Origin of the sequence: Pseudomonas sp. NPDC089530 (genome assembly GCF_050280705.1) — a bacterium.
Classification (GTDB): Bacteria; Pseudomonadota; Gammaproteobacteria; order Pseudomonadales; family Pseudomonadaceae; genus Aquipseudomonas.
In genome coordinates this window covers 114,012-159,635 of record NZ_JBNNVU010000005.1, presented here as the reverse complement: position 1 = coordinate 159,635, position 45,624 = coordinate 114,012, and the positions used below count along the sequence as shown (strand labels likewise).

The 45,624-nt window shown below is 65.0% G+C and carries 46 protein-coding genes; 30 read left to right on the top strand and 16 right to left on the bottom strand.

Annotated elements, in window-relative coordinates; translation table 11 throughout:
* The 3 genes from ACQKQA_RS03715 to ACQKQA_RS03705 all read left to right on the top strand — a co-directional run.
* Positions 1 to 1,412, top strand: a 1,412-nt coding sequence (locus tag ACQKQA_RS03715; RefSeq protein WP_427553661.1) for a (2Fe-2S)-binding protein, incomplete at its 5' end; no start/stop codon positions are given.
* A complete protein-coding gene (gene nirD, locus ACQKQA_RS03710) occupies positions 1,412 to 1,789 on the top strand; it encodes a nitrite reductase small subunit NirD (protein WP_427553659.1) in 378 nt (125 codons plus the stop codon). The genes ACQKQA_RS03715 and nirD, both read left to right, overlap by 1 nt.
* A gap of 93 nt (positions 1,790 to 1,882) precedes the next feature.
* Positions 1,883 to 2,323, top strand: coding sequence for a CBS domain-containing protein (locus ACQKQA_RS03705; RefSeq protein ID WP_427553657.1), 441 nt, complete (start codon positions 1,883 to 1,885; stop codon positions 2,321 to 2,323).
* 26 nt (positions 2,324 to 2,349) lie between these two features.
* Here the strand turns inward: ACQKQA_RS03705 and ACQKQA_RS03700 are convergent, their stop codons facing one another.
* The 5 genes from ACQKQA_RS03700 to ACQKQA_RS03680 all read right to left on the bottom strand — a co-directional run bounded on the left by ACQKQA_RS03700 (position 2,350) and on the right by ACQKQA_RS03680 (position 5,366).
* Positions 2,350 to 2,724, bottom strand: coding sequence for a c-type cytochrome (locus tag ACQKQA_RS03700; RefSeq protein WP_427553655.1), 375 nt, complete (start codon positions 2,722 to 2,724; stop codon positions 2,350 to 2,352).
* A gap of 62 nt (positions 2,725 to 2,786) precedes the next feature.
* Positions 2,787 to 2,990, bottom strand: coding sequence for a hypothetical protein (locus ACQKQA_RS03695; protein WP_427553654.1), 204 nt, complete (start codon positions 2,988 to 2,990; stop codon positions 2,787 to 2,789).
* An 18-nt stretch (positions 2,991 to 3,008) separates the two neighbouring features.
* Complete coding sequence (locus ACQKQA_RS03690; RefSeq protein WP_427553652.1) at positions 3,009 to 3,470, bottom strand: DUF6392 family protein; 462 nt, start codon at positions 3,468 to 3,470, stop codon at positions 3,009 to 3,011.
* A 29-nt stretch (positions 3,471 to 3,499) separates the two neighbouring features.
* Entirely contained in the window at positions 3,500 to 3,961 is a 462-nt protein-coding gene (locus tag ACQKQA_RS03685; protein WP_427553650.1) for a DUF6392 family protein, read from the bottom strand.
* Positions 3,962 to 3,974: 13 nt separating this feature from the next.
* Positions 3,975 to 5,366: an S-type pyocin domain-containing protein gene (locus tag ACQKQA_RS03680; RefSeq protein WP_427553648.1), complete on the bottom strand. Its 1,392-nt coding sequence runs from the start codon at positions 5,364 to 5,366 to the stop codon at positions 3,975 to 3,977.
* 243 nt (positions 5,367 to 5,609) lie between these two features.
* On the opposite strand from ACQKQA_RS03680, the gene ACQKQA_RS03675 reads away from it, so the two are divergent.
* Both ACQKQA_RS03675 and ACQKQA_RS03670 read left to right on the top strand, forming a co-directional pair.
* Entirely contained in the window at positions 5,610 to 5,840 is a 231-nt protein-coding gene (locus tag ACQKQA_RS03675; RefSeq protein ID WP_427553646.1) for a hypothetical protein, read from the top strand.
* Between the two features lie 5 nt (positions 5,841 to 5,845).
* Positions 5,846 to 6,616 carry a phytanoyl-CoA dioxygenase family protein gene (locus ACQKQA_RS03670; protein ID WP_427553644.1) on the top strand — a complete coding sequence of 257 codons (771 nt, stop codon included), beginning with the start codon at positions 5,846 to 5,848 and terminating at the stop codon, positions 6,614 to 6,616.
* Between the two features lie 6 nt (positions 6,617 to 6,622).
* Here ACQKQA_RS03670 and ACQKQA_RS03665 read toward each other — a convergent pair whose 3' ends face one another.
* A complete protein-coding gene (locus ACQKQA_RS03665; protein WP_427553642.1) occupies positions 6,623 to 7,525 on the bottom strand; it encodes a LysR substrate-binding domain-containing protein in 903 nt (300 codons plus the stop codon).
* A gap of 160 nt (positions 7,526 to 7,685) precedes the next feature.
* On the opposite strand from ACQKQA_RS03665, the gene ydiJ reads away from it, so the two are divergent.
* Positions 7,686 to 10,742, top strand: a complete 3,057-nt coding sequence (ydiJ, locus tag ACQKQA_RS03660; protein WP_427553640.1) for a D-2-hydroxyglutarate dehydrogenase YdiJ — start codon at positions 7,686 to 7,688, stop codon at positions 10,740 to 10,742.
* Positions 10,743 to 10,944: 202 nt separating this feature from the next.
* Here ydiJ and ACQKQA_RS03655 read toward each other — a convergent pair whose 3' ends face one another.
* Positions 10,945 to 12,471: an FAD-dependent oxidoreductase gene (locus ACQKQA_RS03655; RefSeq protein ID WP_427553638.1), complete on the bottom strand. Its 1,527-nt coding sequence runs from the start codon at positions 12,469 to 12,471 to the stop codon at positions 10,945 to 10,947.
* A gap of 311 nt (positions 12,472 to 12,782) precedes the next feature.
* Complete coding sequence (locus ACQKQA_RS03650) at positions 12,783 to 14,174, bottom strand: aldehyde dehydrogenase family protein (RefSeq protein WP_427553636.1); 1,392 nt, start codon at positions 14,172 to 14,174, stop codon at positions 12,783 to 12,785.
* 102 nt (positions 14,175 to 14,276) lie between these two features.
* Here ACQKQA_RS03650 and ptrR point away from each other — a divergent pair, with 102 nt between their 5' ends.
* The gene (gene ptrR, locus ACQKQA_RS03645; protein ID WP_427553634.1) at positions 14,277 to 15,149 is read left to right on the top strand and encodes a putrescine utilization regulator PtrR; all 873 of its coding nucleotides are present in this window, start codon (positions 14,277 to 14,279) and stop codon (positions 15,147 to 15,149) included.
* A gap of 4 nt (positions 15,150 to 15,153) precedes the next feature.
* On the opposite strand, the gene ACQKQA_RS03640 is transcribed toward ptrR, so the two are convergent.
* Complete coding sequence (locus ACQKQA_RS03640) at positions 15,154 to 16,677, bottom strand: sensor domain-containing diguanylate cyclase (RefSeq protein ID WP_427553632.1); 1,524 nt, start codon at positions 16,675 to 16,677, stop codon at positions 15,154 to 15,156.
* Positions 16,678 to 17,070: 393 nt separating this feature from the next.
* Here ACQKQA_RS03640 and ACQKQA_RS03635 point away from each other — a divergent pair, with 393 nt between their 5' ends.
* From ACQKQA_RS03635 to ACQKQA_RS03615, 5 genes are all read left to right on the top strand, one after another.
* Positions 17,071 to 18,069 (top strand): NAD-dependent epimerase, encoded by a 999-nt coding sequence (locus ACQKQA_RS03635; protein WP_427553630.1) that lies wholly within the window; start codon positions 17,071 to 17,073, stop codon positions 18,067 to 18,069.
* 81 nt (positions 18,070 to 18,150) lie between these two features.
* Entirely contained in the window at positions 18,151 to 18,891 is a 741-nt protein-coding gene (locus tag ACQKQA_RS03630) for a glycosyltransferase family 2 protein (protein ID WP_427553628.1), read from the top strand.
* A 1-nt stretch (position 18,892) separates the two neighbouring features.
* Complete coding sequence (locus ACQKQA_RS03625) at positions 18,893 to 19,195, top strand: lipid-A-disaccharide synthase N-terminal domain-containing protein (RefSeq protein ID WP_427553626.1); 303 nt, start codon at positions 18,893 to 18,895, stop codon at positions 19,193 to 19,195.
* A gap of 63 nt (positions 19,196 to 19,258) precedes the next feature.
* Positions 19,259 to 20,722, top strand: a complete 1,464-nt coding sequence (locus ACQKQA_RS03620; RefSeq protein ID WP_427553663.1) for an ArnT family glycosyltransferase — start codon at positions 19,259 to 19,261, stop codon at positions 20,720 to 20,722.
* Positions 20,723 to 20,805: 83 nt separating this feature from the next.
* Positions 20,806 to 21,762 carry an SdiA-regulated domain-containing protein gene (locus ACQKQA_RS03615; protein ID WP_427553624.1) on the top strand — a complete coding sequence of 319 codons (957 nt, stop codon included), beginning with the start codon at positions 20,806 to 20,808 and terminating at the stop codon, positions 21,760 to 21,762.
* 70 nt (positions 21,763 to 21,832) lie between these two features.
* Here ACQKQA_RS03615 and ACQKQA_RS03610 read toward each other — a convergent pair whose 3' ends face one another.
* Both ACQKQA_RS03610 and ACQKQA_RS03605 read right to left on the bottom strand, forming a co-directional pair.
* Positions 21,833 to 24,244 (bottom strand): DUF3772 domain-containing protein, encoded by a 2,412-nt coding sequence (locus tag ACQKQA_RS03610; protein WP_427553622.1) that lies wholly within the window; start codon positions 24,242 to 24,244, stop codon positions 21,833 to 21,835.
* A gap of 137 nt (positions 24,245 to 24,381) precedes the next feature.
* Positions 24,382 to 25,260, bottom strand: a complete 879-nt coding sequence (locus ACQKQA_RS03605; protein ID WP_427553620.1) for a LysR family transcriptional regulator — start codon at positions 25,258 to 25,260, stop codon at positions 24,382 to 24,384.
* A gap of 149 nt (positions 25,261 to 25,409) precedes the next feature.
* Here ACQKQA_RS03605 and ACQKQA_RS03600 point away from each other — a divergent pair, with 149 nt between their 5' ends.
* The 3 genes from ACQKQA_RS03600 (at position 25,410) to ACQKQA_RS03590 (ending at position 28,447) form a co-directional block, all read left to right on the top strand.
* A complete protein-coding gene (locus ACQKQA_RS03600; RefSeq protein WP_427553618.1) occupies positions 25,410 to 26,183 on the top strand; it encodes an SDR family NAD(P)-dependent oxidoreductase in 774 nt (257 codons plus the stop codon).
* Between the two features lie 43 nt (positions 26,184 to 26,226).
* On the top strand, positions 26,227 to 27,546 hold the full coding sequence (locus ACQKQA_RS03595; RefSeq protein WP_427553616.1) for an MFS transporter: 1,320 nt from the start codon (positions 26,227 to 26,229) through the stop codon (positions 27,544 to 27,546).
* A gap of 151 nt (positions 27,547 to 27,697) precedes the next feature.
* Entirely contained in the window at positions 27,698 to 28,447 is a 750-nt protein-coding gene (locus ACQKQA_RS03590) for an SDR family NAD(P)-dependent oxidoreductase (protein ID WP_427553614.1), read from the top strand.
* On the opposite strand, the gene ACQKQA_RS03585 is transcribed toward ACQKQA_RS03590, so the two are convergent.
* Positions 28,444 to 29,382: an AraC family transcriptional regulator gene (locus ACQKQA_RS03585; protein WP_427553612.1), complete on the bottom strand. Its 939-nt coding sequence runs from the start codon at positions 29,380 to 29,382 to the stop codon at positions 28,444 to 28,446. The genes ACQKQA_RS03590 and ACQKQA_RS03585 overlap by 4 nt on opposite strands.
* A 100-nt stretch (positions 29,383 to 29,482) precedes the next feature.
* On the opposite strand from ACQKQA_RS03585, the gene ACQKQA_RS03580 reads away from it, so the two are divergent.
* Positions 29,483 to 30,958, top strand: coding sequence for an aldehyde dehydrogenase family protein (locus ACQKQA_RS03580; protein WP_427553610.1), 1,476 nt, complete (start codon positions 29,483 to 29,485; stop codon positions 30,956 to 30,958).
* A gap of 198 nt (positions 30,959 to 31,156) precedes the next feature.
* Here ACQKQA_RS03580 and ACQKQA_RS03575 read toward each other — a convergent pair whose 3' ends face one another.
* The 4 genes from ACQKQA_RS03575 to ACQKQA_RS03560 all read right to left on the bottom strand — a co-directional run bounded on the left by ACQKQA_RS03575 (position 31,157) and on the right by ACQKQA_RS03560 (position 35,395).
* Entirely contained in the window at positions 31,157 to 32,365 is a 1,209-nt protein-coding gene (locus ACQKQA_RS03575) for an MFS transporter (protein WP_427553608.1), read from the bottom strand.
* A gap of 283 nt (positions 32,366 to 32,648) precedes the next feature.
* Entirely contained in the window at positions 32,649 to 32,861 is a 213-nt protein-coding gene (locus ACQKQA_RS03570) for a hypothetical protein (RefSeq protein ID WP_427553606.1), read from the bottom strand.
* A 40-nt stretch (positions 32,862 to 32,901) separates the two neighbouring features.
* Positions 32,902 to 34,209 (bottom strand): erythromycin esterase family protein, encoded by a 1,308-nt coding sequence (locus ACQKQA_RS03565; protein WP_427553604.1) that lies wholly within the window; start codon positions 34,207 to 34,209, stop codon positions 32,902 to 32,904.
* A 253-nt stretch (positions 34,210 to 34,462) separates the two neighbouring features.
* On the bottom strand, positions 34,463 to 35,395 hold the full coding sequence (locus ACQKQA_RS03560; protein WP_427553602.1) for a LysR family transcriptional regulator: 933 nt from the start codon (positions 35,393 to 35,395) through the stop codon (positions 34,463 to 34,465).
* 120 nt (positions 35,396 to 35,515) lie between these two features.
* Here ACQKQA_RS03560 and ACQKQA_RS03555 point away from each other — a divergent pair, with 120 nt between their 5' ends.
* The 14 genes from ACQKQA_RS03555 to ACQKQA_RS03490 all read left to right on the top strand — a co-directional run bounded on the left by ACQKQA_RS03555 (position 35,516) and on the right by ACQKQA_RS03490 (position 45,036).
* The gene (locus tag ACQKQA_RS03555) at positions 35,516 to 35,749 is read left to right on the top strand and encodes a DUF2790 domain-containing protein (RefSeq protein WP_427553600.1); all 234 of its coding nucleotides are present in this window, start codon (positions 35,516 to 35,518) and stop codon (positions 35,747 to 35,749) included.
* Between the two features lie 253 nt (positions 35,750 to 36,002).
* Positions 36,003 to 36,347 carry a hypothetical protein gene (locus ACQKQA_RS03550; RefSeq protein ID WP_427553598.1) on the top strand — a complete coding sequence of 115 codons (345 nt, stop codon included), beginning with the start codon at positions 36,003 to 36,005 and terminating at the stop codon, positions 36,345 to 36,347.
* A gap of 95 nt (positions 36,348 to 36,442) precedes the next feature.
* Complete coding sequence (locus ACQKQA_RS03545) at positions 36,443 to 37,384, top strand: sigma 54-interacting transcriptional regulator (RefSeq protein ID WP_427553596.1); 942 nt, start codon at positions 36,443 to 36,445, stop codon at positions 37,382 to 37,384.
* 156 nt (positions 37,385 to 37,540) lie between these two features.
* A complete protein-coding gene (locus ACQKQA_RS03540; RefSeq protein ID WP_427553595.1) occupies positions 37,541 to 37,747 on the top strand; it encodes an ATP-dependent helicase HrpA in 207 nt (68 codons plus the stop codon).
* Positions 37,748 to 37,816: 69 nt separating this feature from the next.
* Positions 37,817 to 38,728: a DNA-binding protein gene (locus ACQKQA_RS03535; RefSeq protein WP_427553593.1), complete on the top strand. Its 912-nt coding sequence runs from the start codon at positions 37,817 to 37,819 to the stop codon at positions 38,726 to 38,728.
* A 32-nt stretch (positions 38,729 to 38,760) separates the two neighbouring features.
* Positions 38,761 to 39,117 (top strand): type III secretion system inner rod subunit SctI, encoded by a 357-nt coding sequence (sctI, locus tag ACQKQA_RS03530; RefSeq protein ID WP_427553591.1) that lies wholly within the window; start codon positions 38,761 to 38,763, stop codon positions 39,115 to 39,117.
* Positions 39,118 to 39,126: 9 nt separating this feature from the next.
* A complete protein-coding gene (gene sctJ / locus ACQKQA_RS03525; protein WP_427553589.1) occupies positions 39,127 to 39,936 on the top strand; it encodes a type III secretion system inner membrane ring lipoprotein SctJ in 810 nt (269 codons plus the stop codon).
* An 11-nt stretch (positions 39,937 to 39,947) separates the two neighbouring features.
* Positions 39,948 to 40,592 (top strand): hypothetical protein, encoded by a 645-nt coding sequence (locus tag ACQKQA_RS03520; RefSeq protein ID WP_427553587.1) that lies wholly within the window; start codon positions 39,948 to 39,950, stop codon positions 40,590 to 40,592.
* Positions 40,543 to 41,238 (top strand): type III secretion system stator protein SctL, encoded by a 696-nt coding sequence (sctL, locus tag ACQKQA_RS03515; RefSeq protein ID WP_427553585.1) that lies wholly within the window; start codon positions 40,543 to 40,545, stop codon positions 41,236 to 41,238. Before ACQKQA_RS03520 ends, sctL begins: the two co-directional genes overlap by 50 nt.
* Positions 41,225 to 41,446, top strand: a complete 222-nt coding sequence (locus ACQKQA_RS03510) for a serine kinase (RefSeq protein ID WP_427553583.1) — start codon at positions 41,225 to 41,227, stop codon at positions 41,444 to 41,446. The genes sctL and ACQKQA_RS03510 overlap by 14 nt, the downstream gene beginning before the upstream one ends.
* Positions 41,433 to 41,843 carry a type III secretion system chaperone gene (locus tag ACQKQA_RS03505; RefSeq protein ID WP_427553581.1) on the top strand — a complete coding sequence of 137 codons (411 nt, stop codon included), beginning with the start codon at positions 41,433 to 41,435 and terminating at the stop codon, positions 41,841 to 41,843. The genes ACQKQA_RS03510 and ACQKQA_RS03505 overlap by 14 nt, the downstream gene beginning before the upstream one ends.
* Positions 41,836 to 43,887: a type III secretion system outer membrane ring subunit SctC gene (gene sctC, locus ACQKQA_RS03500; RefSeq protein WP_427553579.1), complete on the top strand. Its 2,052-nt coding sequence runs from the start codon at positions 41,836 to 41,838 to the stop codon at positions 43,885 to 43,887. The genes ACQKQA_RS03505 and sctC overlap by 8 nt, the downstream gene beginning before the upstream one ends.
* A gap of 300 nt (positions 43,888 to 44,187) precedes the next feature.
* On the top strand, positions 44,188 to 44,538 hold the full coding sequence (locus ACQKQA_RS03495) for a negative regulator of hrp expression HrpV (protein WP_427553577.1): 351 nt from the start codon (positions 44,188 to 44,190) through the stop codon (positions 44,536 to 44,538).
* Positions 44,539 to 44,637: 99 nt separating this feature from the next.
* Complete coding sequence (locus tag ACQKQA_RS03490; protein WP_427553575.1) at positions 44,638 to 45,036, top strand: type III secretion system chaperone; 399 nt, start codon at positions 44,638 to 44,640, stop codon at positions 45,034 to 45,036.
* Positions 45,037 to 45,624: the final 588 nt, after the last annotated feature.

The following is a 45,624-nucleotide window of genomic DNA, read 5'->3' as shown; positions in this document are numbered from 1 at the left end:
ACAGCTACTACGACACCCTGCTGCAATACCTGCAGAACGGCATCGCCTTGCCCGCCGAACCGGCCGGTCTGATCCTGCCGTCCAGCGCCGGTGCGCCGACCCTGGGCCCGGGCGCCTTGCCCGAGTCGGCCACGGTCTGCTCCTGCTACAACGTGACCAAGGGTGCGATCTGCGCGGCCATCGACGGCGGCTGCAGCGACCTTGGCCAGCTCAAGTCGACGACCAAGGCCTGCACCGGCTGCGGCGGCTGCGCCGGCCTGCTCAAGCAGGTCTTCGAGCACGAGCTGGTGGCCCGTGGTGTCAGCGTCGACAAGAGCCTGTGCGAACACTTCGCCTACACCCGCCAGGAGCTGTACGCCCTGGTGCGGGTCGAGGGCATCCTCAGCTTCGACGAGATGCTGGCCAAGCACGGCCGCGGCCATGTCGGCTGCGACATCTGCAAGCCGGCGGTGGGCTCGATCCTCGCTTCGTGCTGGAACCAGCCGATCATGGACCGCTCCCTGGTGCCGCTGCAGGACACCAACGACACCTTCATGGCCAACATGCAGAAGAACGGCACCTACTCGGTGGTGCCACGCATCGCCGGTGGCGAAATCACCGCCGACAAGCTGATCGTGATCGGCCAGGTGGCGAAGAAATACGACCTCTACACCAAGATCACCGGCGGCCAGCGCATCGACCTGTTCGGCGCCCAGCTGCACCAGTTGCCGGATATCTGGGCCGAACTGATCGCCGCCGGTTTCGAGACCGGGCACGCCTACGGCAAATCGACCCGCACCGTGAAGTCCTGCGTGGGCAGCACCTGGTGCCGCTACGGGGTGCAGGACAGCGTGGCCATGGCCCTGCGGATCGAGGACCGCTACAAGGGCCTGCGCTCGCCGCACAAGCTCAAGTTCGCGGTGTCCGGCTGCACCCGCGAATGCGCCGAGGCGCAGAGCAAGGACGTCGGTGTGATCGCCACCGAGAAGGGCTGGAACCTGTATGTGGCCGGCAATGGCGGCATGCGCCCGCGCCACGCCGAACTGTTCGCCACCGACCTCGACGACCAGACGCTGATTCGCTACATCGACCGCTTCCTGATGTTCTACATCCGCACCGCCGACCGCCTGCAACGCACCTCGGTGTGGCGCGAAAGCCTGGAGGGCGGCCTGGACTACCTCAAGGCGGTGATCGTCGACGACAGCCTGGGGCTGGGCGCCGAATTGGAAGCACAGATGCAACTGGTGGTGGACCGCTACGAATGCGAATGGGCCAACGCCCTGAAGGACCCGGAAAAGCTCAAGCGCTTCCGCACCTTCGTCAACGACCAGCGCCCGGACCCGGACATCCATTTTGTCCAGGAGCGTGGCCAGCGCCGGCCGATCATGGCCGCCGAACTCAACCTGATTCCCGTCACCCAGGAGGTGGTCTGATGAACCTGTCCCAGAACCCGCAACGTATCGACGAACAACTGGAGGTCCAGTGGCAGGCCGTGTGCAACCGCCAGGACCTGGTGAGCCACAGCGGCGTGGTGGTGTGGCACGAAGGCGCCCAGGTGGCGCTGATCTACCTGCCCGATGCCCCGCAGCAAACCCTCTACGCCATCGACAACCACGACCCGCAATCCGGCGCCAACGTGATCGGCCGCGGCCTGGTGGGCTGCATCAAGGACGACCTGGTGATCGCATCGCCCTTGTACAAGCAGCACTTCCGCCTGGCCGACGGCAGCTGCCTGGAATACCCGGAGCAGCGCCTGCGCACCTGGCCGGCGCGGCTGCGCGGCGATGTGGTGGAGATCGGCGTGCAGTAGGCCGCCTTGTTCATCCTTGATCACTACCGGCCGCCGCGCCTCGTGGCGCGGAGCCGGAACCCTGTTGCTCGACCCAAGGAATCGGAGACGCCCATGAAGACCGCCGCTCAGTTGCTGAAATTGAAGGCCGTGGAACACCGCCAGGTGCACAGCATCGGCCCGGACCAGATGGTGCTCGAAGCGCTGCAAATGATGGCGCAGAAAAACGTCGGCGCGCTGCCGGTGATGGAAGGCGGGCAAGTGGTCGGCGTCATCAGCGAACGCGACTACGCGCGCAAGGTGGTGCTGCAAGGCCGCTCATCGGTGGGCACCCCGGTCCGCGCCATCATGAGCGCCCCAGTGATCACCGCCGACAGCCAGCACAGCATCGAACGCTGCATGGCCGTGATGACCGACAGCCACCTGCGGCACCTGCCGGTGCTCGACGGCGAGCAACTGATTGGCCTGCTGTCGATTGGCGATCTGGTGAAGGAAGCGATTGTCGAACAGGCGGATCTGATTCGGCAGTTGGAGGGGTATATTCGGGGGGATTGAGGTGGGTCCGACCTCCCGCCTGAAAGTCATCGACTTTTTGCAATCACACCGCTCATGTATTGATTCAAATCGCGCAGATCCTGAACTGTCCAAGCGTGCGGCGCTAGCTTTACGCCGTTCTCTCGCAAGGTTCTTGGAATCAAGTCTCCATTAGGGCGAAGTATGATCGACGAGACGATAACGCCCGGATAATCATCCAGCCGTTTTTTGAAAGCGGAGGTCGTAAGGTCGGGGGTAGGCGGGTTGCTGCTATTGGCCAATGGCCCTGTTCCCTTGAGATCGGGTCCGTGGCATATGGCGCATCTCTGTGAATAGAGATTTTTCCCGTTGTTATCCGCGAAGGATATCGATGCGTGAACTAGCGACAGGATTCCTAGCGAAGTGATGAGTAACAGTTTCACTTTTTCATGGGGCCTTGTTCTATAAAACGGATCCGAATCGAGGCAACCCCCGGAGGTGCTACTCAAGCTGTCAAAGAGCCAGCGATAGCGGCTGCGTTGTACGCGATTCGCGCTGGCCTGCAAAGCGTTGGAACAAACGCACTGTCGAAGATGCCTTTAGGTGGTCCACCGGGAATCTGCATCCCGGAGGAAATCATTTCGGGGTAGGTACGGCCGAGGTATTGAACCAAGTCATCGATCATCACCGCGTTCATTTCGATGCTCACGATGCCCCCCCTGCCGAACTAAGCATGTGACTTTTCGTTCAGCCGGAAGACGATTCCTTCCACTTCCATGTCGACGTTGTATTGGAACCGCACATGGATATGTTTGGGGAAACCCGCGAAGCGATAGGCATCCCAGCCGCCAGTCATGCCTAGCACCGGAATTCTATAAGGGGCTCCTGATTCCAGAGGTTCGCCGTGATGGGACCTGACCCATTTCTGGTTCATCTTGATTTCGAGGTGATAGGGCAGTTTTCCCTTATAGGTCGATTGTTCTGAAAAGCGCTTCAGCAAGAAAACATATAAGGCTTCAAAGCGCTGGGTACCGGCCCAAAATTCAAGTTCGATACCTGCCTCTGGTGACATTGCCGTGGTATCGCTGTCTTCAAATATGCCTTCTGGTGGCCCGCCTGGGAGAGACATTCTTGAGGCAATCAGTTCGGGATAAGTGCTCCCGATTTTTTTAACCAACTCATCGATCATTACGGCGTTCACCTAGGCCCCTCTACAAATTAAGTGTGTGATCTCTCATTCAGCTCGAACACTACCTCTTCAACCTCCATGGCGGAGTTGTATTTAAATACTGTCTGGGTACCTTTTGGGATGCCCGGAAAACGATAAATATCCCAACCTCCGGTCATACCGCGTATGGGCATTTTGAAAGGTGCTCTTGATTCCAATGGTTCTCCATATCGGGAGCGTATCCACTCCTGATTCATTCGGCTTTTAAGTTGGTAGGGAAGACTTCCCTTGTAAATTGACTCTTCCTGAAAACTCTTCAACAAGCTGACAAAAAGAATCTCAAAGCGTTGACTGCTGGCCCAAAAACCTAATTCGACTCCGGGCCAAGGGGACATTGCCACGGTATCGCTGTCTTCAAAGATTCCCTTGGGAGCCTCACCTGGAAGATACATTCCAGAGGCAATCATCTCGGGATAGGTGCGTCCAAGGCTCTTAACCAGGTCATCAATCATTGCCGCGTTCATATCAATACCAGCCTTGTTCCTGATGGAGGTTATGCAGATCGCTTCGTGCTTTTTCGATCTGATCTTCAGCGAAGCCTTCTTCCAATAAGAAGGGCTTGATGGCGTCTAGATTACGGTCTACGGCTGTGCGCAGGTCGGCAGCGTCTTCAGCTTGTTGAAGTTTGGTATTTCTTCCGCCATACGTCGCACTGTATTTTTGATGAATCTTGCGCGGGATCGCGATGCTGGGGGCTTTGCGCAAATAGTCTTGGAGTTTTTTATCTTTTATACGTGGATCGTTTGCCAGCAAAAACGCCTCCAACGCCTTCTGCGACGGTATATGATCAATATCCAACCCATCCCTCGCGCTCCTGCTGGAAAGATCATTCGCCGGTCCGACCTCCAGTGGGTTGACCATGGGCTTGGCGAAGACCAGGTACAACGACCTGATGCCGCTGTCCGCCGGGAAGGTGATGATGCAGTCTTCGACCTTGAGCTCGTCGATGGGCGCGCCCTGGAGCTGGCTGTCGCCGCCTTCTTCGATGGGGTGGACCATGATCCTGGCCAGTTCGTCGGTCACGCCCGGGTAGGGCGTGGGGGCGGTCACCACCGGGCCGTTATTGGGCGTCCAGGTGATGGTGAGCGTGCCGAGGTGGGCCTGCATGGCGTTTTTGGCTGCGTTCCAGCGGGCCTCGATTACCGGCACCGAGTCCTGCCCCGACTGGGCACTGGTATGGATGCCGTAGACCTGCAGCGCGCCCTGGTGGTCACGGCGGAACTGGAAGCGCACCCGGGTGCTGGCGGCGCGCAGCTCGCGCAGTTGTTCTTCGCTGTAGAAGGTGTCGTCGCCGAGCAGGGTCGGGGTCATGGCCAGGATCAGCACCTGGCCTATGGGGCCGCCGGCGGTCTTGAGCGCCGTCCCGGCCATCTCCAGCGACCAGGCGAAACGCCTGAGGATCAGGTCCCCGGCGATCCTGCCCAGTCCGGCTTCGGTGGCGGAGGACGCCAGGACCATGGTCTTGCCGAAGTTGGCCGCTGGCTCGCTGGCGCTACCGGCCTGGGTGGTACCCCAAGGGGCGGTGTCGACGGACTTGGCGAAGATGCGCTCGGTGCGGGGTTTGGGCTCGGGCCACGGGTCTGGCTGAAGGTAAACCGGCTCCGGCTCGGGAATAGGGCAGGCCAGGCTGCCCGTGGCGGTCGGGCTGGAGCTGTCCGTGACCAGCACCCAGTCGCCGTTTTTCACGGCGGCCAGGATGTCCCGGTCGCTGTGGATGCCGTGGTGCTCGCGCAACAGCTCATCCAGTCCGGCCAGGCTCGACCGTTGGCCTTGCAGTGCCTGGCGCACCCGGGTTTGCGCGCTATACGGGTCCTGCGCCTGCCAGGCATCGCGATCGGATTTCTTCAGTAAACGCATGGGCGGCCTCGGCGTCGGGATCGGCCACCGATGCTAGGGGGCCAGCCCGCTGTGGCGCTTTAGGCCCTTTCTGAAACCCTCGAAAGAAAATTCGTTTGTGGAGCGCTGATAAAAATCGTTATCCGCTGCCGTTCGTCATGGCGCGGCGCAGGGCGTTCAACTTTTGCCGACAATCATTTTCACAGCTGTTGTAAGGGCCGCATCCGGCCCGGTTGGGTGGTGATACGCCGGAGGTTGAGGCAGATGAACGACGACTCCCTGGACGAAACGCTCGAGGAACGCCGCCAGCGCCGGATGGCGCGGGCGCTGAGCCTGAACCCCGACGAGGTGGCGCGTTGGGTCGTGACCATCGAGGAAGATGGCAGTGGCATGGGCTACGTCATCGAGTTTTCCCCCGCCACGCCCGTGGCAGTGCTGGCTAGGGTGCCGGGGCTGGGCAGCGACCGGCTGATCAATATCGGCCCCATCGACTAGCCGCCATGCCCGCCGTGTCGACCCCGCCGGCCCTGACCGCCGAGCGCCTGCAAACCCTGCATACGGAGGGCTTCGTGCTGCTGCCGGGGGTGCTGGACGCGGCGCAGATCCGTCTGTTACGGCACGCCATCGATGGCCTGGAAACCCGGCATTGGGACTACAGCGGTCTGCTCGATCACTACAAATGCGTGTTCAACCGCGACCCGCTGTGGTTGCCTTTTCTCGACCCGCCCGGGGTCATCGAGCTGGCCGAGGCGGCCCTGGGCGACGATTGCCATGTCATCGGCCAGACCGCCTGGCGTTGTCATCCGGGGTTCCAGGGGCTGGGGCTGCACCTGGATTACCTGGTCATGGCGTTGCCCCGACGCCTGCTGGCCGACCCGGCGTTCGAGCTGCCGATGCAGATCTGCACCTGCCACCTGTACCTGGACGATATCGACCAGGACCTGTGCCCGACCCGGGTGGTGCCGGGCAGTCATCGCGCCGGGCGGGCGCCCCGGGCCGGCGAGGAACACTGGCATGGCCGACTGCCCCAGGCGGTGTTGTGCCAGGCCGGCGATGCCCTGATGTTTCGCAGCGAGCTGTGGCATGCGGGCAGCGAGAACTGCAGCGAGGAGCGCATCCGCTACCTGCTGCAAGTGCACTATGGCCGGCGCATGGTGGCGCAGAAGTTCTCGCCGTACCTGGACTGGCGCTTCAACCCCGAGGTGCTGGCGCAGGCCTCGCCACGCCAGCGGCGCCTGCTGGGCGAGCATGAAGAGGCCGAATACGACTGAATGAGGTCAGCTGTCGGGAAAGGGGATCGACAGCAGCCACTGGCTGAACGCCTGCAGCGAGGGCAGGTGCTGGTAGCGGGTCGGGTAGGCCAGGTAGTAGCTGCGCCCGCTGTCCACCGGCTCGAACAGCGCCACCAGCTCGCCGCTCTGGATCTCGTCCTGCACCAGGATCCGCGGCACCAGGCCGATGCCGATACCGGCGACCACCGCCTGGATCAGGTGCGCGGTCAGCTCGAACCCCGGCCCCATGCGCATCGCCCGCTGCTGCAGGCCGTTCTGCTCGAACCATTCGGGCCAGGCGTCGGGGCGCGACACCACATGCAACAGCAGCTGTTGCGCCACTTCGCCGGTGGACATCGAGGCATACCCGGGCAGGGCCCTGGGGCTGGCCACCACCGTGAGTTTTTCCGACAGCAGTCGATGGGCCTCGTAGCCGGGCCAGTGGCCGGTGCCGGCGCAGATGATGGCGTGCATGTCGCCGGTGTCTTTCGACAGGTCGGTGCTGACGATGCGCGAGTGGATATGCACCAGGGTGCCTGGGTGGTTGGCATAAAAGTCATGCATGCGCGGCAGCAGCCATTTCGAGCCGAAGGTGGGCAACACCGCCAGGTGCAGCGGGCCGCCGCCGGCCTTGTGGGCGATGGTCTGCAAGGTGGCGTTGCGGATCCGCGCCAGGGCCGCCGCCAGCTCGTGGTGGTACAGGGCGCCGGCGGCGGTCAGCTGGATATGCCGGCCGTCGCGGCTGAACAGCGGCACTTCCAGCAGCGACTCCAGGGCCTGGACCTGGCGGCTGACGGCGCTCTGGGTCAGGGCCAGTTCCTCGGCGGCCTTGGTGAAGCTGCCATGCCGTGCAGCGGCCTCGAAGGCCACCAGCACCGACATCGACGGGGTGAGGCGTCTTGGGTTCATTCATGAAACTCATGCAAATGCCGCAGGAAATACATTTGTCCCCAAGGCGCAGGCAGCGGAAAATACGCCTTATTGCCTATTCTGCGGCCCTCGGGCTGCGTGCAAGCATACGTGTTTTGCATGCACCGCTGGGCCTTTTCTCTGTCTGGAAGTCTTTTCGATGATTGCTCTGCTTGCCCCCGAACGCGACCTGCTGGCCCATTACCAAGGTTTTCTCGACGCCCTGGCCGCTGGCGGCTTCCGCGGCGAGATCGCCCGCGACCTGGGCCTGCGCACGGTGCTGGCCACCGACAACTCGATCTACCAGCGGTTGCCGCAAGCGGCGGTGTTTCCCAAGGATGCCGTGGACGTCGAGTTGCTGGCCCGGTTGGCGGCGCGCCCGGAACACCGCAAGGTGGTGCTCACGCCCCGCGGCGGCGGCACCGGCACCAACGGCCAGTCGCTGACCGACGGCATAGTGGTCGACCTGTCCCGGCACATGAACCGCATCTTCGAGATCAATGTCGAGGAACGCTGGGTGCGGGTGCAGAGCGGGGTGGTCAAGGACCAGCTGAACGCCGCCCTCAAGCCCCACGGCCTGTTCTTCGCCCCGGAGCTGTCCACCTCCAACCGCGCCACCGTCGGCGGCATGATCAACACCGACGCCAGCGGCCAGGGCAGCTGCACCTACGGCAAGACCCGCGATCACGTGCTGGAGCTGAGCACGGTGCTGCTGGATGGCAGCCGCCTGGACACCACAGCGATCGACGATCAGCAGTTGCAGACAGAAACCGCCCGCGACGACCGCATCGGTGAGGTCTACCGCTGCGCCCAGGGTATCGCCGACAGCCAGGCCGAACTGATCGAGGCGATCTTTCCCAAGCTCAACCGCTGCCTGACCGGCTACGACCTGGCGCACCTGCGCGAAAGCCCGGAGCGCTTCAACCTCAACAGCGTGCTGTGCGGCTCCGAGGGCTCCCTGGGCTTTATCGTCGAGGCGCGGCTGAATGTATTGCCGATTCCCAAGCACTCGATCCTGGTCAACGTGCGTTACGCCGGCTTCATGGATGCGCTGCGCGATGCCAAGGCCTTGATGGAACTCAAACCGCTGTCGATCGAGACGGTGGATTCCAAGGTGCTGATGCTGGCGATGCAGGACATCGTCTGGCACGGCGTGGCGCAGTATTTCCCGGAGCAGGCCGAGACCCCGACCCTGGGCATCAACCTGATCGAGTTCAGCGGCGACGACCAGGGCGAGCTGGAGCAGCGGGTCGACGCCTTTGTCCGCCACCTGCAGCAGGACAGCTCGGTGGTGCGCCTGGGCCACACCCTGGCCGTCGGTGCCCAGGCGGTGAACCAGGTGTACGCCATGCGCAAGCGTGCGGTCGGCCTGCTGGGTAATGTCCAGGGCGAGGCGCGGCCGCAGCCTTTCGTCGAAGACACCGCGGTGCCGCCGGAGAACCTGGCGGACTACATCCTTGAGTTCCGTGCGCTGCTCGACAGCTACGGCCTGCAGTACGGCATGTTCGGCCACGTCGACGCCGGGGTGCTGCATGTGCGGCCGATCCTCGACATGAAGGACCCCAAGCAGGCGGCGCTGATCCAGCCGATTTCCGATGCGGTCGCGGCGCTGACCCACAAGCACGGCGGTCTGCTCTGGGGCGAGCACGGCAAGGGCCTGCGCTCGCAGTACGTGCCGGACTATTTCGGCGAGCTGTACCCGGCATTGCAAGCCCTGAAGGCGGCGTTCGACCCGTTCAACCAGCTCAACCCCGGCAAGATCGCCACCCCGGCCTCGGTGCCGGAAGCACGCCTGACCCGGGTCGACGAAGTGGTGCTGCGCGGCGAACTCGACCGCACCATCGACGAGCGCGTCTGGCAGAGCTATGACAGCGCCCTGCATTGCAACGGCAACGGCGCCTGCTACAACTTCGACCCGGACGACGCCATGTGCCCGTCGTGGAAGGCCACCCGCAACCGCATCCATTCGCCCAAGGGCCGCGCCTCGCTGATCCGCGAGTGGCTGCGCCTGCAGGGCGAGCAGGGGGTGGATGTGCTCAATGGCGGTGGCGCGCGGCTGTCCAACCTGGCCCAGCGGGTCTACAACAGCCTGGCCCGGCTGCGCGGGCGCGAGGACTTCTCCCATGAGGTGTACGACGCCATGACCGGCTGCCTGGCCTGCAAGTCCTGCGCGGGGCAATGCCCGGTCAAGGTCAACGTGCCGGAATTCCGCTCGCGTTTCCTCGAGCTGTACCACGGTCGTTACCTGCGGCCGCTGAAGGATTATCTGATCGGCTCGCTGGAATTCAGCATTCCCTACCTGGCGCGGCTGCCACGGTTGTACAACGGGCTGATCAGCGCGGCGCCGGTGAATCGCGCCCTCGAACGCCTGGCGGGGATGGTCGACAGCCCGTTGCTCAGCACCCTGGATTTCCAGGCGGTGTGCCGCCGGCGCAATGTGCGCATGGCCAATGCCGCGCAGCTGGCGGCGCTGACCGACGAGCAGCGCCGGCGCAGTGTGGTGCTGGTGCAGGATGCCTTTACCCGGTTCTTCGAGACGCCGCTGGCGGCCGAATGGCTGGAGCTGATCGAGCGCCTGGGCTTCCAGATCTACCTGGCGCCGTTCGCGCCCAATGGCAAGCCTTTGCAGGTCCAGGGTTTCCTTGGCGCCTTCGCCCGGGCCGCGCGCTACAACGCCCAGTCGCTGTTGAAACTGCAGGCCAGCGGCGTGCCGCTGGTGGGCCTCGACCCGGCGATGACCCTGGTCTACCGCCAGGAATACCGCAAGACCCTGGGCGCTGGGCAGGCTCCCGAGGTCTTGCTGCCTCAGGAGTGGCTGGCCCGGGTGCTGCCTGAAGCGCCGGCCACGTCGACGCCGGCGACCGAGGCGCAGCTGTATCAGTTCCTGCCGCACTGCACGGAGAAAACCAACGAACCGGGCGCCGTCGGCCTGTGGCAACAGGTGTTCGCGCGCCTGGGGCTGAAGTTGCAGGTACTGCCCAGCGGCTGCTGCGGCATGTCCGGTACCTACGGCCATGAGGCGCGCAACCTGGCCACTTCCCAGGTCATCTATCAGCAGTCCTGGCAGCCGCTGGTGGCACGCCACGGGCAGGGTGGGCGCCTGCTGGCCGACGGCTATTCCTGCCGCAGCCAGGTCAAGCGCCAGGAGGGGCAGGGGTTGCAGCATCCACTCCAGGCGTTGCTGGAGCAACTGCGTAAACATCCGCTCGGGGCCTGACCGGATCCACGGCGGTGCAGGGTTTGCGAGCGCTACGCACTCGGGCGCAGCCTCGCTGTCGCTCGACAGCGGCTACACAAGCACCGCAATCCCTGTAGCCGCTGCCGAGCGACAGCGAGGCTGCGATCGGCGGCGCAGCCGTCGCAACCCCAGGCAACCCCGCCGCATCAGGCACTCCGCTTACGATGGGCTGGCCATTGCTTCACTCCGGCGTGGCATGGATCAACTCCAGCGCCTCGTCCCATGACAACGGTTGCCGCATGCGCTGCGACAGCAGCGCCATGGCCCGCGGGTATTCGCAGGCAACCACCGCCTCCAGCCGTTCGCCGACGCAGAACAGGGCGATAAAGCGGTACTGCTCCGGCTCGCCCTCGAAGACGATCCGGTCCCATTGCCGGGCATGGCCGAGCACCTCGAAGGTCTGGTCGTAGAAATAGGTCCAGAAGAACGGCACCTCGTTGAAACGCAGCCGTTCGCCAAGCAGGTTGCGCGCAGCGAGCCGGCCCTGTTGCTGGGCCACCCGCCAGTGCTCGATGCGCTGCAAGCCGCTGTCGCCGGGGAAACTCACCACATCGCCCGCCGCCCACAAACCCTCGGCCACCTCCAGGCTGGCGTCGGCCTTGAGCGAGCCGTCTGCGGCGCGTTCCAGGCCTTCGACGAAGGCGGTGGCAGGGCGCACGCCGGTGCCGAACAGCACCAGGTCGACGGCGATGCGCTGGTCGTTGTCCAGGACCACTTGTTGCACCTGGTCCTCGCCGACCAGGGCCCGGGCTTCGCAGCCGGGGTAATAGATCACCCCGTGCTGTTCATGCAGGGCGCGGATGGCGCGCCCGATGCGTTCGCCCAGCTGCTTCTGCAGCGGCACCTGGTGGCGGCCGATCAGGTGCACCATCAGCCCGCGCTTGCGCAGGGACGAGGCGACCTCCAGGCCGATGAAGCTGTCGCCGACTATGGCTACGCGCTTGCCCGGCAGCGCCTGGGCGAACAGGCGCGCGGCATCCTCCCGCGAGCGCAGCACGAACACCCCCGGCAGGTCCGCGCCGTCGATGGCCGGCCGGCGCGGTTCGGCGCCGGTGGCCAGGAGCGCGGCGTCGTAGTCCAGGCGTTGGCCGTCCGCCAGATGGATCTGCCGCCGGAGCGGATCGAGGCTGCGAACCTCGGCGTGCAGCAGCCGTACCGCGGCGTGGCGATAGAACCCCTGGTCGAGCAGGTCGGGCACTTCGTCCGGTGGCATCTCGCCGGCCAGCACGTATTTGCTCAGGGCGGTGCGGTCATAGGCGGGTTGTGCCTGTTTGTCGATCCAGGTCAGACTGACGCCTTTGGCGCGCAAGGTGGCCACCGCCGCCGCGCCGGCGGCGCCACCACCGATCACCACGATTCGCTGCGGTTCGGCCACCCGTGGCACGGCGGCGTCCGGCATGGGCTCGTCGGCGACCCACACCCGGTCGTGGCGGATGTCCACCCGGTAGCGCTTGAGGCTGGCCAGGGGCGGCGGCTGGCAGGGTTGTCCACTGTCGCAGGCAAAGGCGCCCTTGTGCCAGGGGCAGATCAGTTGTCCCAGGGACACCACGCCCTGTTCCAGCGGCGCGCCGGCATGGGGGCAATCGGCCTGGTAGGCCAGGACCTGGTTGCCGCTGCGAATCAGCAGCACGGCTTCGTCGCCGATCTGCACCCGGGTGCCGCGGTCTTCGGGCAACTGCTCGAGGCGTGCCACGACATAAAAGGTCATCGCTGTTCTCCTGCACGTTCAACGCCCCTGGCCATCCTTCCAGGAGCGTCGGGCGGGGCCGGGGCCTGCTGCTCGAAGACGCAACGGCGCCCGGCCAGGCGGCTTCGGTCGGCGTTCGTCCAGAATGCCCGGAGTCGCTGAATCAAGTGTGGACCCTGGGGCGCCGGGCCGAAGGCTGCGTTCCGATGGCCGGTCATGTCTGGCCATTCAGCTTCGGGCACGTCAGGCATCGTTCGACGTGTGGAGCGAGCAACCGCTGGCGAACAGGCAAAAAAAGGGGAGCCGGCGGGCTCCCCTTTTTCTGGCGCGGATCAGTTGCGATCCAGCCACACCGTCTGCGCGTTGCAGAACTCGCGCACGCCGAAGTGCGACAGTTCGCGGCCGAAACCGCTTTTCTTCACGCCGCCGAAGGTGACCCGGGGATCGCTGGCGCAGTAGCCGTTGATGAACACGCCGCCGGTGTCCAGCTCGGCGGTCAGGCGCTCGGCCAGCTCGACATCGCGGGTGTAGAGGGTCGAGGCCAGGCCGAACTCGCTGTCGTTGGCCAGTTCCAGGGCGTGCCGAGCATCTTTCGCGGTGATGATCGAGGCCACGGGGCCGAACAGTTCCTGCTGGAACGAGGTCATCCGGTCGGTGACCCCGGCCAGCACCGTGGGCTGGTAGAAGTTGCCCGGGCCCTCGGCCTTGGCGCCGCCGAGCAACAGGGTCGCGCCTTCGCCCAGGGTGGCCTGCACTTGCTGGTCCAGCTCGTCGCGCAGGTCGAAGCGGGCCATGGGGCCGATGTAGGTGTCGTTGGCCAGCGGGTCGCCGACCCGCAGTTGGCGGGTGGCGGCGACGAACTTCTCGGTGAAGGCTTCGACCACCCCTTGCTCGACGATCAGGCGCTTGGCGGCGGCGCAGACCTGCCCGGTGTTCTGGTAGCGCCCGATCACCGCGGCCTGCACGGCGGCGTCCAGGTCGGCGTCGTCGAGCACGATAAAGGGGTCGGAACCGCCCAGCTCCAGCACGCATTTCTTCAGGGCCGCGCCGGCCTGGGCGCCGATGGCCATCCCGGCGCGCACGCTGCCGGTGAGGGTCACGGCGGCGATCCGCGGGTCGGCGATGGCTGTGGAAACGCCGTCCGGGGTGACGTTGATCACCTCGAACACCCCCTGGGGGAACCCGGCGCGCTGGAAGGCTTCCAGTAACAGGTAGGCGCTGCCCATGACGTTCGGCGCATGCTTGAGTACATAGGTATTGCCGGCGAGCAGGGTCGGCACCGCGCCACGCAGCACCTGCCAGATCGGGAAGTTCCACGGCATCACCGCGAGGATCGGGCCCAGCGGCCGGTATTCGATGCGCGCCTTGCCGTTCGGCACCGGAGCCGGCTCGGGGGCAAGCATGGCCGGGCCTTCGGCGGCGTACCATTCGCAGAGCTGGGCGCATTTGTCGATTTCGCCGCGGGCCTGGGCGATCGGCTTGCCCATTTCCAGGGTGATGGTGCGGGCCATGGTTTCGGCGTTGTCGCGCAGGGCCTTGGCCAACGCCAGCAGCAGCGTCGTGCGCTGTTCCAGGCTGGTGCGGCGCCACCGGGCGAAGGCGCCGGCGGCCCGGGCGAGGGCGGCGTCCAGCACCTCGGCGGATTCGTAGGGGTAATGGGCGATCTGCTCGCCGGTGGCCGGGTTGGTGGAAATGGCGTGGGTCTGGCTGGAAACCGTAGTCATGGCAGCGTCCTGTGGGGCTGGGGAATGGCCGCAGGTTAGGCTGGTGCATGGCTTATGAAAACTGAATAATAAAGAGCATATCTTTCACGTTTGGAGAATGACTTGGATCTGGTCCAGCTGGAAATATTCAAGGCGGTCGCCGAGCAAGGCAGCATCAGCGCGGCGGCGCAACTCATCCACCGGGTGCCCTCCAACCTGACCACGCGGATCAAGCAGCTGGAGCAGGACCTGGGGGTGGAACTGTTCATCCGCGAGAAAAGCCGCTTGCGCCTGTCGCCGGCGGGCTGGAGTTTTCTCGACTACGCCCGGCGCATTCTCGACCTGGTCCAGGAAGCGCGGCTGACGGTGGCCGGGGAGGAGCCCCAGGGCCCGTTTTCCCTGGGCTCCCTGGAGAGCACGGCAGCGGTGCGGATCCCGGCATTGCTGGCGGCCTACAACCAGAAGCACGTCAAGGTCGAGCTGGACCTCTCCACCGGGCCCTCCGGGACCATGATCGACGGTGTGCTGTCCGGGCGCCTGACGGCCGCGTTCGTCGACGGCCCGGTGCCGCACCCGAGCCTGGAAGGGGTGCCGGTGTTCGATGAAGAGATGGTGATCATCGCGCCCCTGGGACATGCCGCGATCAGCCGCGGGCTCGACGTCAGCGGCGAGAGCATCTATGCCTTTCGCGCCAACTGCTCCTACCGCCATCACTTCGAGCGCTGGTTCAGCGAGGACGGCGCGGTGCCGGGCAAGATCCACGAAATGGAGTCCTACCACGGCATGCTCGCCTGTGTCAGCGCCGGCGCCGGCCTGGCGCTGATGCCCCGCAGCATGCTCGAAAGCATGCCCGGTTGCGGCACTGTGAGCATCTGGCGCCTGGCGCAGCCGTTCCGCTTCCTGCAGACCTGGCTGATCTGGCGCAGGGGCACGGTGTCGCGCAGCCTGACCCACTTCGTGCGGCTGCTTGAGGAGCGCGGGGCGGTGCAGGGTTGACTGTCTAGGAACTGGGCACCGTCTGATTGCGCCCACTGCGCTTGGCCATGTACAGCGCCGAGTCGGCCCGTGTCAGCAGGGTGTTGAAGTCGGAGGAGGCGGGCACGCAGGTGTAGACACCGAGGCTGATGGTGACGACGCCACCGGCGTTCTCGGCATGGTCGATCGCCAGGGCCTGCACCGCCAGGCGGATGTTCTCGGCCAGCACGTAGGCACCGCCGGGTTCGGTGTCCGGTAGCAGGATCGCGAACTCTTCGCCGCCGTAGCGCACCGCCAGGTCCGAAGGCCGGTGCACGGATTGCTTGATGGCCTGGGCCACGGCGCAGATGCAATGGTCGCCTGCCACATGGCCATAGCGGTCGTTGAAGGTCTTGAAGTGGTCGATGTCGAGCATGATCAGGCTGATCGACGAGCGCTGCCGGGCCGCCCGGCGCCATTCCAGCTCCAGGTTGCGCTCCAGGTGCCGGCGGTTGGCGAGACCGGTCAGGCCGTCCTGCAGGACCAGGGTCTGCAGCTCTGCGCGGGCTTTCTTCAAGTGGCCTTCCACCAAAAGGCCCTTGCGCACTTGCTTGAACAGCAGAATGCCGATCATCAGGTTGATCAGCAGCACCACGGCGATCATGGCGGTCAACTGGTAGGTGTCGGCGCGCCAGCGGCTCAGGATGGATTCGCGGGAGTTGGCGGCAGCCACCACCAGCGGGTACTTGTGCAGCACCTGGTAGCCGAACAGGCGGTCGACGCCGTCGATGATCGACTTGACCATGACCGTGTCGGCGGGGGCGCGCGGTATGTGCACGGAAAAGATTTCGCCCCGGGCCAGGGAGGCGCCGATGAGCTTTTCATCGAACGGCCGCCTGGCGATGATCGTGCCCTGGGGCAGGGCGAGAAAGATCGCGCCCTTGTCGTCGATGCTGAAACGGTCGAAGAAGGTGTCGAAGTAGGCCAGCTTGATGGTCGCCAGCACCACGCCCTTGAAGTTGCCATCGGCGTCGTTGACCCGGCGCGAGAACGGGATCACCCAGTCGCCGGTGGTCTTGCTCTGCAGGGCCTCCCCGACCCTGGGGGCCAGGGTCGCATTCTCCTGGTGGAACTTGAAGTAGTCGCGGTCCGAGTTGTTCGCCTTGGGCGGCTTGTAGTCGAACGAGGTGAGCACCCAGTTGCCTTGCCGGTCGTAGAAGAACAGGCCGTGCAACTGTTCGGTGGCGGCCACGCGCTTTTTCATCAGTTTCTGGGTTTTTTCCAGGGCCTCGGGCGACAGGTCGTCGAGGCGTTCGATCAGCTCTTCGAGGATCAGGTTGGCTTCGTCGAAGGTATCGGTGGCCTGTTGCGCGATGGACAGGGCCAGGTTGCCCGAGACCAGCCGGGCCTGCTCCAGCTCATGGGCCTTGCTGCTGGCGACCTGCAGGCCGTAGATGCCGAGAATCGACACCGCGACCACCATCAAGAAGGCAATGGTGACCCCCAGGATGGGCAGTCGCCTTGACTCCAGGGCGTTGTCCTCGGCGATGTTGTCGATGTTGCCGTCCATGGTGATCCTTGCCTGGCAGAAGAGGAGACCGGGTTGCCGCGGGCCTTCGCGACAGCTGTGATCCGGGTTAAGGGTAGCCAGAATATCAGCCGCGGTGTTCCCGCAGCAGGGCAAAAGCCCATGAAGCCCGGCGCTGGCGGGAGATAGACAGGCAAAAAATCGACTATCCGCGATTCCCTGCTACCGTTGATTTGCCGGCGCAGATCGGCAATGTGGCGCTTAGCAGGGAGTCAGGCGCATCACAGAGTAGAGCTGGGCAACAGCATCCTGGACAACGTGCATATTCTTCAAGGAACGAAGTATGAAGCTCACTCTTTTGGGAACTGGCCTCGAGCCTTTGGTTCCGAGTCATCCTGCGACCATAGAACACCCTGTTGCGGGGGTGGTTGGGGCATGAGGATCCTGATCACCGGCGCGGCAGGTTTTATCGGCTTCCATACGGCGACCCGGCTCTGCCAGGCCGGGTATGAGGTGATCGGGGTCGACAACCTGAACGATTACTACAGTGTCGATCTCAAGCGGGCGCGCCTCGCGCAGTTGCAACGACACCACAACTTCACCTTCGAAAAACTCGACATCGCCGACCGGCAGGGCATGCGGACGCTATTCGAGGGGCAGCGGTTCGAGCGGGTGATCCACCTGGCCGCCCAGGCCGGGGTCCGCTATTCCCTGGAACGGCCCGATGCCTACGCGGACTCCAACCTGACCGGCTTCGTGAACCTGCTCGAAGGCTGCCGGCACGGCGCCGTGGGCCACCTGGTCTATGCCTCCAGCAGTTCGGTGTACGGCATGAACAGCAAGCTGCCGTTCTCCACCACGGAGACTCTCGACCAGCCCATCTCGCTCTATGCCGCGACCAAGCGCGCCAATGAACTCATGGCCCATACCTACGCCCACCTGTACGGCCTGCCGAGCACCGGGCTGCGCTTTTTCACCGTGTACGGCCCCTGGGGCCGGCCGGACATGGCGCCGTTCAAGTTCACCAAGGCGATCCTCGATGGCCAGCCGATCGACATCTACAACAACGGCGATATGTCGCGGGACTTCACCTATATCGACGATGTGGTGGAAGGCATCGTGCGCATCCAGGACTGTCCGCCCGACCCCGACGAGCGCCCGGCGAGCGGGCAGGGCGCCTCCGCGGCTCCGGCCAGGCTCTACAACATCGGCCTGGGCTCGCCGGTCCGGCTGCTGGACTTCGTCGGTTGCATCGAGGCGGCGACCGGTGTCGAGGCGATCAAGCACTACTTGCCCCTGCAGCCGGGCGATGTGCTGCAGACCTGGGCGGACGTCGGCGACTTTGCCAGGCGGGTGAACTTCCAGCCCAGTACGCCGCTGAGCGTCGGCGCCCGGCATTTCGTCGACTGGTACCGGGACTACTACCGGGTATGACCCGCCCGGCCATAGCCGAACACGGCAATGAGACCGCTCATTGCCGCATCACTAGAAAATCAATCTGTCAGTGAATCCATCATGTCGAATACCCCCTACCTGTCGGTGCTGATTCCGGCCAAGAACGAAGCGCAAAACCTCCCCGACCTGCTGCAGGAGGTTCGCCAGGCGCTGCACGGCGAATCCTTCGAAGTGATAGTGGTCGACGACGGCAGTACCGACGACAGTGCGGCAAGGCTGTTGGCGCTGAAGCAGTCCGGCTATTGGCAGCTGCGCATCCTCAGCCATGACCGTTCACTGGGCCAGAGCACGTCGATCTATCACGCCGCCCAAGCCGCCCAAGGCACCTGGCTGGCGACCCTCGACGGCGACGGGCAGAACGATCCGGCGGATATTCCCGGCATGCTCGCCATCGTCCGCGGGCCCCATTGCCCAGGCGACCTCAAATTGATCGCCGGCCATCGGGTGAACCGGCGCGACACCGCCAGCAAGCGCTGGGCCTCGCGCTTCGCCAATAAGCTGCGTGGCCACCTGCTCAAGGACCGCACCCCGGACACCGGCTGCGGCCTGAAGCTGATCGAGCGCGAGGCTTTCCTGCGCTTGCCTTACTTCGATCACATGCATCGCTTCATTCCGGCCCTGATCCAGCGCCACCGGGGCCGCATGCGGGTGCACCCGGTCAACCACAGGCCACGGGGCGCAGGCGTCTCCAAGTACGGAAACCTCGACCGCGCCCTGGTCGGCATCCTCGATCTGGTCGGCGTCTGGTGGCTGATCCGGCGCACACGTTTCGAGACCTCGCCTTGCGAACTGGGGGACTGAAATGGGCAAGGAAACCTTATGGCTGATCGTCGGCTTCACCGGGCAACTGGTGTTCACCGGCCGCTTTGCCCTGCAATGGCTGTACAGCGAATACAAGAAACGCAGCCTGATACCCGTGGGTTTCTGGTACCTGAGCCTGGTGGGCAGCGCCTTGCTGCTGGCGTACGCGATCTACCGCCAGGACCCGGTCTTCATCATCGGCCAGTCCTTTGGCTTCATCGTCTACCTGCGCAACCTGCAACTGATCGCCCGCAGCAAGGACACAAGGCATGAAGAACCCACCCTCAAGGACCAGAAGGGCTGAAACGTGCGACTGACCCATTCCCCCCGTATCGAACTGTTTTTGCTGTTGTTGCTGGCGGCGCTCATGGTGGGCGCCGGGATCGGCCTGCGCCAGCCGGGTAACGTCGACGAGGAACGGTTTCTCGGCGTCGCCCTGGAGATGCTGCAGAACGGCGACTGGCTGATCCCGCACCGCGCAGCGGAAATCTACCCCGACAAGCCACCGCTGTTCATGTGGACGATTGCCTTGTTCGCACGCCTTACCGGCTCGCCGACCCTGGCCCTGTTCCTGCCCGCGCTCATCGCCGGGGTGGTCACCACGGGTTGTCTCTACGACCTCGGCAAGCGCCTGTGGAACCGGCGCATCGGGGTGATCGCCAGCCTGCTGTTCCTGGCGACCTACCAGACCTACAGCATATTGCGGGCCGGGCAGATAGACGGCTTCCTGTGCCTGTGGATCATCCTCGGCCTGTACGGCATGGTCCGGCACCTGCTGCTGGGGCCGGCCTGGGGCTGGTTCTATGTCGCCTGCGCGGCGATGGGGCTGGGCATCATCAGCAAGGGCGTGGGCTTCCTGCCGGCGCTGATGCTGATTCCTTATGCCTATGCCGCCCGCAAGGGCTGGTCGGGCGTGGTGTCCATGCCGGGACAGTGGCGCGCCTGGCTGCTGGGCCTGGTGGTGGCCCTGGCCGCCATCGCGCTGTGGCTGCTGCCGCTGTTGCTGCAGGTGATCCTTTACGGCGACAACGCCAGTCGCGCCTACGTCAGCGAAATCCTGCTGCGCCAGACCGCGCAGCGTTATGCCAATGCCTGGCACCATCAGGAACCGTTCTGGTACTTCTTTCTCAAGGTCATTCCCAAGTACTGGCTGCCGCTGATACTGGCCTTGCCCTGGCTGGTTCCCGCCTGGCGGCGCCAGCTGGGCAAGCGCGATGGCCGGCTCCTGGTGCTGCTGGGCTGGGTCGCGCTGATCCTGCTGTTCTTCACCCTGAGCAGCGGCAAACGCAAGCTCTACATTTTTCCCGCTTTGCCGGGCCTGGCGCTGGCGATGGCGCCACTGGTGCCCTGGCTGCTGCGCCGCTGGTTCGGCCAGCGCCCCCGGGCACGCAAGGTCTTCGTTGGCCTGGCGGTGTTCTGGTTCGTCGCCTGGTTCGCCCGGGGCTTCATCGAGCCGATCAAGGAAAAAGCCAACGAGCGCCAGATGCTCATGTCCGAAGTGGCCGGCCTGACCCAGGGCGCCGAACTGATGCTGACCCATTGGCGCGAAGGCCAATGGTTGTTCGCCCTCCAGCCCATCGCCCATTTCGGCATGGATGCGCCCAACCAGACGCAGCGGGCCGCTACCTGGCTGCGAAGCCACCCGACGGCCTTCGCCCTGATTCAAGCCGGTGAACTGGCGCGATGCTTCAAGCCCGACAAGGCGAGAAAAGTCGACACCGACGCCGACGGGGAGTGGTTCCTGGTACAGGCCGCTGCCGACAACGGCCAATGCCATGACAGCCCGGCGTCCGAACCTTATCGCTTTGCGTGGCAACGGCCGCGTATTTGAAGCCGGCAGCGAGGCCTGTGCCTCGCCTGCCTCTCAACCGGAAATCGGGGCAAGGACTGCCCGTCCATAACAAGGAAGGTTCCATGAACACAGCCGTAAAGCTCCCCCAGGTCAAGCGCCGCTCCCGCCATTGGCTGCGTACTGTCTTGTGGTCCGTGGTCTTGATCGGCGCCGTGCTCTCGAGCGTTGCCGTGGTCAAGTTCCACTGGCATGACCGGCTCTACTTCTATGTCGTGAGCCAACTCGACGCCGCCCGCTGGGTCGGCAAAAGCATCTGGCTCCCGGACTACAAGGTCGTGATCGACGCCAAGCCAGTGGTGGGCATCGAGGACGATCTATCGGCCATTACCTACGACTACGACCAGGACCGGCTGCTGGCCATGACCAATGCGGCGCCGTACATGATCGTGGCGCTGAGCAAGAGCGGAGAGATCCTCGAGCGCTACCCGCTGCAGGGCTTCGACGACCCCGAGGGCCTGACCTACATGGGCGACGGATGGATGGCCGTCGCCGACGAGAACTTCCAACAGCTGGGCTTCTTCAAATTCCCCGAACGTCCGGGCACCGTCATCGATGCCAAGGACACCCAGTTCCTGGCCCTGGGCATCAACCTGAGCCAGCACAACAAGGGGTTCGAGGGCGTGACCTACGATGCCGCCAACGATCGCTTGTTCGTCACCAAGGAGCGGGACCCGCGCCAGCTGTACGAAATCTCGGGCGTGAAAAAGAGCCTGGAGGGCAAGTTGCAGATCAAGGTGCTCGATCTCACGGCCTGGGTCGACCGTAGTTTCTTCGGCAAGGACATCTCCGACCTGTATTACGACCCCAAGACCGGGCACCTGGTGATGCTCAGCCAGGAATCCGCCTTGATGGTCGAACTGAGCGACAAGGGCGAGATGGTCAGCTTCCGCACCCTGCTCGGGCGTTTCAGCGACCTGAAGGAAAGCACCTACGGGGCCGAGGGCCTGACCATGGACAACGACGGCAACCTCTATGTCGTCAGCGAACCGAACCTGTTCTACCTCTTCCGGAAGCAGTGAAAGCGCCGGGCAGGGGACCCGGCCTGAATGAAAGCCGCCGCAGGAGCATGCTCTTGCGGCGGTGTTGTGTTCAGGGGGCCGGCGACTCGCCCGCGGCCTTGTCCTGGCTGTCGTTGACCAGCACCAGGTTCTGCGGCGACGACAGGGCGATGCCCACTTCGCGCAGGCGCCCGAGGATGGTGAACAGCAGGTCGCTGCGGGTGCCGGAGACCGAGCGCGGGCTGCCCACGTAGCCGCTGACGCTGATGATCAGGCCGTTGCTGGTCAGGTCCTTGAACGACACCGAAGGCGCCGGTGTCTCGAGGATCGCTTCATGCTCGGCATAGGCTTGCAGCAACAGTTCGCGGACCTGCAGCACATCGGTCTCCAGGGGCAGGGTGAGGGGTATGCCGACCACGCCCAGGGCATTGTCCATGGTCACGTTGCGCACGTTCTGCGAGATGAACTGCGAGTTGGGCACTATCACCGTGGAGCGGTCGGACATCTGGATTTCCGTGGCTCGCACATTGATCCGCCGGATATCGCCCTCGACGCCGCCGAGGCTGACCCAGTCGCCCACCTTCACCGGCCGTTCGGTGAGCAGGATCAGCCCGGAAATGAAGTTCTGCACGATGGCCTGCAAGCCGAAGCCGATACCCACCGACAGGGCGCTGACTACCCAGGTCAGGCTGGTCAGGTTGATGCGCAGGATGGACATCACCACGATCACCAGCAGGACGAAGCCGATGTAGCCCACCAGGGTCACCAGGGAGGCGCGCATGCCGGCGTCCATGGTGGTTTCCGGCAGCAGCCGCTCGCTCAGCCAGCGCTTGAGAATGCGCACGGCGAACATGCCGCCGACCAGCAGCGCCATGGCCAGGAGCATGTCCTGGGGCACGATGTTCAGGTTGCCCAGCGAGCGGCCGCTGACATCCAGCTGGCTGAGGCCCTCGAGCAGTTCCGCCGGACTGGACCCGGAGGGGGTGAAAACCAGCAGCAGCGCCAGGCACAGCAACAGGGTCTTGCCGATCCCCGCCAGCACCGTGGCGGCCTGGGCCTGGTGCCGGGGCGACAGGCCCAGGGCCGACGCCAGCGCCAGCCCGCCGGGATGCTTGGGCGAGAGCAGGGTTTCGCACATGTCGCCGAACCAGGCGATCAGCAGGTAGGCGCTGGTGGTGATCACGCTGACCCACAGCAGCTTCACGGTGAGGAAATAGGCCAGGGTCAGGTAGCCGCTGAGCAGCGCGAGCAGGATCGCCGCGACCCAGACCGAGAGAAAGAAGGGCAGCAGCCCGGCGATGCCGCCGGGCTGTTCCAGCTCGTGGCGGCGTCGGGTGCGGCGATAACGCACCAGGGCGAGGAAAAAGATCAACGCCGTGACCAGCGCTGTCAGGCCGTTGGCGGCCACGGTCAGGGCCAGGCTGCTGGCGATCACGCTGTTGATCCGCTCTTCGCCGGCGAGGAACAGCAACGCCAGGGCCAGGATCACCGGGAACGGCCCGAGGGCCGTGGCGATCGGGTCGGGAATCGGCGGCAAGCGCCAGGACGGACGCCGTAGCATCAGCATGGCCCGGCCCAGGCCCAGTACGAAGGAGCAGAAAATCAGCAGCGTCAGCCACTGCTCGAACAGGTCGAGCACGCTGGTGCTGAGCACGGTGCTGTTGACCAGGCCCCAGCGCACCAGCGAGGCAGCGACATTGATGGTGAGGATGGTCGCCAGCCCGACGCCCAGCGCCAGGGTGCTGCGGCGCAGGCGGCCTTCGGGGAACCAGCGGATCATCGAGCCGATCAGCAGGCGTTCCAGCAGGCGCCGGCCGCCGAACCAGATCAGCGCGGCAAGGATCAGCGTGGCAATGAACAGCCCGCGATCGCCGGGGGCCAGCGCCGTTTCGAAAGCGCTGAGGATTTCCTGTTTCAGGCTGTTCAGGCGCCCCAGGTCGTCGTCGGTGGGGCGGACCAGGGTGGACCAGAAGGCCGGGCTCAAGGGGCTCGCCGAGCGGGTGCTGATCTGCGAATTGAACAGGCTGCGCCGCAGGTTGATGATTTGCGCGGCCAGGTCGCGGCCGGTCTGGCTGAGCAGGCTGGTCTGGCGTTCTTCGTCGAGCAGCCCGTCCTTCTTCGCGGTCAGGGCCTGGCGCTGCTCGCTCAGGCTCGCCGCCTCGTCGGGCTTGGTCGGCCCCAGGACCTTGAGCTGGTCGTCCAGGCGCTCGATATCGACGGCCTGCAGCGCGATCAGGGCATCGGCCTGTTTCTGTACCTGCAGCGCGGCCTGGCGCAGGTCGGCGAGCAGGTCGTCGTTGGGGTTGGCCGACACGCTCTGGCGGATCAGCGCGAGCCGGTCGTTGAGCTGCTCCAGGGTGGCGCCCTCGGCCAGCAGCGGCAGCTGGTTGCGGCCCAGCGGCTGCGGCCCGGGTGTCTGGGGCGCAGCGAAGGTTGGCAATGCGATACACAGCAGCAGGGCGAACAGCCCTATAGCCCAGCGGTTCTGTCTCACTCGCCGCATCTGTCGTTTCCTCTTTTGCGTTTTCACCCGCCCTGACGAGCATAGACCGCTGCGCGGGCACAGAAATTCCCCGTCGGCAGCGCCCGGGGAAGCCTGTGGCGCCCGGCTTCTGGCCAGGGCGCCAAAGCCTCGCCGGCTCAACCGAGCACCTCGCCGATCAGGCCGAACACGGTATTTTTCAGGGCATTGTCCAGATCGGTCCAGGCCAGGCCGGTGGTTGCCCGATAGCTCCCCAGTTCCAGGGGGCGGGCGCTGACATTGGCGGGCAGGGCGCGTCCGGCATGGGCTGGCAGCAGGCCGACGCCAAGGCCGGCGGACACCAGCGCGAGCATGGTGGTGAATTCCCCCAGTTCCGCGGCGATCTCCAACTGCGTGCCATGGCTGTCCAGCACCTGCATCAGTTGGTCGTGAAAGCCCGGCGCATAACGCCTGGCGAGAATGAACACCGGCAGCCGGGCCAGCGCCGCTGGCGCCAGGGTCGCTTGCGCGGCCAGCGGATGGTCGCTCGGCAGGGCGACCAGAAAGCTTTCCTGCAGCACCTCGCGGGTGTGGATGCCAGGGAGCACCGCCGGCAGGCGCATCAGGCCGAAATCCAGCTGGCCGTTCTTCAGCGCCGCGGCCTGGTCCGGCCCCGGCATGTCCTTGAGCTCCAGCTCGATGCGCGGAAAGCGTTCGTGCATGGCGCGGATCAGCGCCGGCAGGAACTCCGGCAGCACCGAGGAGACGAACCCCAGGCGCACGCGGCCGATTTCTCCGCGCCCCGAGGCCCTGGCCACATCCATCGCGTGGGCCGCCTGGTGCAGGGTCGCGCGGGCCTCGGGTAGGAAGATCTCGCCGACTTCCGTCAGCGCCACCGAGTGGCGGTTGCGTTCGAACAGGCGCACGCCCAGCTCATCTTCCAGCAGCTTGATCTGCATGCTCAACGCCGGCTGGACAATGGCCAGGCGCTGGGCCGCGCGGCCGAAATGTAGCTCTTGCGCCAGGGTCACGAACGAACGCAGATGTTTGATTTCCATCGGACAGCTCCGGGGCGAAAACGGCTGGATTCCATGATCACGGGAATTGATCACCAGATCAGCAATGACGATTGGACAGTCTCGGCAGCCTGCGGTGAAGTGCCGGGCAAGGCCGATACGACAACAGCGGCCATTGTGCGGAGGAAAGCATGTCATTCAATCCCGGTTGTTTCCAGCTTGAGGGAAGAAGAGCCCTGGTCACGGGCTCAGGCAAGGGCATTGGCCTGGAACTGGCCCGGGGCCTGGGGGCCGCTGGCGCCAGAGTGGTGATCAACGATCGCAATAGGGACAAGGCCCAGGCCATCGCCCGGCAATTGCGCGACGAGGGGATCGGCACGGAGATTGCGGTGTTCGACGTGACCGATCGCGCCGGGCTGTTCGACGCCATAGACACCTTCGAGACGCGGACCGGGGCCATCGACATCCTGGTGAACAATGCCGGTATCCAGCGCCGCGCGCCGTTGGAGACCTTCGCCGCCGACGATTGGCACGCCCTGATGCGGGTCAACCTGGACGGGGTGTTCCATGTGTCCCAGGCCGTGGCCCGGCACATGATTGCCCGGCGTCGCGGCAAGATCATCAATATCTGCTCGGTGCAGAGCCAACTGGCCCGGCCGAGCATCGCCCCCTACGCGGCGTCCAAGGGCGCGGTGAAGATGCTCACCCAGGGCATGTGCGCCGAATGGGCGCGCCACGGGATCCAGGCCAATGGCCTGGCCCCGGGCTATTTCGCCACCGAGATGAACCGGGCGCTGATCGACGACGAGGCGTTTTCCCAATGGCTGTGCAAGCGCACCCCCGCGGGGCGTTGGGGACGCGTCGAGGAGTTGTGCGGCGCGGCGGTATTCCTGGCCTCGGCGGCCTCCGATTTCATCAACGGTCAAACCCTGTTCGTCGACGGCGGCTTGACCAGCGTCGTCTGACCCCGCCGCCGTACCTGAAAACAACAACAATAGGTAACGCCCCATGAGCCATCTCGAAGAGCAACTGCACCCGCGCGGCGATAGCCGCCCCGCGGATCGCCACACCAGCGGCCCGGCCGCCAAGGCCGAGGGCTTCGCTTCCCGGCGCTGGCTGTACCTCATGCCGCTGATTTTCATCACCTACAGCCTCGCTTACCTGGACCGCGCCAACTACGGCTTCGCCAGCGCGGCGGGGATCGAACAGGACCTGGGCATCGGCAAGGGCACCTCCTCGCTGATCGGGGCGCTGTTCTTTCTCGGCTACTTTTTCTTCCAGGTGCCGGGCGCTATCTACGCGCAGCGCTACAGCGTGCGCAAACTGGTGTTCTACAGCCTGATCCTGTGGGGCGCCTGCGCGATGCTCACGGGCCTGGTGAGCAATATCCCGATGCTGATGCTGATCCGCGTATCCCTGGGCATCGTCGAGGCCGCCGTCATGCCGGCGATGCTGATCCTCATCAGCAACTGGTTCACCCGTCAGGAGCGTTCGCGGGCCAATACCTTCCTGCTGCTGGGCAACCCGGTCACGGTCCTGTGGATGTCGGTGGTGTCCGGCTACCTGATCCACGCCTGGGGCTGGCGCGAGATGTTTGTCATCGAGGGCGCGCCGGCGGTGTTGTGGGCGTTCGTCTGGTGGCGCCTGGTGCGCGACAGGCCCGCGCAGGTCGCCTGGTTGACCCGGGAGGAAAAGCAGCGCCTGGCCGCAACCCTGGTGGATGAGCAGAAGGGCATCCAGGCGGTGCGCAACTATCGCCAGGCCTTCGCCAGCCCGCTGGTGATCCAGCTCTGTTGCGTGCACGCCCTGTGGAGCATCGGCGTCTACGGTTTCATCATGTGGCTGCCGACCATCATCAAGCAGGCGGCCGCCGCCGACATCGTCACGGTCGGCTGGCTGAGCGCGGTGCCTTATGTCGCGGCCGTCAGCCTGATGCTCCTGGTGGCCTGGGCCTCGGACAAATACCAACAGCGCAAGCAGTTCGTCTGGCCGCTGCTGACCGTGGGCGCACTGGCGTTCTTCTGTTCGTACCTGCTCGGCTCCTCGCACTTCTGGCTGTCGTTCGCCTTGCTGAGCCTGGCCGGGGCGACGCTCTACGCCCCTTACGGGCCGTTCTTCGCGCTGATTCCGGAACTGCTGCCGGCCAACGTCTTCGGCGGCGCCATCGGCCTGATCAACGCCTGTGGCGCACTGGGCGCCTTTGCCGGCTCCTGGGTCGTGGGCTATCTGATCGGCCTCACCGGCAATCCCGGTGCGGCCTATGTGTTCATGACCCTGGGCGTGTTGTCTGCGGCGCTGCTCATGGCGTTGGTCAAGGTCAGGCGCTGAGCTACGCGACAGGTCTGGACGATGGCGAAGCTATTCTGGAGGACCGGCTATTAACCGTTCGTGGCGTCGCTCATAAGCTGGGTTGGTGGATCGGCGGCCGGTTGTTCACGGCCGCACCCACCTTCCGACCCCGCAAGAGAAGCCTACGAAGATGAAAAAATTGCACAGGAAAATCGCCCTGGTCACGGGCTCGTCCAAGGGCATTGGCGCGGCCATCGCCAAGCAACTGGCCAAGGACGGCGCGATTGTGATCGTCAACTACACCCGCAGCCGCGAAGAAGCCGAGCGGGTAGTCGAAGAAGTCCTGCTGGCCGGCGGGCGGGCCCATGCGATTCAGGCCGACATCGCCAATGCCCTGGAGGTCAAGGCGCTGTTCAAGGCCATCGTGCATGAACATGGACACCTGGACATCCTGGTCAATAACGCCGGGGTCTATGCCACCGGCCCCCTGGCCGACATCGACGAGCAGGAGTACCACCGCCAGTTCAACCTCAACGTGCTGGGGCTGATCCAGTGCACCCGCGAAGCGGTCGCGGTGTTTAACCCCGCCGGCGGCAGCATCGTCAACATCAGCTCCAGCGTCACCTCGTTCACTCCGGCCAACTCCACGGTCTATACCGCCTCCAAAGGCGCGGTGGACGCCATCACCAAGACCCTGGCCAACGAACTGGGGCCGAAGAACATCCGGGTCAACTCGGTCAACCCGGGGCTGGTGGTCACCGAAGGGGTGCATGCCAGTGGTTTCTTCGAAGACGCCTTTCGTCAGAAGATCGAATCCATCACTCCGTTGGGACGTATCGGCAAGCCCGAGGATATTGCGCCTGCCGTGGCCTTCCTGGCGTCCGCTGATGCAGGCTGGATCACTGGCGAGATCCTGGTGATCGGCGGCGGTCTGCACTAAGCCTCGGCGGCGGCAGGTCGCGCGCGCTGGTACTGGCGCGGGGAATGAGCCATGACCCGTTTGAAGGCGGTGCTGAAGGCGCTCTCCGATTCGTAGCCCAGGGAAAAGGCAATGGTCGCCACCGAGTCGCTGGAGTTCCTCAGGCGATCGCCGGCCAGCAGCATGCGCCATTGGGTCAGGTATTCCATCGGCGCGGCGCCGACGATCTGCTTGAAGCGCAGGGCAAAGGCCGACCGGGACATGGCCGCCAGGCGTGCCAGTTTCTCCACCGTCCAGCGCTGTGCCGGCTCGGCGTGCATGGCGCTCAGGGCCGCACCGAGGTTGCGGTCCGCGAGGCCGAAAAACCAGCCAATGCCATCGTCCAGGCCGTTGCGGTCCAGGGCGGCGAGGTGAGCGCGCAGGACCTCCACCAGCATGATGTGCGCCAGATGCTCGTTCATCAGCGAGCGGCCGGGCCGCTGTTGTTGCAGCTCCGCGGTGAAGCGCTCCAGCGCCCAGCGCAGGATCGACGCCTGGGGCGAGCTGGCTTGCACATGGACCAGCGAGGGCAGGGTGCTGAGGAGGAACTGGGTGGGTACGCCGCTGAAGTCGAAACGCCCGCCGACCAGCTGCACCTCATCGCCGCCGTAGCTGAGGGCGATTTCGTCTGCGGCCAGGGTCAGGAAGTGGTCCGCGGAGTCGATGGCGGGCACCGACAGGTCGCTGAACAGCGCAAAGGGCTCGCCGCGAGTCATGAGGAAACAGTCGCCTTGCTGCAGGTATTGCGGGGCCGGCTCGCCCTTGACCCAGACCCAGCAACTGCCCTTGACCACGGCCGTGAACTTGATGCCAGGCCGGCTGGGAAATTCGAAGGCCCAGTCGCCGCCCAGCTGCAACGTTGCCGAATGGTAGTTACGGATTCTCAGCAGCGAAAGGACGCCGGAAAGCGGATCCATGGGGCACCTTTTGGACGATTGATAAAGTCATCCGCAATTTAGCATAGAGAAAGTCCTTTTTTCATTTGTACAAGTCAGATTCAAATACGAGGTAGCAAGCATGAAGATCGACCTGGACCAGACTTACGGGCCGCTGATCGACGGCATTTTTGAAACCGACGGAGCCCACCGTTCGTTCGCCGCCGTGGACCCGGCCACCGGGCAACGCCTGGCGTCAATCCGCTATTGCGACGAGGCCGATGTGGACCGCGCCGTGGCGGCCGCACAGAAGGCCGGACCGGCTTGGCGGGCCTTGGGGCAGCAGGCGCGGGCGCGGCTGATCGAGCAATTGGCCGATGCCATCGAATTGCACAGCGAGCGCCTGGCGCGCATCGATGCCCATGACGTGGGGCGCTGCATCAGCGAAGTGCGCAAGGACTACCAGACCGCGGTGCGGCATTACCGCTACTTCGCTGCGGTGATCATGGCCCACGAGGATTCTGCTCGCGCAATCGACGGCGGCTACGCCATTGCCCGCCGCGAACCCCTGGGCGTCTGCGGCCAGATCATTCCCTGGAACGCCCCGGCCATCATGGCCGCGTTCAAACTGGCGCCGGCGCTGGTGGCGGGCAATACCGTGGTCCTGAAACCGGACGAAAACGCTTCGTTGTCGACCTTGGAACTGGGCAAGCTGATCAACGCGATCTTTCCCGCGGGCGTGGTGAACATGGTCACAGGCCTGGGCGAGGTGGCGGGCGCCGCCTTGAGCCAGCATCCGGCGGTTCGCAAGCTGTCCTTCACCGGCAGCACCGAGGTCGGCCGGATCGTCGCCGGGGTCGCGGCCCAGCGCCTGGTGCCGGCGACCTTGGAGCTGGGCGGCAAGAGCGCCAACATCGTGTTCCCGGACGTCGACGATCTCGACGCGGTGGTGGACAACGCCACCTTCGCCGCCATCCATAACAATGGTCAGTCGTGCCTGGCCGGGACCCGGCTGTTCGTGCACGCCGACATCGCCGAGGTGTTCAAACGGAAGCTGATCGCTTCGTTCCAGCGGGTGCGGGTCGGTTCGCCCCTGGATGAAAACGCCCGCGTCAGTTGCCTGGTCAATGCTCGTCAGGGCCAGAAGGTGCTGGACTACATCAACCTCGGCATCGCCGAAGGCGCCGAGTTGCTGGCGGGCGGCGGGCGGGCCGACGTCGCGGGGTGCGAACACGGCTTCTTCATCGAGCCGACCCTGCTGCTGGCCGACAACGGCATGCGCATCTGTCAGGAGGAAATCTTCGGCCCGGTGCTGTCGCTGATCGTCTGGGACGACTACGAGACCCTGATCGCCCAGGCCAACGACACCCAGTACGGGCTGGCCGCCGGTATCTACACCAGCAACCTGCGTCACGCCATGGAAACCGCGAGCCGCCTGGAGGCCGGCTCGGTGTGGATCAATCGCTACTCCAACATCACCGACGGCACGGCCTTCGGCGGCTACAAGAACAGCGGAATCGGCCGCGAGTTCTGCCGCGAAACGCTCAATGCCTACACTCAGGTCAAGACCATCACCGTCCAGGCCCAGGTGCCGGACAGCTGGTTCGCGCCGCTCTGAACCATGTGCAGAGGCCGCTTGCCCCTTGAGGGACAAGCGGCTTTTTGGTGTGCGGTGCAAACCTGGGGAGTGCGGGAAAGCGCCGCCGGCCACCCGCACGCGCTGCCGCCGGCCCATCGTTTGAATGTCTTCACTACTGCGGGGAGTTGCACAAGCGCCTTGAGCACAGGGGCGGCAGGACGGACGAAGGGGGGTGGTTCACCGAGCGGCGAACCGGGTGCGGCACGCCGCGGCGAACAACGCCAGGGCCAGGCCGAGGAACAGGCATAGTGCGACGATGCTGGCGGTGGCGACGCCGTAGGCATCCACCAGCAGCCCCATAGGCAGCGGGGTAGCGTTGAACAGGTAGACCGTGGCGTAGAAGTAGGCGATCAGCTTGGCGTGGCTATGACGCGGCGCCAGTTGGTTGACCAGGCGGGCATTGCCGACGAACAGCGCGCCGTAGGCGTAACCGCCGATGGCCAGCCCCGGCAACGCGAGGTAAGGGGACCGGGTGTAGCAGGCCAGGAGCAAGACCAGCAAGGCCAGGCACTGGTACAACCAGCCGCTGAGCAGCGCCTGCCGGGCGTCCACGCGCTGGCAATAAAGTTGGCTCAGACCGGCGACCAGCAGATAGGCCGACACCACATAACCGAAAACGCCGCGGTCCTGCAGGCCAAACACCTGCTGCGCCACGTGCGGGCCGATAACGAACACGCAGGCGGCGAACGACCAACTGAAAAACACGCTCCAGGCACAGAGGTGAAAGGGCAGGCCGATGCCGCGCAACGCCTCCCTGAGACTGGCCGCGCGAGCATGTTCCGGGGTTGGCAGCGGCGTGCCGCCGACCGGCCACAGCAACAGGGTCGCGGCCGCCAACGCCAGGCCGAGCGCACCGATCAGCCAGAACGGCGAGGCCAGGGGGCGGATATCCAGCTGCAATGCCGCGCCACTGACCAGTGGCCCCAGCGCCAGGCCCGAGACCATTGCCAGGGTCGCCACCAGGGCCGGCAGTTTCTCGCTGCGCCCCGGATTGAAACGCACTAGCGCGGCATTGACCACCGCGGTCATTGCCCCAGAGCCGAGACCGGCCAACAGGCGTGCCGCACATAACGGGCCCAGTGCGGCGCCGTGGGCGAAGGCCGCCGCGCCGAACGTCACCAGCAGGCTGGCGGGGACGAACACCCAACGCAGGTCGCTGAGATTGCCGGCCAGGCGGACCATGGCGATCAAGGCCACCAGTACCCCGACGCCATAGGCACCGAAAATCAGCGTCAGGTCCAGCGTGTCAAGGTCGAAGCGTTCGCCGTAGAACGGATAGAGCGGCGTCGGCGCGCTGCTGTTCATCAGCGACACCATCAGGGACAGGGACAGGCAAAACACAAAGGCGTGCGAACGCCGTTCACCGGCGAGCGTGGGTGCGGGCATGGGGTATCGGTCCGTTGGCTATCGAGATAAGCGTGAAGGTGCCGGTTCAGGGCTCGGGGGGCACTGAGCCGGCTAACTCATGATATCGAGCGGGCAGGAGCGCACCATGCGCGAAACCCCGACGTTTATTGGCCAGCGTCCAGACGCTGTATCGATCTTGCGGCCAGTCGCCCGGCATCAGGTAAAGGGTACCGGGGCTGTCGTGGGGCCGACAGTCCGAGCGCTTTGCAGTGCTGAACTTCGCCCCCTTCGGTGCCTGCCGCTCGAGCCCATGCCGATAGGCTCAGTTGCCGTCTGCGACTTTCCTTTCTATCTCGGCAATTTTCCTGGCGATCTCCTCGGCTTCCTGCTCGCTGTTCCTCGAAGAGCCGGGCGTGGTGGATTCAGTGGGTTGATCCTCGTCGCGAGGATCGCTTTCAGTCCCGCTGGCCGGCTTATCTGTTCGCTCCCCGGAGGGCGATGCGGGTTCCTCGGGAGTGTGCAAGTCATGATTCATGCTGGGCCCCTCGCTGGTTTCCCGATTGGAAGAGGAGCGCCTATACCCCGAAAGGAAAGGTGTCTTCTTCATGGCTGAGCGCCGTCACCACCGGCAACGGCTTGACGGCGTGGGTGGCTTCGAACCAGACCAGGGCATCGAACTGTTCACCCAGCACGGCCTGGAAATAGTGACTCTGGCGTTCCGTCGCGGGCCGGTAGACGACCCCGATCGCCCGCTCCAGCAGTGGTTCGGACAGCGCCTGGCGCAGGTCTTCGCGCTCGGGGGCGCGCCAGTCGGTCAGCGAGGCGGGGATGCCAGCCTTGAGAAACTGCTGCTCCCAGCTGTCCGGACGGGAAGGGCGCACCTCCTTGACCTGCATGTCGCCGTCCCAGTCGTCGGCCGCCGCGACCTGGCCATGGTCGGTGCTCATGCCGATCAGCACGGCATCGGCGCCATAGGCGGTGCGGCACAACTGGCCGATGTTGAACCGGCCGCGCCAGCCCATGTCGGTCGCCGCGGCGTTGCCGATGTGCGAGTTGTGCGCCCAGACCACCGCCTTGGCGTCGGCACCGCGGTGGGTGAGCAAGGCCTGCAAGGTATCGAACATGTGCCGGTCCCGCAGGTTCCAGGAGGCGGCCGAGCTTTGGTACATGGCCCGGTAGTACTGCTCGGCGGCCCGCACCACCCGTGCATTCTGCGTAGCACTGAAGAAGGCTTCATGGTCCGCGGCCAGGCGTTCGTTCAACAGGCTGTTCAACTGCTGGACTACCGCCTCTTCGCAGGAGGCCTCGTGACCGTGCTCGACGACGTGGCCATACAGGGTTGGGTCGTCCTGCCAGGGTGTCAGGCAGCCATAGCGCTGGCGCGCGTCCCGCGCCAGTTGGGGATCGGTATGGTCCAGGTAGGCCAGGACTTCGCTGATGGAATTGCGCAAGCTGTAGACGTCCAGCCCGCGGAACTCGATGCGCCGGTCCGCGGGCAGGGCATGGTTGTGCTGGTGCAGCCAGAGGATGAAGTGGCGAACCTCGACGTTGCGCCACATCCAGGCCGGAAAGCGGGTAAACGCCTGCTCCCCGGCGCTCAGCGGGCCCAGGTCGCGCACGTGCCGGTCGATTTGCCCGGCGTCGGGCCAGTCGGCCTCGATCGCGACGATGGTGAAGCCATGGTGGGCGATCAAGCGTTGGGTGATGGTCGCCCGGGCCCGATAGAAATCGCTGGTGCCGTGGCTGGCTTCGCCGATCAACACGACCCTGGCGTCCGCGTAACGGTCGAACAGCGAGCCGAATGCCGTGGACTCCAGGGCAGGCAGGGGTTCGGCATGGCGGCGCAGCAGGGCCTGAAGCGCGCTGGTGTCGTGTGGGTTCATGGCGCAGTTTCCTCCCGGCTAGAGGACTGGTATTGCCAACTGCAGCTCCCTGGCACCGATTCGAATATGACTGAACCTCGCCCTGTCCCTCGCTGCCAGGTAGGGAGGGCAGCGCGCCGCGCGTGGACTTATAGTGCGCCTATTTTTTAGGGTCCTTGTATTTTTCGAAGCGCGGGCTGCGCTTGGTCCAAGCGAAAGCGGTCGGCGCAAGACGAACGGTCGGCAGCGGGCGGGCAGGGCGTGTTCCCGGGCTTCAGCGCCAGTGGCGGGGGTCGTTGACCACGCTTTCCTGTTCGGCCAGCAGCCGGGGCAATTCCACCTTGAGAAAGTCCACCCAGGTTTTCACCTTGGCATCCAGGAACCGCCGCGACGGGTACAGCGCATAGACATGGCGCTGGCGCAGCCGGTAGTCGCCGAGCAGGCGCACCACGCTGCCCTCGCGCAGGAAGCGGGTCACCGCATAGAACGGCAGCAGGCTGATGCCGACGCCGGCCTCGGTGGCATGGGCCATGGATTCGGCGACGTTGCAGCGAAAGGTCTTGCCGGGCCGGACCTGCCAGGTTTCGGCGCCGTCGCTGAAGATCCACTCCTCGCCATAGGGCGGGTCCAGCAGGCGCAGGCAGTGGTCCGCGGGCAACTGCGAGGGGTGGGCCGGCACGCCGTGTCGCTGCAGATAGCCCTTGGAGGCACACACCACGCTGTAGATCTGGCCGATGGGCTGGGCCACGAACTGCGAGTCGTCCAGCTCGGCGCCGATGGAGATCACCACGTCCTGGCCTTCTTCCAGCGGGTCGGGGTTGCGTTGCGACAGGGTCAGTTCGAACACCACCTTTGGATAACGCTCGCAGTAGCGGGCGATCAAGGGCGTCATCAGCACCCCGAAGCCGTTCAGGCTGTGCACCCGCAACCGGCCGCTGGGTTCGACATGGGCGCCACGGGCCTCATGGGTGGCTTCGGCCATGTCGTCGAGCATCTGCCGGGCCCGGGGCAGGAAGCGTTCTCCCGCTTCGGTGAGGCTGATGCGTCGCGTGGTGCGCTGCAGCAGGCGCGCCTGCAGGTATTGCTCCAGGTCGCTGACCAGGCGCGACACCTGGGCGGTGGACAGGTCCAGGGCATTGGCCGCGGCAGTGAAGCTGCCGGTCTGCGCGACCCGGACAAAGGTGTTCATGCAGTGATGCAGGTCCATGGGGGCTCCGACCGTGGTGACTGTTACGTATGACGCAAGGCTGCATCAGCCGATGCGCTCTTTTTCGCCGCTGGCCCGGGACTAGAATCGAACCATCAGCCCATGACAGGAGAAGACAGAATGAAAACCTTGCTCGGTGTACTGCTGGCCCTGACCGCCAGCGCCGCCATGGCCGCCAACGAACCCACAGAGGTGTATCGCGGCACCCAGGACCTGGATATCGCCCAGGTGGTGTCGGTCAGCCCCACTTCGACGGCCTGCGACGTGGTGCCGGCGACCCTGGTCTACATCGACCACCAGGGCCGGACCCACAGCCTGACCTATCGGGTGATGGGCGCCTGTTCGGGCGTCTGACAGGCTTGCGAGCCCCACCAGATTAGGCGCGACGACGGCACGGGGCTATCCGCTCCTTGCAGCTCGCTAGCCCTTTCCTGCAGCCCGGCCTCGACATTGCCGGCTGCCCCCACAAGAGCGCCGGCCAACGGAATCAGGATCCGCTGGCCGGCGTTTTTTTGCGCTGCCGATACGCGCAGCCAGCGTTATCGCCCCGGCCGGCGACGCCCGGTTCGACCATGACTTATCGGTCGATGCGGCATAGAAAGTCTCTATGGATCATCAGGTGAATTTCAATTTCGTCCCGCTGACAGGCGTCGATAGACTCCGCGCCAGCCGGCGGACAATTCACCGTGCCGCCGCGGCAGCGCCAGTGTTGAGAAGCGGGATCTTCAGTCAGGCGCCTATCCGGTTCCTGCCTGCCTACACCTCTTCTGTTCGGCAGATTGACAGCCTCGGAGCGGTTTTGCGCAAATGCGCCGCGGGGCTCCTGAACGCATCGCGTACCAGCCCGTCGAATGGGGGGAAGGGTGGCGCAGGTGAAGGATGGAAATCTGCTGCTATAAATATCGCCCTGAAAAAAAACAATGGTGTGGCAGGCATACTTGCAAGTTTCTGACGTCCATCGACCTTCCCTGGTTTGGGGTAAAAGGAGGCGCGGCGTACTGTATTCCTCGATCCCAATAGAAGTGATCATCATCGTGAGGGAACAAGATGACTGGGGGCTTTTCGAACAATCACTCCGTGCAGTGGGAACATGAAGTTCTCGACACTGTAGGAACCTTGCAAGCGTTTATCAGAAAGGCCGCGCCACTGAAGGTCGACATGGTGCTGGAGGGGGAAACCGGCACCGGCAAGGACACCCTGGCGCGGCGCATCCATGAGTTGTCCGGCCGCGAAGGGCAACTGGTGGCGCTGAACTGCGCGGCGGTGCCGGAACAATTGGCCGAGAGCGAATTGTTCGGGGTCATGGCCGGAGCCTACACCGGCGCTTCGAAGTCCCGGGCCGGCTATATCGAGGCCTCCAACCGCGGCACCCTGTACCTCGACGAGATCGACAGCATGCCCTTGCTGCTCCAGGCCAAGCTGCTGCGGGTGCTGGAGATGCGCGGCATCGAGCGCCTGGGCTCGACGCGCTTCGTACCCCTGGACCTGCGGGTGATAGTCGCCACCCAGACGCCCCTGGAAAAACTGGTGGAAGAGGGCAAGTTTCGCCGCGACCTGTTCTTTCGCCTGAACGTGATCAAGATCCAGCTGCCGACCCTGCGTTCGCGGCTGCAGCATATCCAGCCGCTGTTCCAGCGCTTTGTCAGCGACGCCGCCGAGCGCCATCGCCAGCCGATCCCCGAACCTGACCCGCACCTGCTCAAGGGCCTGCTCAGCCATCGCTGGCCGGGCAATATCCGCGAGCTCAAGTGCGCCGCCGAACGTTTCGTGCTGGGCATGCCGGCCCTGCAGGCGGACGACCCGGTCGGGCATTACCAGCCGGCGGCGCCGCTGAAAAGCCACCTGCGCCTGTTCGAGAAGGCGCTGATCCAGGACTGCCTGTCGCGCCATGCCAAGTGCATCGACGCAGTCATCAGCGAGCTGGGCATCCCCCGGCGCACCCTCTATCACCGTATGAAAAGCCTGAGCATCGAATCCCCGGAGCTCTGATTTCAAGGCCCCAGGGCCTGCCATGCGGACCGTCATCCCGCGCTGTGCTCCGGGCCTCTTCGACCCGGGCATGGAACCGCTTCCGAGAATCGACCACTCATTGTTCGAACACCATTTCGGTGCTCGAACAACCTTCGATTATCAGGAGAAACAACTATGGCCGGTACCGCATCCCTTGGCGCTTCGATGGCTGCCATGCAGAAAATGGACGCTACTGCAGCTGCCACCACCACCATGAACGCCGAGGCGCAGTCCAACAAGATGATGACCGATACCGTCAACGGTATCGCCAGCGCCTACCAGGACTCCGCCACCAAGGCGCAGAACGCCGCCCAGCAAGCTGGCAAGGCGATCAACTACTAAGTGGTCGTGGGCCCTCTCGACCCCGGTCGGGAGGGCCATGACTCGCGCAGTCAAGCAAGGAGCATCTCTATGTTTTCCACTTCGATAAGCCTGCCGCAGACGACTTCGTTCCAGGGCAGTTTCAGTGCGTTCGGCATGCCCGGCGCCCAGGGCGGTTCCGACAGCACCGCCGGGCAGATCGCCTCGCTGCTCAGCGAGGTGCTGTTCGAGAAGTCCGGCAGCGGCGCCAACATCCGCGACGCGAAAAACCCCTTGCTGGGGATGATCGCCGACCACATGGACAAGAACCCCGGCGAGTTCGGCAAGCCCCACGATGCCAATGGCAAGGTCCGTAGCTGGCGTGACGAACTGGGGGAGGACAACTACCTCAACAAGGAGGAAAAGGCCGCCTTCACCAAGGGCCTGGAAAGCCTGATCAAGGACGTCCTGGGCGGTGGCACCCAGCGGGGCGGCCAGTTCGGCGGTGGCGGCAACGGTGGCTGGAACCCGTCGACCGGTGGTAGCGGCAACAGCGGCGGAGTCCAGGACCAGCTGTCGTCGCTGCTGGGCAACTTGGGCGAGGAAAAGCTCGACAACCTGCTCAAGCCCACCGGCAACCCGACCCGCGATGCCCGGGGCGAAATGGCCTTTTCCAACGAGGACAAGGACCTGCTCAAGGAAGTCGCGCGCTTCATGGACATGCACCCTGAAGAGTTCGGCAAGCCCGATGGCAAGTCCAAGGACTGGATGGGCGAGTTGTCCGAGGGCGACCAGTTCATGTCCCGTGGCGAGAGTCAGCAGTTCCAGAAAGCCATCGACATGATCAAGGGCGAGATCAAGGGCAGCGCCCAGGGCAACTCCCTGGGCGGCCTGTTCCCCAACGCCGAGCAGAACTTCCTCAACGGCGGCGCCGGCAACACCCTGAAGACCGATGCCAGCATCACCGCCGGCAACATACTCTCGGTGCTGACGCAACAAAGCCTCACCAGCTATCGCGGCTGAATGTAAACCTTCGTCCTGGCAGGAGAGCGTGAATGGCGATTACAGGGGTAACAACGGGGCACTCGGGGCTGGTCGCCGCCGAGGGCTTGCCGGTCAGGCCGCCTGCCGAGGCGGACATTGCCTGGTTCAACGTACAGATGCAGCAGGTGGCGGCGCGCCCGGCGCCGAACGAGCCGCCGGTGTCGGCGATCGGCCAGGCCTCGACGGCCCTGCAGAAGGACGCCGACAAGGCCACCCGCGAGCTGCAACGGGCCGCCAGGTCCGTGGACCCGCAACAGGCGCTGCAGGCCAACCGTTCGTTGTCAGCGTTCTATCTGCAGAGCCTGCTCGGCGCCAAGCTGGTGAGCAAGGCGGCCCAGAGCGTGGAAAAACTCACCAGTCTTCAATAAGGCACGAGCATGCATCCCAAGGTCATGCATCCCAAGGTACTTGGGCCGCTGCTGGCGGCCTTGATGATCCTGCTGCTGGCGGGCTGTGGCGAGCGCATGGAGCTGCATCGCGACCTGTCCGAACAGGACGCCAACGAGGTGCTGGCGGAACTGGCCGGCAAGCGGATCGACGCACAGAAGCGCCTGGACAAGAACGGCGTCGCGGTGCTGGTGGCGAGCCGCGACATTTCCCGCGCGGTGCGGGCGCTGGAAGCGGCGGGGCTGCCCCATCGCTCGCGTTCGAGCCTGGGGGAGGTGTTCCGCAAGGAAGGGGTGATTTCCTCGCCCCTGGAGGAGCGTGCCCGCTACCTCTATGCCCTGTCCCAGGAACTGGAGCAGACCCTGTCGCAGATCGACGGCGTGGTGGTGGCGCGGGTGCATGTGGTGCTGCCCGAGCGCATCGCCCCCGGCGAGCCGGTGCAGCCGGCTTCCGCGGCGGTGTTTATCAAGCACCGTGCCGAACTCGACCCCGACAGCGTGCTGCCGCGTATCCGGCGCATGGTGGCCAGCAGCATCCCGGGCATCGGTAGCGCCGACGACAAGAAGCTCGCGGTGGTGTTCGTGCCGTCCCAGGGGTATCGGGAAACGGTGCAGATGGTCGACATCGGTCCCTTCAGCCTGACCCGCGAGCGCTGGCAGTTCTGGCAGTGGCTGCTGGGCCTGTGCGCCCTGGCCGCGGTGCTGCTGCTCGCGGGCCTGCTGGTCCTCAACCCGGGCTGGCGCCAGCGCCTGTCCCGGGTCACCCGTGGCGCCAGCACCGCGCCATCTGAGACTCCATGAGGTCCTTGCCTATGAGTTCCTTGAAGGTTACGCCGCAACAGGCTCTGGACTGGGTGCGCTGGTGGGTCGAGGGCGCGCGCCAGGCCGAGGCCAGCTGGCAACTGGGTGCGGAGGGGATCGCCCCCGGGCTGCTGGCCCGACTGCGCGATGAATCGGGGCCCTGGCTCGACCAGCGCCTGGGCATGACGGCGGCCTGGCCGGTGCCGCCTAACCCCGGCCTGCTGCCCTTGCTGGCCCTGGACAGTCGGCAGTGGCAGCGGGTGTTGCGCCTGGCGGTGGCGGTCTGTGCCGGCAGCCAGCCCCAGGTCGGGCATGGCCTCGACGACGCCGAGCGGGTCTGGTGCCGGCGCCTGGGCCGGGCCCTGCAACCCGGACACTGGCTGCCCGGGCAATGGCGCGACGGCAGCGTCCAGGTCCAGGGCCTGCGCCTGATGCGGGCTTGGGTCGGCGAGCCGGTGTGGCAGCGCCTGCGTCTGCGCTTTGTCCGGGCGCTGGTGGAAGACGCCGAACGCCAGCCTTTCGCAGGCCTGCCGGGCGCGCGCCTGACCGCCCTGTGGCAGGCCGTCGGCTGGTACGCCCTCACTTTCATCCCACAAGGAATGCTCCATGCTGACCCGTCGCAGCCTGAGCTTGAGTCACCCCCAGGCGCTGCCTAGCGGCGCTGTACTGCGTCGCGAAACCCTGCAAGACAGCCTGCTCGCCGAGCAGTTGCTGGACGCCGCCCGGGCCGAGGCCGAGGCGCTGCTGAGCGAGGCCCGGGACGCCGCCGCGGGCTTGCGCGAAGAGGCCGCGGTCCAGGCCCGGGCGGAGGTCTGGCGCCAGGCCGATGCACTGCTGGCCGACTGGCAGGAACAACGCCAGCAGATGTGGCAGGGCATCGTCGCCAGCGCCGAAGCCGTGCTCGGCCAGGCCTGGCAAGCGTTGCTCGGGGAGCAGGAGCCGCCGGTGCGGATCGCCGCGCTGCTTCGGCAACTGGCCGCGGCCCAGCCCCAGGACGAAGCCGGCGTGCTGCATTGCCACCCCGACGCGTTGCCCCTGGCGACCCGACATCTGCAACAGGCCCAGGCGGCCTGGAGCCTGCGCGGCGATCCGCAGCAGGCCGCGGACAGCCTGTGCCTGCGCACCGAGCAGGGCGACTTCAGCCTCGACTGGCAGACCCTGGGCACGGCCCTGTGGCCGCTATCGGATGCCGTTGCCGGAGACCAGGGCGCCATGAGTGGCGAAGGGCAGGGAACCAATACCGGCGCCGAGCCACTCAGTGGGCAGTTCTCGGACCTGGAGTCTCACCATGCTGTCTTCTGATGCACTGCGTCGCCGTCTGGACAACAACTTCGAACACGCCCAAAAGGACCTGGACGCCGCGGCCCTGGACCTGGATGCCTTCTCCCCGGACGACTGGCACGCCTTCAACTCGGCGATCCGCCAATCGTCCACCGCCAGCTGGGCGGCGACCCAGGAAATCGTGGTCAAGCACAACCTGGCCAAGGCAATCATCAATGAAATCCGCTGAGCTCGCGGTCATCGCGCAACGCTGGCTGGACAGCGGCGAGGGCGAACTGCGGCTGCTGATCGACCAGGCGCCGCTGCGCTTGCAACGGCGCGCCGCCGGGGTGCTGTGCATGGCCATGCTCAGCGTCGCCTGGCGTGGCGACGATCTGGACCTGGCAGCCGCGCTGCGCCTGTCAGGGCCCAGTCTTGGGCGTTTCAGCGCGGCCCTGGCCCTGGACCCGGTGGAGCGCCGGCTGTGCCTGATGCGCTATCTGCCGGGCGAGGGCATGCCGGTGCTCATCGACACCATCGAGTCCCTGGCCAATCAGCGGGATGCCTGGGAAGCCACCCTCGAACGCGGTGTCGCCACGTCCCGGCCGAAGAGCCGGCCTTTGCCCCTGGGAAGATCCTATGTTTGAGCGAATCGGGTTTGAGCGAATTGGATTTAAGCGAATCGGGTTTAAACAGCTGGGCACATGGTCCCTGCTGCTGGCCCTGTCCACGCCGGCGCTGGCCGGGGTGCCGGAAGACTGGCGGCAATCGGCCTATGCCTATGAGGCCACCCAGACCCCACTGGCCACCGTGCTCAAGGATTTCGCCAACGCCTATGGCGTCGGCCTGAGCCTGGGCGGCGTCAGTGGTGTGGTGGACGCCAAGCTGCGGGCGGCGAATGCCGAGGAGTTCCTCGATCGCCTGGCCCTGGAGCACCAGTTCCAGTGGTTCGTCTACAACGGCAAGCTGTATGTCAGCCCGCAATCGGCCCAGGTTTCGCAACGCCTGGAGGTCTCCGCCGACGCCGCCCCGGACCTGAAGCAGGCGCTGACCGATATCGGCCTGCTGGACAAGCGTTTCGGCTGGGGCGAGCTGCCCGACGAAGGGGTGGTGCTGGTCAGCGGGCCGGCGCGTTATGTCGAGCTGGTCCGCGGCTTCAGCAAGGAGAAGGTCAAGCCCGACGAGAAGCAGCAGGTGATGATGTTTCCCCTGCGCTACGCGGCGGTGGCCGACCGCCAGGTCAACTACCGCGAGCAGAGCATGAGCATTCCCGGGGTGGCGAGCATTCTCGAAGGCGTGCTGGAAAGCCAGCGTTCCGCGCCGCCTTCGCCCCAGGACCCCAAGGCCAATATCGAAGCCCTGCAAGGCATGGCCGACATGGCCCGGGGCAAGATCCTCAACCTGGCCAGCGAGCGCACCAGCGGCCGCGCGGAAGTCAAGCCCAAGGCGGCGGGGCAGCGCCGGGTGGCCGCCGATGTGCGCAACAACGCGGTGCTGATCTATGACAACCCGGACAAGCGCGCCAGCTACCAGCAACTGGTGGAGCAACTGGACCTGCCGAGCAACCTGGTGGAAATCGACGCGATCATTCTCGATATCGATCGCAACCAGCTGGCGAACCTCGAGTCGCGCTGGTCGGCGCGGGTGGGCGATGTGAACTTTGGCAGCTCATTGCTCAACAGCGGTTCCTCGACCTTGTTCATCAGCGATTTCGAGCGTTTCTTCGCCGAGATCCAGGCCCTCGAAGGCCGGGGCATGGCGTCGGTGATCGCCCGGCCCTCGGTGCTGACCCTGGAGAACCAGCCGGCGGTGATCGACTTCAGCCGCACCCAGTACATCACCGCCACCGGCGAACGGGTCGCCACCATCCAGCCGGTCACCGCGGGCACCAGCCTGCAGGTGGTGCCGCGGACCATTCCCGGCGGCCCGCACAATCGCTTCCAGTTGATCGTCGACATCGAGGACGGCCAGCTGGAGCAGACCCGCGAGCAGCAGACCCCCACGGTCAAGCGCGGCACGGTCAGCACCCAGGCGGTGATCGGCGAGAACCGTTCCCTGGTGATCGGCGGCTTCCATGTCGACGAGCGCGGCGACCAGAAAGACCAGGTGCCGGTGCTCGGGCACCTGCCCTGGGTGGGGCCGCTGTTTTCCTCGACCCGGCGCGAAGTGTCGCGCCGTGAGCGGCTGTTCATCCTCACCCCGCGGCTGATCGGCGACCAGATCGACCCGGCCCGTTATGTCGCCAGCGAAAACCGCGCCCAGCTCGACCAGGCCCTGGCGTCCGGCCGGCAACCGGGTGGTGCGGCGGTGCTGCGGGCGAGCATCGCCGCGACCTTCGCCGAGCTGGTGCGCGGTCGCATTCCCGGTGATGTCAAACGGGCATCATCTGGTGTGGCCTTGGCCGACCTGTGTAAAGTGAACGGCCCCTTCGCCCTGGATCGCGAGCGGGGACAGTGGTTCAGTGGGACGGACTTCTCGGTAGCGGTCGGCGTGGTCAAGAACGTCGGTGTCAAACCGCAACGCTTCGACCCGGAGTCCTGTTCGGGATCACCGACATTGGCGGTAACGGTTGCCCCCCAGTTCCTGTTGCAACCTGGTGAATCGACAGAGGTGTTCGTGGCATTGCGGCCGACGGCGATGGTTTTGCCCGCGGCGGCACCGGCGCGGGCATCGATGTTGCCCCCGCGCTAGCGGGGGGTATAAGAAAAGACTCAATCAATGCGACATCCCTAGTTGGCATGTCCCCCAAGAGTGGCCAAGCCACCGGGCAACACTGTGTAGAGTCCGACAAGGAAGGTGAAGAGATGAAGTTGTGTCATGCCGTTATTGTGGCGCTGTGCGTGCTTTTTTTAAGTGCTTGTACTTTAGTACCTGAAACTTCCTGTTTGCCGGGTAGTTGCCAGGCGCTGGACGCCAATAATGCCCGATTGAATGTCTGGTGGTCTCCGGCACTGCGGGACGGTGGTGGTCAATACAGTACGGTATCCCTGAATGACTGAAACGATTTTCCAGAGCAGCGACCAGCAGGAGTTCTTGAGACGCGTCGCCGAAAAGCGCGCGAGCGCCTGGCAATGGGCGCCGGGCATCGAGTTCGTCTGTCGCAAGGAGAGCCTCGGCTGGGGCCTGGCCCTGAATATCCAGCGCCAGGCGCAACGTCCCGATCTGTTTTCCGAGACCCTTAAACGGCGTTTCGAGAATATCGAGTCCTATGAGGGCTATTACATCTGCCTCGACAGCCAGAACACTTTCGTGGTCTGGCACGAATTGCATAATGATTATCAGAGCGAACAACTACAGGCGTTACTTGGCCACCTCTTGTCGCTGGCCGGATTGAAGCATTGATTTCGGAATAATTATTCCACGCGGAACTGTTCGCCCTTGTTTTTCCACTCATGTTGCGAGCCGACCCCGGCCTGGCGAATTCAACTTAGGGAGAAACAAATGGCGAACTCCAAGCCGACCATCCAGCGTTTCATTACCCATCTGGGCAACCAACTGGGCACCACTCTTACATTGCACAACGGTGTTTGCGCGCTGTATGACCGTGACCATCTTCAGGCCGCCGTCATCGAATGGCCGGAACACAGCGACCACCTGATCCTGCATTGCCGGCTGGGCGCCTTGCAGCCCGGCCCGGACCATTCGCAACGCCTGCTGGCCCTGAACTTCGATATCGCCTCCCTGCGTGGCTGCTGGCTGGCCCTGGACAAGGGCGATGTGCGCCTGTGCACCCAGCGCGAACTGGCGCAGCTCGACGAAGACAGCTTCAGCCATCTGGTCGGCGGCTTTGTCGCCCAGGCCCGGGAAACCCGTTCCAGCCTGGGCCGCAGCCTGGTGTGAAGGCCAGGGAAGCGTTCGGCCCCGCGTTTGCCCCCAACGGGCGTGACCCAGGCGCTCCCGGCGGTGAGGGTAAGAAAGGGCAGTACCCACGGGTGCCTGGCAATAGGCGCCCGTTTCTGTATCCGTCGCCAAAGCACTCACGCATCCCTGTAGCCGCTGCCGAGCCCCGCGAGGCTGCGAACGGTTTGGGCGGCATTCCGACACAGCGGCCGCCAGTCCAGGCAACACGGTGTGCCAGATCAATCTCGGATACAGGTTTTGCGTCTGCTGCGCAGCCGATCGCAGGCTGCGCCAGCGGCTACAGGATCGCAGCGCCTGTGTAGCCGCTGCCGAGCCCCGCGAGGCTGCGATCGGGCGCGCAGCGGCCGCTGGTCCAAGCGACGCGGTGTATCAGGCCAATTGCGGACCCAGGTTTTGCGTCTGCTGCGCAGCCGATCGCAGGCTGCGCCAGCGGCTACAGGATCGCAGCGCCTGTGTAGCCACTGCCGAGCCTGCGAGGCTGCGATCGGGCGCGCAGCGGCCGCTGGTCCAAGCGACGCGGTGTATCAGGCCAATTGCGGACCCAGGTTTTGCGTCTGCTGCGCAGCC

Excerpts from the sequence above, each read along its gene's own strand:
- ACQKQA_RS03670 (WP_427553644.1), top strand. The coding sequence starts at position 5,846 with ATGCCCGCCGTGTCGACCCCGCCGGCCCTGACCGCCGAGCGCCTGCAA.
- nirD (WP_427553659.1), top strand. The coding sequence starts at position 1,412 with ATGAACCTGTCCCAGAACCCGCAACGTATCGACGAACAACTGGAGGTC.
- ACQKQA_RS03490 (WP_427553575.1), top strand. The coding sequence starts at position 44,638 with ATGGCGAACTCCAAGCCGACCATCCAGCGTTTCATTACCCATCTGGGC.
- ACQKQA_RS03565 (WP_427553604.1), bottom strand. The coding sequence starts at position 34,209 with ATGAACCCACACGACACCAGCGCGCTTCAGGCCCTGCTGCGCCGCCAT.
- ACQKQA_RS03690 (WP_427553652.1), bottom strand. The coding sequence starts at position 3,470 with ATGATCGATGAGTTGGTTAAAAAAATCGGGAGCACTTATCCCGAACTG.
- ACQKQA_RS03545 (WP_427553596.1), top strand. The coding sequence starts at position 36,443 with ATGACTGGGGGCTTTTCGAACAATCACTCCGTGCAGTGGGAACATGAA.
- ACQKQA_RS03655 (WP_427553638.1), bottom strand. The coding sequence starts at position 12,471 with ATGACCTTTTATGTCGTGGCACGCCTCGAGCAGTTGCCCGAAGACCGC.
- ACQKQA_RS03675 (WP_427553646.1), top strand. The coding sequence starts at position 5,610 with ATGAACGACGACTCCCTGGACGAAACGCTCGAGGAACGCCGCCAGCGC.
- sctC (WP_427553579.1), top strand. The coding sequence starts at position 41,836 with ATGTTTGAGCGAATCGGGTTTGAGCGAATTGGATTTAAGCGAATCGGG.
- ACQKQA_RS03575 (WP_427553608.1), bottom strand. The coding sequence starts at position 32,365 with ATGCCCGCACCCACGCTCGCCGGTGAACGGCGTTCGCACGCCTTTGTG.
- ACQKQA_RS03635 (WP_427553630.1), top strand. The coding sequence starts at position 17,071 with ATGAGGATCCTGATCACCGGCGCGGCAGGTTTTATCGGCTTCCATACG.
- ACQKQA_RS03685 (WP_427553650.1), bottom strand. The coding sequence starts at position 3,961 with ATGATTGATGACCTGGTTAAGAGCCTTGGACGCACCTATCCCGAGATG.
- ACQKQA_RS03590 (WP_427553614.1), top strand. The coding sequence starts at position 27,698 with ATGAAAAAATTGCACAGGAAAATCGCCCTGGTCACGGGCTCGTCCAAG.
- ACQKQA_RS03610 (WP_427553622.1), bottom strand. The coding sequence starts at position 24,244 with ATGCGGCGAGTGAGACAGAACCGCTGGGCTATAGGGCTGTTCGCCCTG.
- sctL (WP_427553585.1), top strand. The coding sequence starts at position 40,543 with ATGCTGACCCGTCGCAGCCTGAGCTTGAGTCACCCCCAGGCGCTGCCT.
- ACQKQA_RS03580 (WP_427553610.1), top strand. The coding sequence starts at position 29,483 with ATGAAGATCGACCTGGACCAGACTTACGGGCCGCTGATCGACGGCATT.
- sctI (WP_427553591.1), top strand. The coding sequence starts at position 38,761 with ATGGCGATTACAGGGGTAACAACGGGGCACTCGGGGCTGGTCGCCGCC.
- ACQKQA_RS03705 (WP_427553657.1), top strand. The coding sequence starts at position 1,883 with ATGAAGACCGCCGCTCAGTTGCTGAAATTGAAGGCCGTGGAACACCGC.
- ACQKQA_RS03600 (WP_427553618.1), top strand. The coding sequence starts at position 25,410 with ATGTCATTCAATCCCGGTTGTTTCCAGCTTGAGGGAAGAAGAGCCCTG.
- ACQKQA_RS03535 (WP_427553593.1), top strand. The coding sequence starts at position 37,817 with ATGTTTTCCACTTCGATAAGCCTGCCGCAGACGACTTCGTTCCAGGGC.
- ACQKQA_RS03625 (WP_427553626.1), top strand. The coding sequence starts at position 18,893 with ATGGGCAAGGAAACCTTATGGCTGATCGTCGGCTTCACCGGGCAACTG.
- ACQKQA_RS03615 (WP_427553624.1), top strand. The coding sequence starts at position 20,806 with ATGAACACAGCCGTAAAGCTCCCCCAGGTCAAGCGCCGCTCCCGCCAT.
- ACQKQA_RS03665 (WP_427553642.1), bottom strand. The coding sequence starts at position 7,525 with ATGAACCCAAGACGCCTCACCCCGTCGATGTCGGTGCTGGTGGCCTTC.
- ACQKQA_RS03630 (WP_427553628.1), top strand. The coding sequence starts at position 18,151 with ATGTCGAATACCCCCTACCTGTCGGTGCTGATTCCGGCCAAGAACGAA.
- ACQKQA_RS03650 (WP_427553636.1), bottom strand. The coding sequence starts at position 14,174 with ATGACTACGGTTTCCAGCCAGACCCACGCCATTTCCACCAACCCGGCC.
- ydiJ (WP_427553640.1), top strand. The coding sequence starts at position 7,686 with ATGATTGCTCTGCTTGCCCCCGAACGCGACCTGCTGGCCCATTACCAA.
- sctJ (WP_427553589.1), top strand. The coding sequence starts at position 39,127 with ATGCATCCCAAGGTCATGCATCCCAAGGTACTTGGGCCGCTGCTGGCG.
- ACQKQA_RS03620 (WP_427553663.1), top strand. The coding sequence starts at position 19,259 with ATGGTGGGCGCCGGGATCGGCCTGCGCCAGCCGGGTAACGTCGACGAG.
- ACQKQA_RS03505 (WP_427553581.1), top strand. The coding sequence starts at position 41,433 with ATGAAATCCGCTGAGCTCGCGGTCATCGCGCAACGCTGGCTGGACAGC.
- ACQKQA_RS03640 (WP_427553632.1), bottom strand. The coding sequence starts at position 16,677 with ATGGACGGCAACATCGACAACATCGCCGAGGACAACGCCCTGGAGTCA.
- ACQKQA_RS03570 (WP_427553606.1), bottom strand. The coding sequence starts at position 32,861 with ATGAATCATGACTTGCACACTCCCGAGGAACCCGCATCGCCCTCCGGG.
- ACQKQA_RS03520 (WP_427553587.1), top strand. The coding sequence starts at position 39,948 with ATGAGTTCCTTGAAGGTTACGCCGCAACAGGCTCTGGACTGGGTGCGC.
- ACQKQA_RS03605 (WP_427553620.1), bottom strand. The coding sequence starts at position 25,260 with ATGGAAATCAAACATCTGCGTTCGTTCGTGACCCTGGCGCAAGAGCTA.
- ACQKQA_RS03540 (WP_427553595.1), top strand. The coding sequence starts at position 37,541 with ATGGCCGGTACCGCATCCCTTGGCGCTTCGATGGCTGCCATGCAGAAA.
- ACQKQA_RS03550 (WP_427553598.1), top strand. The coding sequence starts at position 36,003 with ATGGATCATCAGGTGAATTTCAATTTCGTCCCGCTGACAGGCGTCGAT.
- ACQKQA_RS03495 (WP_427553577.1), top strand. The coding sequence starts at position 44,188 with ATGACTGAAACGATTTTCCAGAGCAGCGACCAGCAGGAGTTCTTGAGA.
- ACQKQA_RS03510 (WP_427553583.1), top strand. The coding sequence starts at position 41,225 with ATGCTGTCTTCTGATGCACTGCGTCGCCGTCTGGACAACAACTTCGAA.
- ACQKQA_RS03585 (WP_427553612.1), bottom strand. The coding sequence starts at position 29,382 with ATGGATCCGCTTTCCGGCGTCCTTTCGCTGCTGAGAATCCGTAACTAC.
- ACQKQA_RS03680 (WP_427553648.1), bottom strand. The coding sequence starts at position 5,366 with ATGCGTTTACTGAAGAAATCCGATCGCGATGCCTGGCAGGCGCAGGAC.
- ACQKQA_RS03555 (WP_427553600.1), top strand. The coding sequence starts at position 35,516 with ATGAAAACCTTGCTCGGTGTACTGCTGGCCCTGACCGCCAGCGCCGCC.
- ACQKQA_RS03560 (WP_427553602.1), bottom strand. The coding sequence starts at position 35,395 with ATGGACCTGCATCACTGCATGAACACCTTTGTCCGGGTCGCGCAGACC.
- ACQKQA_RS03595 (WP_427553616.1), top strand. The coding sequence starts at position 26,227 with ATGAGCCATCTCGAAGAGCAACTGCACCCGCGCGGCGATAGCCGCCCC.